We start from the raw sequence: 56,651 nt of genomic DNA, 5'->3' as shown, positions 1-56,651 counted from the left end.
ATCGCGCCGTAGGTGTAGGCGCCGCCGACGACGAGGCCGTACAGGTCGGGCTTGGCCGCGCGGATCTGCTTGGCGGTGGCGGTCAGCTCGTCGAGGGACTTCGGGGCTTCGAGGCCGAGCTCCTCGAAGACGTCGGTGCGGTAGTACAGCGCGCGTACGCCCACGAAGAAGGGCGCGCCGTAGATCTTTCCGTCGACGGTCACGGAGGTCTTGGCGGTCGGGTCGGAGTCCTTGGCCTCGGACCAGTCGTTGAACTCGGTGGTGACGTCGGCGAGTCCGCCGTCCTTCACGTAACCGGCCGTGTCGGTGTTGCCGTACTCGATGAGGTCCGGGGCGCTCTTCGGGTCGTTGAAGGCGGCCTTGATCCGCTGGGCGCGGGTCTCGACGGGGATGTACTCGATCTTCACCTTCGCGCCGTCGTGCGCCTTCTCGAAGGCCGAGACCACCTTGTCGACGACCTTCTGCTTCGGCTCGTTGCTCACCTCCTGGAAGAGCCAGATCCGGAGGGTGCCGGTCGTCTCGTCCTCCTTGGAGGAGGAGTTGTCGGAGGTCTGCGGGGCGCAGGCGGTCAGCCCGGCGAGGGCTAGGGCCGCTACGGGCGCGGCGAGTCTGGCGACGAGCTTCATGGAGCGAGTCCTCCGGAGGGGAGCGGAGTGTTGCATTCTCTGCAACGGGCGTTCTGCTCTACACAACACACCGGAGGCTAGGGAGTACATGAACATGACCACAAGAGGTCTCTACCACCTTGTGATCCTGGGAAGCGTTCTGTGCAACGGGGGCGCGACAAAGCTCGGGGGTACGGGTACGTCGGCGAGTGCGGATGGTCTGTGGTTGCTCGCGCAGTTCCCCGCGCCCCTGAAAGACCCGGGGGTCACCCGTGCTTTTCAGGGGCGCGGGGAACTGCGCGACCAGCCCCCACTCACCCGCACTCGCCGACGTACCCGTACCCCCGAGCCGGAGGCGCCCCGTTACTTCTTGCCGTCGCCCTGGTCGCCACCACCCGCGCCGAGGGACTCGAAGATCTCCTTGCACATGGGGCACACGGGGTACTTCTTCGGGTCACGGCCCGGGACCCACACCTTGCCGCACAACGCCACGACCGGCGTGCCGTCGAGGGCGCTCGCCATGATCTTGTCCTTCTGGACATAGTGGGCGAAGCGCTCGTGGTCACCATCGCCGTGCGACGTCTGCGGCGTCGGTTCGACGAGGGTCCCCGTACCAGTACCGCGCTCGGGCTCAAGAGTGCTCATGACGCCAAGGGTACTGAAGCTCACAGGCATCAGTTGAGCGAAGGGTCGTCCGGGTACGTGGCCACCATCGCGAGCTCGTTGCGCTGGCGGCGCAGGACCTCGCGCCAGAGTCTCTCCGGACAGGGCGAGGAGACGTCGCCGGGTTCGGACTCGACGACGTACCAGGCACCCTCCACCAGTTCGTCCTCCAACTGGCCGGGCCCCCAGCCCGCGTACCCGGCGAAGATGCGCAGCGAGCCGAGCGCGGAGGCCAGCAGCTCTGGCGGGGCCTCCAGGTCGACGAGGCCGATCGCGCCGTGGACGCGCTTCCAGCCGAGCGGCGCCCGGTCGACGGAGCCGCCGCCGGGTATCACCGCGACCCCGAGCGCCGAGTCCAGTTGCACCGGGCCACCCTGGAAGACGACACCGGGTTCGCCGGCGAGTTCCGCCCAGCCCTCCAGGATGTCACCGACATCCACGGGGGTCGGGCGGTTGAGGACCACCCCGAGCGAGCCCTCCTCGTCGTGGTCGAGGAGAAGCACCACCGCGCGGTCGAAGTTCGGGTCCGCCAGGGCGGGCGTGGCCACGAGCAGCCGCCCTGTGAGCGAGGACACCTCGGTCATGCCAGACATGATCCCGCATCCGGCCCGCGCGCGGGGAGCCAATCCCCCCAGCGATGTGAATGCAGCTCACGGCGCAGGGAAGCGACTGGGGCGCACGCGCGTGATGGTGACCCCGTGTGGCCGGTGGGGAACGGTTCGTGTTGTGGCAAACCCATGACGTGGCTGAGAAGCACTTGGGCTTACGGAAGGGGGGTGGGCGGCGATTACGCTAGCTCTCCGGCTCACGCCGCGCCGGCTCCCGCACAACGGGTCCACCGGCCGGCCGCACACGCCGGAAAGCCTCTGCCCAACTCCACGGAACGCGAGATTCATGACCGTCAACGGCTCTGACGACGTACTGCTTGTACACGGCGGCACCCCGCTCAGTGGCGAGATCCGTGTCCGCGGTGCGAAGAACCTCGTACCCAAGGCCATGGTCGCCGCGCTGCTCGGCAGCGGTCCGAGCCGGCTGCGCAACGTGCCCGACATCCGCGATGTGCGGGTCGTGCGCGGACTGCTGCAGTTGCACGGCGTAACGGTCCGCCCGGGTGACGAGCCGGGCGAGCTGGTGATGGACCCGACGAACGTGGAGAGCGCGAACGTCGCCGACATCGACGCCCACGCCGGTTCGTCGCGCATCCCGATCCTGTTCTGCGGCCCGCTGCTGCACCGGCTCGGCCATGCCTTCATCCCCGGTCTCGGCGGCTGCGACATCGGCGGCCGGCCGATCGACTTCCACTTCGAGGTGCTGCGGCAGTTCGGCGCGAAGATCGAGAAGCGGGAGGACGGGCAGTATCTGGAGGCGCCGCGGCGGCTGCGGGGTACGAAGATCCAGCTGCCGTACCCGTCGGTGGGCGCGACGGAGCAGGTGCTGCTGACCGCCGTCCTCGCGGAGGGGGTGACGGAACTCGCGAACGCGGCGATCGAGCCGGAGATCGAGGACCTCATCTGCGTCCTGCAGAAGATGGGCGCCATCATCGCGATGGACACCGACCGCACGATCCGCATCACCGGTGTGGACTCGCTCGGCGGCTACAACCACAAGGCCCTCCCGGACCGCCTGGAGGCCGCCTCCTGGGCTTCCGCCGCGCTGGCGACCGAAGGCGACATCTACGTCCGGGGCGCCCAGCAGCGCTCGATGATGACGTTCCTGAACACCTACCGGAAGGTGGGTGGCGCCTTCGAGATCGACGACGAGGGCATCCGCTTCTGGCACCCCGGCGGGCAGCTGAAGTCGATCGCCCTGGAGACGGACGTCCACCCCGGCTTCCAGACCGACTGGCAGCAGCCCCTGGTCGTCGCCCTGACGCAGGCCACCGGCCTCTCGATCGTCCACGAGACGGTCTACGAGTCCCGGCTGGGCTTCACCTCCGCGCTGAACCAGATGGGCGCGCACATCCAGCTCTACCGCGAGTGCCTGGGCGGCTCGCACTGCCGCTTCGGCCAGCGCAACTTCCTGCACTCCGCGGTCGTCTCCGGCCCCACCCGCCTCCAGGGCGCCGACCTGGTCATCCCCGACCTCCGCGGCGGCTTCTCCTACCTCATCGCGGCCCTCGCCGCCCAGGGCACCTCCCGTGTCCACGGCATCGAACTGATCAACCGCGGCTACGAGAACTTCATGGAAAAGCTCATGGAACTGGGCGCGAAGGTCGAGCTTCCCGGCAAAGCGCTCGGCTGAGGCTGAGAGCAAGCACACAACCGCCGCGGCTGGGCAGCGCGGCTCCCGGCTGGGGCCACGGGCTGCGCCCCTGAAAGCATGGGGCGCAGCCCCCTGCTTTCAGGGGCGCGGGGAACTGCGCGACCAGCCACGACGAACCCGCGCCGAACAACGATGGGGGCGGCACCCGGAAATCCAGGTGCCGCCCCCATCAGGCGTTCTACGCGCGCTACACCATCCCCAGAGGGACAGCCGGCAAGGCTACTTGCCCTTGGCCGCTTCCTTGAGCTTGCTGCCCGCGGAGACCTTGACGCTGTAGCCGGCCGGGATCTGGATCGGGTCGCCGGTCTGCGGGTTGCGCGCGGTGCGAGCGGCACGGTGGGTGCGCTCGAAGGTCAGGAAGCCGGGGATGGTGACCTTCTCGTCACCCTTGGCGACGACGTCGCCGACGACCTCGGCGAACGCGGCCAGCACAGCGTCGGCGTCCTTGCGGGTCACCTCGGCGCGGTCGGCCAGCGCGGCCACCAGCTCACTGCGGTTCATTTTGTTACTCCCGTGTTCTTCTTGCCGTTGAGGCGGACCCGGGTCCGTCGTCAGACCCTCGCGCCCAGAAACGCATCCTGCACTCACCTGCGGCGGGAAAGCCAATCCGGCACCCCTGGGAGTCACACGAACACCCCTGGGAGTCACACGGAAAGCGGGGCCTGGCAGGCCTGGACCTGGCCGCCACCCTAAAGGGCCGCGCAAGGCCCCCGCCCCCGCGACGCGCCGGTACGCGGGCGCCGTGGCGACCGTCACAGATGAGCGGCGAGCGGCCCTCAGACCGACGCCGCCGCCTTCGCGGCGTCCCGCACCGCCCCGGCGACCGCGCCCGCGACCTTCTCGTTGAAGACGCTCGGGATGATGTAGTTCGCGTTCAGCTCGTCCTCGGTGACGACGTCCGCGAGGGCCTTCGCGGCAGCGAGCATCATGTCCGTGTTGACGGTCCGGGACTGGGCGTCGAGGAGACCGCGGAAGACACCCGGGAAGACCAGCACGTTGTTGATCTGGTTCGGGAAGTCGGAGCGGCCGGTGGCCACGACGGCCGCGGTCTGACGGGCGATCGCGGGCTCGACCTCGGGGTCTGGGTTCGCGAGCGCGAACACGATCGCGTCGTCGGCCATGGCGGCCACGTCGTCGCCGTCGAGGACGTTCGGCGCCGAGACGCCGATGAACACGTCGGCGCCGCGCACGGCCTCCTTGAGCGTGCCCGTGAGGCCCTCGGGGTTGGTGTTGTCGGCGATCCAGCGCAGCGGCGAGTCGGCGGCGGCGTCGACCAGGTCGGTGCGGTCGCAGTGCACGACACCGTGGATGTCGGCCACCACGGCGTTCTTCACACCGGCGGCGATGAGCAGCTTCAGGATGGCCGTGCCGGCCGCGCCCGCGCCCGACATGACGACGCGGATGTCCCCAACCGCCTTGCCCGCGACGCGAAGAGCGTTCGTGAGCGCGGCGAGGACGACGATCGCCGTGCCGTGCTGGTCGTCGTGGAAGACCGGGATGTCGAGGGCCTCGCGCAGCCGGGCCTCGATCTCGAAGCAGCGGGGCGCGGAGATGTCCTCCAGGTTGATGCCCGCGAAGCCGGGGGCGATCGCCTTGACGATCTCGACGATCGCGTCGGTGTCCTGGGTGTCCAGGCAGATCGGCCAGGCGTCGATGCCGGCGAACCGCTTGAAGAGGGCGGCCTTGCCCTCCATGACCGGCAGGGCGGCCATCGGGCCGATGTTGCCGAGGCCCAGCACGGCCGAGCCGTCCGTCACGACCGCAACGGAGTTGCGCTTGATGGTCAGACGCCGGGCGTCCTCGGGGTTCTCGGCGATCGCCATGCAGACACGGGCCACACCCGGCGTGTAGATCATCGAGAGGTCGTCACGGTTGCGGATGGGGTGCTTCGACGCCATCTCGATCTTGCCGCCGAGGTGCATCAGGAACGTACGGTCGGAGACCTTGCCGAGCGTGACGCCCTCGATGCCGCGCAGCTGCTCGACGATCTCGTCGGCGTGCGCGGTGGAGGTGGCGGCGATGGTGACGTCGATGCGGAGCTTCTCGTGGCCGGAGGCGGTCACGTCGAGGCCGGTCACCGAGCCTCCGTGGGACTCGACGGCTCCGGTGAGCTGGGAGACCGCGGTTCCGCTCGCGGGCACCTCCAGCCGGACCGTCATCGAGTAGGAGACGCTGGGCGCCGTTGCCATGGCCGACTTCCTCTGCTTTCGCTGCTACTGCGTTCTGCCGCGTTCGAGCCGCTGCGTTTTGCGGTCCGATCGTCGCACCTACCGCCGAGTAGGCGTTAGCCACGTGGGATTGAGAACGTTTTGTTCACAACGCGAAGAGGTCCACGTCACAGTGGACGTGGACCTCTTCTCCGTTCAGTGGCACCGACCCGCCATGCTCGCCTCGCGGCAAGTGGTCGCTCTAAGCGACGAAGGTTGGGCCCGGGGGCTTGGATCGAGCCGGTGCCACACCCAGGCTAACAAACAGATCCCGTAAGGCCATTCCCGCACGGGAGTTGTTTTTGGGGCGCCTCGGAGCTCGGGAGGTCGGGGTGGTTCGGCGGGTGCGGGTGGTGTGTGGTTGATCGCGCAGTTCCCCGCGCCCCTTAAAGGTCGGGGGGCGCCGCCAGGTTTCTAGGGGCGCGGGGAACTGCGCGACCAGCCCCCACCCACCCGCAGACGACATCAGTCGCGCAGCAGGTCGGGTACGCCCCTCTCGTCCGGCTCGTCCCGCTCCCCCGACACCAAGGTCAGCTGCTGGGTCGCCCGGGTGAGGGCCACGTACAGCACCCTCAGCCCCGCCGGGGACTCGTCCGCGATCTCCGCCGGGGAGACGACCACCGTCGCGTCGTACTCCAGCCCCTTCGCCTCCAGGCTGCCGAGAGCCACGACACGATCACCGAGTCCTGCCAGCCACCGCTTGGCCTCGTCGCGGCGGTTCATGGCGACCACGACGCCGACCGTGCCGTCGACCAGGTCCAGCAGGCGCGCGGCCTCCGCGCGGACCGTGCGGGCCAGGGACTCCCGTACGGCCGTGACGAAGCGGGGCTCGACGCCCGTCGAGCGGACCGCCGAGGGGGACTCGGAGCCCGGCATGGCCAGCGCCAGCACCTTCGCCGCCAGTTCGGCGATCTCGGCGGGGTTGCGGTAGTTGACCGTCAGGGTGAAGCGGCGGCGGGGGCGGCTGCCCAGGGCCTCGTCGCGGGCTTCCGCCGCCTCGTCGGGGTCCGACCACGAGGACTGGGCGGGGTCTCCCACGACCGTCCAGGTGGCGTGGCGGCCGCGGCGGCCCACCATCCGCCACTGCATCGGGGTCAGGTCCTGCGCCTCGTCGACGATGACGTGCGCGTACTCGGTCCGCTCCTGGGCCAGCCGCTCGGCCCGCTCGCGCTGGGTCTCCTCGCGTACGGGCATGAGTTCCTCCAGGCCCGTGAGCTGGTCCAAGGGGTCGAGATCGCGTTTCTTCCGGGGGCGGGCCGGAAGGCCGAGGATGGCCTGGAGTTCGTCCAGCATGGCGACGTCGTGGACCGAGAAGCCGTCCCGTTTCAGGGAGCGGGCGACGCGGCGGACCTCACCCGGATTGAGGATGCGGCGGGCCCAGCGGCCGAGGCGGCGCTCGTCGGCCATGGCGGTGAGCACGCCACGCGGGGTCAGCTCGGGCCACCAGGCGTCGAGGAAGGCGATGAAGTCGTCCTCGCTCGTGATGTCCTCGTCGAAGGAGGAGCGCAGTTCGGCGGCCAGTTCCGGGTCGGTGTGGCGGCCGTCCGCCCCGGACTTCGACCAGAGGGCGTCGAGGAGCAGCTTGCGGGCGCGGGGACGCAGCAGGTTGACGGGGGCCGTGCCGCCGAGCGCGTTGTGGCGGACGCGTTCCAGTTCGGCGGCCTCCAGTTCGAGGCGGCGGCCGAAGGCGACGACACGAAGTCGGTTCGGCGCGTCGTTCGACTCCAGCGCGCCCCGGGCGGCCTTCCGCAGCACCTTGAGCATGCGGTACGAGCCCTTGGCGCGGGCCACGGCCGGGGAGTCGTACAGCGTGGCCTCGGCGCCGCCCGTGTCCTCGGCGAGTGAGCCGATCGCGCGGATGGCGACCTGGCCCTCCTCGCCGAGGGACGGCAGGACGCCCTCGGTGTACGCCACCAGCAGCGGGGTCGGGGAGACGATCAGGATGCCGCCCGCGTACCGGCGCCGGTCCTGGTAGAGGAGGTAGGCGGCCCGGTGCAGCGCCACGGCCGTCTTGCCCGTGCCCGGGCCGCCCTCGACGTACGTCACCGAGGCGGCGGGGGCGCGGATCACCAGGTCCTGTTCGGCCTGGATGGAGGCGACGATGTCGCGCATGGTGTGGCTGCGGGCCTGGCCGAGGGCGGCCATGAGGGCGCCGTCGCCGATGACGGGCAGCTCGCCGCCGTCGAGCAAGGCCTTCAGCTCGGGGCGCATCAGGTCGTCCTCGACGCCGAGCACCTTGCGGCCCTTGGAGCGGATGACCCGGCGCCGTACGACCCTGCCGGGGTCGACCGGGGTCGAGCGGTAGAAGGGGGCGGCCGCCGGGGCCCGCCAGTCGATGACCAGCGGCGCGTACTCGGAGTCCAGGACACCGATCCGGCCGATGTGCAGGGTCTCGGCGATGTCGGCGGTGTTGTCGGGGCGGACCGCGCCCTCGGCCGGTTCGACGGCGGTGTACGCGCCGTCGGGTCCCTTCTTCCCGTCCTTGCCGAGCAACAGGTCGATACGGCCGAAGAGGAAGTCCTCGAACTCGTTGTTGAGGCGATTCAGGTGGATGCCCGCCCGGAAGACCTGGGCGTCCCGCTCGGCGAGCGCGCCCGGGGTGCCGACCTGACCGCGCTTGGCCGCGTCGTTCATCAGGAACTCGGCCTCGTGGATCTTCTCCTCAAGACGCCGGTACACCCGGTCCAGATGTTCCTGTTCTACGCCGATCTCCTTCTCACGCACCGAGTCGTGAGCGGAGTCGAGCGTTTCCTGCTGAACCTGAGCGGCCACCCGGGCCCCCTTCTGACGTGCTGGGCAGCCGTCCACCGTACGCGAAAAGGACCCCGACAGGCTATGCGCCCGACCGGGGTCCGTTCACCACTCGCCTCGATGTGTCATGCCTTGACCGAGACGAGCTTCTTCCCGCTGAAGGTCAGGATCTCGAAGTGGTCGATCTGGTCCGGGGTGAAGGCGGCGCCGCCGTGGACGTAGAGCGGCTTCTTGGCCTGGTCGGTCTCGGCGTTCTTGATGCCGTAGCCCCATTTCGGGACGGACCAGGAGGTGACCGTCTCACGCTCGCCGTTCTTGCCGACGGCGATGAGCGAGCACTTCTCCGGGCCCTTGACGTTCTTCAGCTCCAGGACCGCGTGGGTGCCCCAGGCCTTGGACTCCATGCCGACCGTGGCGGTGACCTGGGTGGACGCGTCGGTGGACGAGACCTTGTCCGATGCGTTCATGTGATCGAAGGCGTCCTGGGCCGGGCTGGCGACGTTCGGCCGGTTCTCCGGGGCGTCGTTCCCGCCGCCCGTCGTCGCCATCACGGCCGTCGGGCCGCCGACGATCAGGGCGACGCCGGCCGCCAGCATGAAGAAGTTCCGTCGGCTCTTCTTCGCGCGGTGCTGGACGACCTCGCCGACCAGCCGGTCCGCGAGTCCTGTCGTGGGTTTCGCGGACAGGGACTCGCCGATCGCGGGTGTGCCCTGGGAAGCGGGCAGGTCCGCGAGCGCGGCCAGCATCGGTTCCATACCGGCCAGCTCGTCCAGCTGCTGGCCGCACCACTCGCACGTGGCGAGATGCATCTCGAACTGTGTGGCCTCGGCGTCGTCCAGTATCCCGAGGGCGTACGCGCCGACGGTTTCGTGGATGTTGTCACCGGAACCTTGGGCTCCTTGCACAGACCCGGGCATTCCCGGTCCATACCCCCCGTAGATGTTGCTCATGCCGTCACCCCGCGCTCCTCTAGAGCCAGCTTCATCGACCGCAGGGCGTAGAACACCCGGGAGCGGACGGTGCCACTGGGGATGCCAAGCGTCTCGGCCGCCTCATTGACCGTACGCCCTTTGAAATAGGTCTCGACCAGGACCTCCCTGTGAGCAGGGGTCAGGTCGTCCAGCGCGTCCGACAGTGTCATCAGCCACAACGCCTTGTCGATCTCGTCCTCCGCGGGGATGACCTCCAGCGGCGACGGGTCGACCTCCTGCGGCCGGGCCTGCCGGCTGCGGTGGCCGTCGATGACGATGCGGCGTGCGACCGTCACCAGCCAGGGGCGTACCGATCCGGTCGCTCGATTGAGCTGACCGGCGTTCTTCCAGGCCCGGATGAGAGTTTCCTGCACAACGTCCTCGGCGCGTTGGCGGTCGCCCGCGACCAGACGCAGCACGTACGCGAGCAAGGGTCCAGCGTGCTCGCGGTACAACGCGCGCATCAGCTCCTCGTCTGGCTCTGAGGGCTGCGATGCGCGATGTCGTGCCCTGTGCGGGCGTTCATCGGCCACAGCGGAATCCTTGCGCACGGCTACCTCCGGTGTCCGGGGGTTCCCCCAGTCGGTCGCTCACATCGGGATACGTAGGTAATCAGTTGTGTGTTCAGAGTTGAGACACAACTTTCTCGATTCAACGTGGGGAAGTTGGGGCAGCTGAGGGACAAGCGTGCCCATATCGGTTCCTAACCCGGCACACACGGGCGGGAATTGTGAAGATCCGCATCACGTGATGTGAAAAACAGCACTGCTGCTTCTTTACGAGAACTGGAACCATGCCCAACTCCCTGGCATCCCAAGGGAGATGGGCAATAGCGGAGAAGTGACCCGAACAGGATCGATTCGGGTTACGCGAGTCAGTCGCCTCGGCCGGGGACAGGCCCTGGGGCCCTTCTGATGGATCTCCGTGGAGGAAGGAGCGGCGTTCGGTGCGTGCTCTCGGCGTGCGGCGTGGAGGGTCATGTGGCGGAGCCACCTGTCCCTTCACGCCGTGCGTCGAGAGTGCGTGCCGGGCGTCGCGACGCCGCGGAGATCCATCAGAAGGGCCCTAGGCGCGGGCGAGGCCGGCTCGGCGGCGGTGGCGGGCCACGCGTTCGCGGTTGCCGCAGATCTCGCTGGAGCACCAGCGGCGGCGTCGGCCGCGGGAGGTGTCGACGTACACGATGGGGCAGTTGTCGCCGGCGCACTGGCGCAGGCTCGCGCAGGCGGCCGGGTCGGTGAGCAGCTCCACGGTGTCGCGGGCGATCACTGCGAGCAGGGCGGCGCAGTCGGGGGCGCGGTCCAGGGCTCGGGTGAGGGTGCCGTCGTCCGTGCGGACGGCCTGGAGGGCCGGAGTGGCTGCGCGGGCCAGGTCGTTGATCCTCGCCAGGGAGATGTCGAAGGAGACGTCGAAGCGGCGGGAGTCGGGCTTGCGGTCCGGTTCGGTGCGGACCAACTGGCCGATGTGTCCGCGTAGTTCTCGGAAGCCGACGAGCCAGTGCGGGGTGATGTGGTCGAGGGGGGTGTCCTCGGGGACCAGGGCGGCGGCGGTGATCCAGGTGCGTAGGTGGAGTGCTGAGTCGAGTTGTTCCTCGGGGTGGGTGGTCGCGAGGAAGTCCAGGCAGAGGTGGCCGCAGTCGAAGCGGGGGGGTTGTGCCATGTGCCTGTCACCGCCTGGGGGTTGCCGTGGGGCGTCTGAGAGGGTCGTACCCCCTACAGTGCCTGGCCGCACGCTGTGCTGGAACCCTCTGGGGTTCGGGGGGATTTGCTCGCCCCCGCCGCCCTTACCCGTCCCGTCCCCCAGGGGCTGTGCCCCTTCGACCCCCTTGGGCGCCTTATAGCTCGGGGGGTTCTGTGGGGTGGCGGGTGCGGGTTCGTCGTGGTTGATCGCGCAGTTCCCCGCGCCCCTGAAAAGCAGGGGCCGTGTCTTTCAGGGGCGCGGGGAACTGCGCGACCAGCCCCCACTCGCCCGCGGACAAACGTGAACCGGCGGGCCCTTTCGGGCTCAGGTGTCGCCGTACTTCGTGTCCGCTGCCGGGTCCAGGGCCAGGCGGTAGCCGCGTTTGACGACCGTTTGGATCAGCTTGGGGGCGCCGAGGGCCGTGCGGAGGCGGGCCATGGCTGTTTCCACGGCGTGTTCGTCCCGGCCGGCGCCGGGGAGGGCTCGGAGGAGTTCGGAGCGGGCCACCACCCAGCCGGGCCTGCGACAGAGCGCGCGCAACAACGACATGCCGGCCGGGGGGACGGGGCGGAGGGCGCCGTCGACCAGGACCGCGTGGCCTCGGATCTCCACGCGGTGGCCGGCGATGGGGAAGGCGCGGGCGCGGCCGGGGAGTTCCTGGCAGAGGAGCTGGACGAGGGGGCCGAGGCGGAAGCGTTCGGGCTGGACCGTGTCCACGCCGTGGGCCTGGAGGGGCAGGGCCGTCACGGGGCCCACGCAGGCGGGGAGCACGTCGTGGTTGAGGGCGTTGAGCAGCTCCGGGAGCAGGCCCCGGTCCTCCGCCCGGGACAGGAGGGACGCCGCGGCGGGGGCGCTGGTGAAGGTCAGCGCGTCCAGACCGCGGCTGACCGTGGAATCGAGGAGACGGTCCACGGGGGTGATGTCCTCGGGGGGCATCCAGCGGTAGACGGGGACGCCCACGACCTCCGCCCCCGCGGCACGCAGGGACTCCACGAAGCCGGGGAGCGGTTCACCGTGCAGCTGGATGGCGATGCGGAGGCCCTCGACGCCCTGCTCCAGCAGGCGGTCCAGTACCTCCGCCATGGATTCGGAGGACGGGGACCATTCCTCCGTCAGACCGGCGGCTCGTACCGCGCCCTTCACCTTCGGTCCGCGCGCCAGGACCTCGACGCCGCGCAGCCGGTCCAGGAGGGCTTCGCCCAGGCCCCAGCCGTCCGCGGCCTCGATCCAGCCGCGGAAACCGATGGCGGTGGTCGCCACCACGATGTCGGGCGCCACGTCGAGCAGGTCCTTGGTCGCGGCGAGCAGTTCACTGTCGTCGGAGAGCGGCACGATGCGCAGGGCGGGCGCGTGGAGGACCGCGGCTCCGCGGCGCTGGAGGAGTGCTCCGAGTTCGTCGGCCCGGCGGGCTGCCGTCACACCCACGGTGAACCCCGCGAGCGGCCCGTGTTCCGGTTGCGCTGTCCGATCCATCCGATCCGTCCTGTCTGGTCGATCGGCTCGATCTGATCGCTCGGGTCGCTGTTCGTCGTACATGGCTCTCGTCCCGCAGTCGAGTCGTTGCACCTACATGCCGAACGAGCCTGTCAACGGCACGTGACAGGCTCGGTTCGGCTTGATGTCGCTGGTGTTACGTCACACGTGTCACGGCATGGGCGATGTCACACCTCGGCGTAGCTGAGCTGCGGCTTCGAGTCCGCCGCGGCCGTGGTCGTAGCGGTGTTCGAGGCCGACTTGCGAAGGTATACGGCCCAGGTCACCGCGAAGCAGAGGCCGTAGAAGGCGAGGAAGCTGAGGAAGGCGCCGGTGCCGGAGCCGACCGAGAGGAAGGACTGGCGGAAGGCCAGGTTGATGCCGAGGCCGCCGAGCGCGCCCACCGCTCCGATGATGCCCATGGAGGCACCGGAGAGGCGACGTCCGTAGGCCGCGGCCTCCTCACCGTTCAGACCCTTGGCGACGGCCTTGGCCTGGAAGATGCCCGGGATCATCTTGAAGGTGGAGCCGTTGCCGATCCCGGTGAGGACGAAGAGCACGATGAACGCGGTGGTGAACAGCGGCAGCGACTTCTGCATGGAGGCGATGACGATGATCCCGGTGGCGCCGGCCATGGCGACGTAGTTCCACAGGGTGATCTTGGCGCCGCCGTACTTGTCGGCGAGCGCGCCGCCCACGGGCCGGATCAGCGAGCCGAGCAGGGGGCCGATGAAGGTGACGTACGCGGACTCCAGGGGCGTACGGCCGAACTGGGTCTGCAGGACGAGGCCGAAGGCGAAGCTGTAGCCGATGAAGGAGCCGAAGGTGCCGATGTAGAGGAAGGACATGATCCAGGTGTGGGCCTCCTTCACGGCGTCCTTGGCGGCACCGGTGTCGTTCTTCACGGACGAGATGTTGTCCATGTAGATCGCGGCGAGCACGGCGGCGATGACGATGAAGGGGATGTAGATCCCGAGGAGCACGCGCGGACCGCCGCTGGCCCCGATGACGGCGAGACCGATGAGCTGCACGACCGGGACACCGATGTTGCCGCCGCCCGCGTTGAGGCCGAGCGCCCAGCCCTTCTTCCGCAGCGGGAAGAAGGCGTTGATGTTGGTCATGGAGGAGGCGAAGTTGCCGCCGCCGATACCGGCGAGCATCGCGCAGATCAGGAACGTGTTGAACGAGGTCCCCGGCTCCATCACGACGAAGGCCGCGACGGTCGGGATGAGCAGCAGGCTCGCCGAGACGATCGTCCAGTTGCGGCCGCCGAAGATCGCCACCGCGAAGGTGTACGGGATGCGCACGATCGCGCCGACCAGCGTGGCCATCGAGACGAGGAAGAACTTGTCGGCCGGGGTGAGCCCGTACTCGGGGCCCATGAACAGCACCATCACCGACCAGACGGTCCAGATGGAGAAGCCGATGTGCTCGGAGAGCACCGAGAAGAGGAGGTTGCGGCGGGCCACCTTCTCGCCGGTCTCGTTCCAGAAGGCCTCGTTCTCCGGATCCCAGTGCTCGATCCAGCGGCCTCCCCTACTGGCAGCGGGGGCAGTGCTCGGGGCTGTCATGACGCCTCCACGGTTCTCCGGCTCGGGTGTTGCGATGCGGGTGATGAGGGGTGATGAGTCCCGAAGGTAGGGAGGGCGCGTTTCCTGCCTGTGGCACCGGGTGACCGGAAAGGAACTTTGCTCTCACGAGCGGGCGACCCGGACGGTGAGGAATCCGTGAGCAGAGCGTCATACCCTGCGGTCACGCCACCTTCGGCGCCGTCCTCGTGCCAATGTAGGCGCACCGCGTGCCGTCGCTCAGCGTGGCGAAGACCACAGGCAGTGTGCCGTTCCTCTCGCCGACCGTGATGACGACTCCCTCCCGAGCGGACGGGGGGAGCCGCCGTTGGTGAGCAGCGGGCCGGGATCGACGGGCGACGGCGACACCCTCGGTCGGCACCGATGCGGAGGAAGAAGGCGTGCTGGCCGGTCGCTGCCCCGGCGGGCCGTACGGTGCGGTCGGTGCGGTCGGTGCGGTCGGTGCGGTCGGCGCGGTCGAGCGCCAAGCCCGCGGTGTGCAACATGGCGACGCCTGACGTACGGCGTGACGCACACGCGACGCACACGCGACGAACGGCGTGGCGTCCGACGGCATGACGAGACGGCATGACGATGCGTACAGCGTACGTCCCCCCGTACGCTGTACGGCTGTCAGGCGCCGGCGGTCAGGTGCCGGCCTGGCCGTCCGCCCCCGCCTCAGGGATCGCCGGGCCCGTGGCGCCGAGTCTGAATTGTTCGGTGATCTGCACGAAGGCCGCCCGGAGGTGTTCCGGGATGCCGAGGGCAGTCGCCGCCTGCTCGGCGGAGAGCGCGTGGTCTCCGGGGGCCGTAGCGGTCTCCGGAGGCACCGGGGCCTGGGGCAGGTCCTGCTCGGTCAGCTTGCCCGATCGGATGAGGACATCCCGGACCGGGATGCCGAGTGCGCGGGACAGACCGCGCATCGTCTCCAGGTCGGGCATGCTCTGGCGCTGCAGCAGCCGGGTGATGGCCGCCCGGTGCACCCCCGCGTCCTCGGCGAGCTTGGTCTTGCCGCCGCCGCGCGGGCTGTCGATGTCGTAACCGCGCGCCCGCATCACGCCTTCTATCCAGGCTGCGAACTCGTCGATGTGCTCGGCATCGCTCTTCATGTGTGAACGCTCCCCTCAGCTCACCCCACCTTAACGGTCGTGCGCACGCGAACTATGCAGTTGCGCGCACGCACGAGTAAAGGTTCAGTGAGGGCATTCCGTCAATCCGGCCATTCCGATGTCGATCCGATCCATTCCGATGTCGATCCGATCGCCGATCTCCGTTGCGCGCGAGATCGCAACATGTGAAGCTGTGTGCGGGCTCGCAACAACAGGAGACTCTTCTTTCCCTTCAGTTGCCGCCGCCCCAGTTCTTGGTTGCCGTCGACCGGCCTTTCGTCGCCGTCGCCCCGGCTCCCGGTTGACCCAGATCGGAGTGTGTCCACCATGACCTCAGGCCTCGCCACCCAGCACACCGCCCGCGCCGCCCGCTGGATCGACATCCTGCGGCGCCAATCCCCCGAGCTGCTCACGGAGTTGACCCCGGGTCGGCCGGGCGCCGGGACCCGTTCCCGCCCACCGCTGGGACCGGCCGCGCTCCGCGCCCTCGGCGAGCGGGACGCCGCGGAGCGCGCCGAGGCGTTGCTCGGCGAGCAGCACGGTCTCGGCCCGCTGGGCGCGAGCGCCGCCCCGATCCGCCTCCATGTCTCCGACGCCATCCGCGACATCACCGACGGGGTGGTCGAACTGGAGGAGGCGGTGTGGGAGAAACTCGGGCTCGGTCGGCCTCCGCGGGCGGACGTTCCGCAGCGGCTCGGCAGGGTCGCCGCCCTGCTCGACGATGTCGCCGGGCATCCCGTGCTCGCCCGGCACGTCCTCGACGAGTGCCGCCGGATGGCCCGCCGCTGCGGCCGTACGCTCGGTGACCCCGAGACCATGGTCCGCGTCAACGGCCGTTGCCCGTGGTGCGATTCGGTGTCGCTGCGGGCCATGCCGGCCTGGCGCACGGTCCTGTGTGTGAACCCCGGGTGCCGGTGCACCGACGAGGAGTGCCCGTGCGCGGACAACGCCGCCCACCGGCACAGTTGGACGGAGACCGGCTGGGCGCAGCTCGCGGCGGAGGCCGGGGCCGACGCGGACGAGATCGCCGCGCTGGTCGATACCGACGCCGACACCGACGCCGGCACCGACCGGGTCGGGCGCTCGGTCGAGGCGGGGGCCGCGTGATGGGTAACTCTCTCGCGGGGCCAACGGGTTCCTCCCCGGCACTGGTGACCGGCGCGGCCGCCGCGGCCGAGGCGGGGGTGGCCCCCGCGACCGTACGGAAATGGGTTCAGCTGGGCCATCTGGAGGCCGCCGGGCGGCAGGGGCGGACCCATCTCTACCGGCTGGAGGACGTGTTCGCGGCGGAGCGGGCCACGCGGGGGCGTGGGCGTCGCGGCTGAGAGCACGACGGCAGAACCGATCTTCGTTGCCCCGCCACACCCCTGGGTGTGGCGGGGCAACGTGCGTTTCGGAGCGGCCTCGAAAACTCATAGTTGCGCGCGCGCTCGCAACGTGTCACAGTTGGTGCAGCGGCGGAGCTGTGCCCACAGGGGCACGGCCCCGCCGTTTCGCATACCTCCGACACAAGAAGGGAGGTCTCACCGTGGCCGATCCGACGGTCACCTTCCCGGATGTCGAACGACTCGTCGTCGACTTCCTGACCGACCGCCCCGAACTCTCCACCGCGACCGTGGACAACGTTCCGCCCAGCGGGTTCGACGGCACCCAGCAGGTCGTCCTGGTCTCCCGCGCCGGCGGGGCCTGGGTGGACGACCTGCGTCTGGACCAGCCGCTCGTGGACTTCGAGGTCTACGGGCCCACCAAGACGGCGGCGCATGCGCTGGCCCTGACGGTTCGTTCCGCGGTGCTCGCGCTGCGGGGGACGACGTATGGGGCGGCGGTTGTGTCCGACGTGGTGGAGGCCGATGGGCCCCGCTGGCTGCCGGACTGGAATCGGGCCGCGGCCAATCGCTACTACGCGACTGTCCGGCTGCACATTCGTCCCGCGTAGGGCTCCGCCCGAGAGTCCCGCCCCGCCCAAGAGCTCGGTCCGCCGGGGCAGTTCGCAGGCACAACCCCTCTGTATTCATCTCTCTGAAGGAGTTACGCATGGCAGGCAGCAACGCCAACGAGATCCGTGTCGCCGGTACCGGGCGGATTCTGGTCGCCCCGGTCGGGACGACCGCGCCGGCCGATGTCACCTCCGCGTGGGGGTCCGGCTGGAAGGACCTCGGCTTCACCTCGCAGGACGGCATCAAGCTGGCGAAGAAGGACAAGCTCGACCCGGTCGAGACCTGGCAGTCCGTGTCCCCGGCCCGGTTCATCTACTCGGACCGCGACCTGACGGTGAAGTTCCAGCTGCTCCAGCTGAACGAGGACACCCTGCCGTTCTTCATGGGCGGTGACGCCGTCGCGGAGACCACCACCGGTTCCGGTGTGTACAAGTACGAGCTGGCCGCCGACCCGAAGTTCAACGAGAAGGCGATGGGCATCGAGTTCAGCGACGGCACGGACATCACGTACCGCTTCGTCGTCTCGCGCGGCCAGGTCACCGAGACCGAGGAGCTGTCGCTGACCCGCACGGCCTCCATCAAGCTCGGTGTCACCTTCACCGCGCTGGCCGTCGACAACACCAAGCCGCTGGCCACCTTCCTGATGAAGGACCCGGCGTACGGCGCGACCGCCTGAGCCGGCGGCTCCCGCTTCACCGGCTGCCGAGCCACCGGCTCCTCAAGCCGTCGCCCCCGCCCGTCACTTCGGGCGGGGGCCGCCCAGGTGGGCGGGGCCGGGACCTCCCCCTTCCCCGGCCCCGCCCGCCGTCCCCATTGACCACCACTCACGAACGTCACGCAGTCACGAACGTCACACACTGTCACGAACGTCACCAACAAGGAGTAGCTCCATGGCATTCGACGTCAGCGCCGCCCGTGCCCAGCGGCAGGAGGCGCTCGGTCGCGCCTGGTCCTTCACCGTCGAGGGGGACACCTTCACGCTCCCCACCGAGCTGACCCGCAAGACCGCGCGCACGCTGCGCGACCTCGACGACAACGACGTGGACGGCCTGCTGCGCACACTCCTGGGCGACGCCCAGTACGAGCGCTTCGACCGCCTCGACGTCACCATGCAGGACATCGCCGCGATCATGGAGGCGTACGGCAAGGAGACCGGGCTCGGCCTGGGGGAAGGCTGAGCCTCGGCGAGTTCGTCGATGAACACGCCGAGGCCCTCGAAGCGGACCTGCTCCGCCACTACGGCGTGGACCTGCTCGACTGGCACCGTGGCCGGCTCTCCTCCCGCCGGCTCGCGGTGCTGGTCAAGCATCTGCCACGCGACAGCGCGACCCTCCAGGAACTCCACGGCGAGGCCGCCCTCTGGTCCGTCAACGACTACCTGCTGGCGTCCGTCGTCGACCAGCTCGCGGAGGCGAACTGGATGTTCGCCACGGTGAACCGGGACGAGGACGCGGAACCGCTGGACTACCCGGAGCCCGTGCCGCGCCCGGTGACGGCGGAGGACGGGCGGACCGGACCGGCGTCCACGGCGGCCGCGCCACGGTCCGACGCGTCGCCCTCAGCGACGTCACCCTCCGGGACGTCACCGTCCGGCGCGTCACCGTCGTCGGCCGCCGAGCCGGTGCGGAACCCGACACCCATCGAACTCGCCCAGTTCTTCTCTTGAGCCCAAGGAGTGATCCCGCCCATGACCCTCTACACCCCACTCGGCGGGCTGCCGTATCCGCAGCCCACCGACGTCGCGAACCTCCCGCTCCACCTCCAGTCCCTGGCCGAGGGCATCGACAGCCGTACGGTCCTGCGGTACGCGAACGCCGCCGACCGGGACGCCGCGATCACCACCCCGGCCGCCGGCATGGTCGCCTGGCTGACGACCCCCGGCACGCTCAGCTACTACACCGGCTCGGCGTGGGTGGCGATGGGCGTCTGGAACACGTACACCCCGGCCTGGACGGCTGAGACGACCAACCCGGCGATCGGCAACGGCACGCTGACCGGCAAGTACGCGATCGTGGGCAAGACCTGCCACTTCACGATGCTCATGCAGTTCGGATCGACGACGACGTACGGCAGCGGCAGCTACTACCTGAGCTACCCGGTCCAGGCGGGCGCGCTGGGCGGGCTGCCGCAGCACCAAGGGGTGGCGACCAGCGGTTCGGGCAGCAGCCAGGGCCGCGGGATGATCAGTTGCCAGCCGACCGCGAGCACCAACGCGACGACGTACACGCTGTGGGGTCCGGCCTCGGCCTCGACCTCCCACCTCGGCCAGCTCGGCAGCGCCGGGCTGCTCGGATACGCCTGGACGAGCGCCAACATCATCCGGATCGGGGGAACGTACGAGGTGGCGTGAGCCTCGGCCGTACGGCGTGAGGTGGCCGGGAACCGTCTCCGTTTTGTCCTGGCCACCACAGGCACTTCGGGTATCCTGCGAAGTGCAATCGAGCATATGTTCGAAGCACATGTTTGAAGTCTGCGGGGAGTGGGGGCCGAGTGACGAACAACGAGGGCGAGGCGTGGGGCGGCGTCGAGCTGGACAGAGCCGAGGCCGAACTGCGGCAGGTCCTTGCCGTACGCATGCAACGGGCCGTCCCTGCGGACCTGGTCGTCACCACCCGGACCGAGATCGAGAAGCGTGAGTTCAGGGCGTACGGGCAGGGCTGGCGGGACCGGGGCGAGCACGAGGACCAGCGACGCCGGTCGGCGGCCGCGCTCCGCAGCCAGAGCCCGGGTACGGGTCAAGGGCAGGCCGCCCCGCCCCGCCGCGACGCCGGCGGCAAGATCCTCCCCTTCCCGCAGCAAACACCGCCGCCGGGCACGCCCTCCACCCCGCATCCCCATCCGCACCCGCCGACCGCGCGCCCGCACCCGTCGGACGACGATCTGTAGGCCTCAGATCCGCGGACCAGGGCTCACACCAATTCCTTGCGCGTACGGCCGAAGGCTTCCCTTCGTCGTCCGGTACCTCGTGATGTCCGGTACCTCGTAATCCCCCGCGGATCGAGGTACTCGCAGCAAACGAAGGTCACCCCGGGATACTCGGCCTGTCAGCGTCGAGCCGCGGGATACCCCTTTCTCCAACGAGCGAACGGATTCAGCACTCCACGCCAGAAGGAATGATCGGGAGTCTCCTCGATCGCATCCCACCCTCGGTAAAGACTGACATTCCTGATGTGCGGAGCCTCGGCCCGCAGTGCATCGAGGTCGTCGAGCACGGACGAACCGCCATCAAGGTCTCCGAGGAACAGCCAGAACACGTTACGACCGGCCCCCGCGTCGAACTGGTCGGCGAGGGCCGTGCCTTCGGAGTGGAGTCCCCAGAAGTAGAACAGGACAAGGGTCGCGACCTCGCTTTCAGGGAGGCTCTGCGTAATCCCCTTGACCGCCTCGGCGGCATCCTCCGCATCGAAGAGACCGTATTCCTCCGCGCCCCGACCGAGCGAGTTTCCCGGTACGGCATCCCGCGACAGCAGAGGCTCCTTCGGCAGTACAGCCCAGTCCGCGATCCACCGTTCCGCATCCGCCAACCGGAGATTCGGCAGCCGATACGCCCGTGCCGTGTAGATCCAGGCCTCCACCTCCGCGACCGGCGACATGACCTCACCCAACACAGCGGCCCTGCGCGCCATATCGGCCACAACCCCGGACTCGAGCGGATAACGGTGTGCCCCGGGAATCGCCAGCACCACCCTGACGGAATCCCGCCGCACACCGCTGAAGCGTGCGATCAGGGATGCGGAAAGCACCCCTTTACGGGATTTCGTCCTGCTTTTTGGAAGATTCATACCAGCGGATGCCATATACGCATGTTATGCCGCCATCACCTCACCGAGCAATGACTTCAACAGGAGTTCACATGGGCTTCGATATCGACAAGGACCTCCACTTCGTCCGCAAGGAGGTGGAGGGGATCAAGAAGAGCATGACGGGCTTCAGCCACTCGATGACCGGAATCAAAGTGGACGTCGAGGGCCTGAAGTTCGTCGTGTCATGGGTGGCTGCGACCGCCCAGTTCATCAAGATCGACTACAGCTTTCTGAAGGTCGACGAAAAGGGCATCTCCCTCCGCGGCGTACAGAAGATCACCTGGCAGAACGTCAAGGACGCGGAGGATGCGAAGGCCAAGGAGAAGGAAAAGAAACTCGACGACCGCCTGAAGAAGCTCTTCCTCGAAAAGTCGGGCGCGGAGTTCAAGTCGGTGAAGGACACTGCAAACCGCGCGCGATACGACATCCAGGCCCTCAGGGAAAAGCTGAAAAAGGCCGGCAGCGCGGCCGACCCAGGAAATCGCGGGACCAAGCGGGAAGAACTCGACACGCTCAGGAAATCCGCGGAGAACCTGAGCCGAGCGCTCTCAGACGTCTGATCACACGCGACGAGTGAATCGAGGGTAGCAGTGAATCTGAAACAAGCCATCGCAGGAGTCGACGCCAAGCTCGGGACGCTCAGGGCCTCGCTCGGTCGGGCCGACACGGCGATGAACAAGGTCAAGACCGGCTCCAGCCAGCTCAACAGCGCACTTGGCAAGCTCAAGACCTCCGCCACCCAGAGCGGTAGCGGGCTCGGCAAATTGAAGTCCGAGGCCAGTGGGCTCAACACCGGGGTCGGGAAGGCCAAAGGCGGCGCGGACAAGCTCAAGTCCTCCCTCGACAAGCTCAAGTCCTCCGCCAACAGCACCAAGACGGCGCTCCAGGGCGTCAAGAAGCAGGCCGACGCCGTCGAGAAGTCGGTCGGGCAGGCCGGCAAGAACGCCGACAAGGGCGGGAAGTCGATGGGGAATCTGGGCAAGGGGCTCAAGGGGGCCTCGCTCGCTCAGAAGGGGCTCAACCTCGCCATGGCGGCGAGTCCGTTCGGGCTGATCATGACGCTGCTGGCGCCGCTGATCGCCCAGTTCGTCAACATGGACAAGGTCGCCGCCCTGGTCAAGCGTGGGCTCGTCGCCGCGTGGAGCGCCATCAAGAACGCCTCGTCGTCGGCCGCGAGGATGCTCGGGCCGCTGTTCAAGGGCGTCGTCAACGGGTTCCTGCTGCCGTCCCGGATGCTGATCCGCGGGCTCAACATGCTCATCAGCTCCCTGAACCGGGTCAAGATCAAGGTGCCGGACTGGGTGCCGGTCATCGGCGGCCGGGGCTTCCAGTTCAACCTGCCGTCCATCCCCGTGCCGCAGCTCGCCAAGGGCGGCGTCGTCCAGGCCCGTTCCGGCGGCACCCTCGCGCTGCTCGGTGAGGCCGGTGAGCACGAGGCCGTCATCCCGCTCTCCAAGCTGGAGCGGATGCTGGGCTCGGGCGGGGGCTTGCGCACCCTCGCCTCCGCCGTGGAGCGGCTCGCCGACCGGCCCGTCGTCGTACAGGTCGACTCGCAGGAGATCGCCCGGGCGGTGTTCCTGGGGCAGCGGCAGCTGGCCAGGCGGTAACGACACCAGGGTTCCGCAGCAGTCGACGGCACTTCACCGCCGTCGGCTTTTTTCATGCCCGCATGCCCGCATGCCCGCATGCCCGCATGCCCGCATGCCCTCAATTGCCCAGATCACCGCCCACCAGCCATCGAAACCCACCCACCACCAGGGGAGATCATGGGAAACCTTTGGATCGGCCCGCCCGGTTCCATGTACGAGATCGACCAGGCCGCCAAGTCCTTCGACCGCACCGCCGACCTGGGCGTCAGCGAGTTCAAGTCGCTCGGCGGCCGGGTCACCGTCACCCGCAACCTCGCTCCGGTGCGCCGGATCAAGCTGGCCTGGGACCTGCTGCCGCCGGCGCACGCCCGGGCGCTCGACCGGATCGCCCGGCGGGTCGACAGTTCGCTGGCGCCGACCGTGTTCCTCGTGGACCCGGCCGCCGGCAATGTGCTCACCGCCGGTCAGGCCCTCGGCCGGGGCACCACCAAGGCCACCGACATCACCGGGCTCGCCCAGTGGTTCACCACCTCGACCGGCACGGTGGCCGAGAGCGCCACGGCCGTCGGCGCGTTCACCTTCACCGCGGTGAGCGCGGACAGCGCCCTGGCCTGGCGCTGCGTCGGCACCGTCGGCAACTTCCCGGTCTCGCCGGGGCTCCAGGTCTCGTTCCGGGCGCCGACCGCGATCGCCGCGCTCAGCACGGAGAGCGTGGGCCTGGACTTCAAGAAGGCGGACGGTTCGTACATCAGTACGGTCTCTGCCTCGGGTCCGCTGGTCACCGGCACCGTCCCGGCCAATGCCGCGTACGTCACCCCGACCTGCAAGCCGGGCACGGCGGGCACGTACTCGCTGGCCGGCGCCTGTCTGACGTACGGCGGTACGGCGGCGGACGGCATCCCGGGTGACGGGCTGCCGCCGATGTCCGTGACCGGCTACAGCGACACGCCCGGCCGCCCGCTCCCCTTCCGCAACTTCAGCCTCGACCTCGTGGAGGTGTCCGGTGCAGCAGGCTGACGACGCCACCGAGTCCGCGCTCGCGGCCGGTGAGCGCACCACCACCCACACCACCCGCCTCGGCGGCAAGGATGTCTCGGCGCAGGTCCAGTCCTGGCAGGTGGAGCGGTCGTACGCGACCGATCTGCCGGCCGCGATGCGGGCCTTCTCCGGTTCCTCCGCGGCGCAGCTGCAGGTGCAGCTGTCCGGCACGGCGGGGACCTCGGCGCCGGAGATGTACTCCCCGTGGGCCGACCGTGCCACCGGCGACGTCGTACGCCCCGGTCAGTCCGTCGTCCACGAGAACGGGGTCGGGGGTGCGAAGCTCCCCGCGTTCCGGGGCACCGTCCGCTCCCGTTCCGCCACCTCAGGGACCGACAGTGTGCAGGTCACCGCGCTGGACGGGGCGGAGCGGCTGCGTGGTCCCGCCGTACTGCCGAAGCCGTACGCCGGGTTCCTGGGCCATGCCCACCCGGTGTCGTCGGCGACCTGGTGTGTGTCCGAACTGCTGCGCCAGGGCGGCGTGTACGCCTGCCCGCCGCCCCGGTACCCGGACTTCGTCGAGGGCAAGCCGCTGACCCTGGTGTACGCCTCGCTGCACGGCGGGTTCAGCACGCCGTACGGACAGCCGGAGTACGTGCCGGACCCGAGCGCCTACGTCTTCAGCCGCGAGGGCGCGCCCCACGAGATGGCGCTCGTGCCCAAGGGGCCGCAGCTGGCGGCGAGTTGGTTCCCGCGCAGCCGGGTCACGGTGCCCGGCAGCAAGATCTTCGCCGAGGCCTGGGTGAACAACGCGGTCGCGTACGGCGACCTCGACGACGGCGTGGTCAACAGCAACAGCGACCAGGTGACGATCCGGCTGGAGCTGAACCGCGTCGGATCGGCCACCGGTTCCCTGCGCGTGGTCGTGGACTTCGCCGAGGGCTGGGTGCGCATGTCCTCCACGGACGCGGCGGGCGGCTGGTACTTCCAGTGGTCGTGGCACGACACGGAGCTGCGCGGCGTCTGGCAGCAGCGGGGTGTCTGGCACATCGGCGCCTTCTTCGACACCGCCTCCACCGGTACCAGCGTCCATCCGACCGTGCAGCCCCGGCTGACCGCTCCGGACGGCACGCAGTTGCTCGGCTCGGCGGCGACGTTCACGGACTCCTCCGCGCTCCAGTCGGCCTCGGAACTGCGGCAGGTCATCCTCTACACCGACATGCCGACCGAGTGCCTCCAGGTCACCAGCGGGCTGACCGCCATGCCGAGTGCGGCGGAGTTCGCCCACACCGGGACGTACGCCTGGACGAAGAGCGCCGAACTCGACGACGTCATCCTGCCGTTGATCGCACTGCCCCGGGTCAGCGGCTCGCAGTGGGAGGTGATCTCGCAGATCGCCAAGGCGAGCATGTCGACCGCCGAGATTGACGAGCGCGGCGTCTTCCGGTGGCGGAACCACTCGCGGTTCGCCACCAGCCCGACGGTCCCCGACCTCACGCTCACCAGCGTGCGGGAGATCGCGTCGCTGACCGCGACGGAGGAGATCGACGCCTGCCGCAACTACTGCATCCAGCCGTACAAGGACTGGACGGGCATCAAGGCCGTCACCGGCACGACGTCCACCGACACCGTCGTCCGTACCATCCCGGCCAGTTCGACGACCACCGTGAAGTACCTGATGTCGGACGACGAGTACGACATCAGTCCGCCCGGTACGGACGACGACTCGGTCACCGAGCTGGGCACGAACGTCCGCTTCGGCACCGCCGCCACGGGTGGCACCGCGGTCAAGGGGGCCGTCGATCTGATGGTCCGCCGTGAGGACGGCTATCTGGTGGTGCGGTTCGCCAACCGCAGCACCCAGACGCTCTACACGGCCACCAGGACCGGCACGCCGTCGTTCGTCCTGCAGACACTGAAGCCGTCCGCCGACCCGGTGGAACGCCAGGCCATCGCGTATCTGGAGAACGCCGCGAACGACCCGGCCGGGGTCGCCAGCGAGAAGTTCTACGGCCGTCAGGAGTACACCGCCGAGAGCACCGACTGGGTGCAGGACGCGTCCGTCGCCGCCGACCTCGCCCACGCGATGCGGGACGCGGGCGTCCTGCCCGTGCCGGTCATCGGCGACGTCGAGGTGCTGTACGACCCCCGCATCCAACTCGGTGACGTCGTACGGGTGGTGGACAGCACCGGGGCCGCGCTCGACACGCTCGCCTGGGTCGTCGGCGTCCGCACCTCGGCCACGGCCGACGGCGGAGTCCAGCAGACCCTGACCCTGCGTGGCGTCGACCCCGGTCCCCTGCCGGCCGACGCGGGACTCACCCCGGACGCGCCGAGCGACCCGGCGACGGTGACGTACGCGACGTACGCCTCCGTCACAAGCACCTTCCCGGCCCTCTCGCACCTGACCGCGTCGGGGCTGACCTGGGGAGAGATCAAGGAGTCCGCGCATGTCTGAGAACAGTTCGGAGACAGTGCCGGTCGTGCTGGCCGAGGAGCAGCTGCTGCAGCTGGCCTCGGCCGTGGCGACCAGCCTCACCGCGTACTTCGAGGCGAAGGAGGAGCAGGTCACGGTGGTGGACGCCGCTCCCGTGGAGGTGACCGTCACCGAGAACGTGCCCGAGGAGCAGCCCGCACCCGACGAGCAGGAGGAGGGCGCAGCGGCCGCCTCGCCCGACGCGGCCGGTGGCCACAGCACGGCGGAGGTGGAGCCGCAGCCGGTGGAGGAGACCGATCCGGACGGCGCGACCGACACCGAGACGGAGCCGACGGGAACGGAGGCCGTGTGACCGCCTGCACCCCCCTCAACGGGCTGCCGTATTCAACAACGCCGCCGGTACGACGACCTCGACCACGGCCGCCGAGCCCCTGACGGGCGCGGTCGGCGACCCGCTGGTGGCCGCGTTCACCGCGCCCCCGACCGGGGAGACAACCGCTTCGTCAAGGTCGATCCCGTCCTCTGATCCCCACGTCCCCCGAAGCCCCGGTACGCCGCCCTCCCCGGCGGCGTACCGGGGCTTCCGCCCGCCCGAAAGGAAACCACCCCATGGCCACACCCCTCTCCGCCGCCGCGTTCGAGGCGGCACTCCGCGCCGAAGGCGTCACGCTCAAGGAGCACGCCAACTGGTCCACCCACAACCGCAACGCCATCGGCGCCTGGGGCCCGGCCCAGGGCGTGATGCTGCACCACACGGCGGGCCGCGACAGCGTCTCCCTGTGCCGCACGGGCATGGCCGACCTCCCCGGCCCCCTCTGCGTCGCGGTGATCGCGAAGGACGGCACGGTCCACCTGGTCGGCTACGGCCGCACCAACCACGCCGGCCGGGGCTCGACGGCCGCCTACAACGCCGTACGCAACGGCACGACGCTCCCGTCCCGGCCGGGCGCGGACGCGGTCGACGGCAACGCCCACTTCTACGGCTTCGAGATCGAGAACCTCGGCAACGGCCGCGACCCGTACCCGGACGCCCAGCTGGCGGCCGTGGAGAAGGTCGCGGCGGCGGTGTGCCGGGCGCACGGCTGGGCCGCGTCCCGGGTCATCGGCCACAAGGAGTGGACGACCCGCAAGATCGACCCGACGTTCTCGATGGCGGCGATGCGGACGCGGATCGCGAAGCGCCTGACCAGGACGGTGAGCGGAGGCGGCACGTCGACCACCGTGTACGAGCCCTTCCCGGGCGCCGCGTTCTTCGCCACCGGCCGCCGCAGCGCGGTCATCACGGCCATGGGCAGACGCCTGGTGGCGGAAGGCTGCGGCCGCTACGAGGTGGGCCCCGGCCCGTCCTGGACCGCCGCCGACCGCCGCTCGTACGCCGCCTGGCAGCACAAGCTCGGCTACTCGGGCACCGACGCGGACGGCATCCCGGGCCGCGTGAGCTGGGACAAGCTGCGCGTCCCCCGTACCTGAGTCCCCTACCTGAACGGAGGTTCGGAGAACCATGACCGACTCGAACCGCAGAGCACTGCGTACGGCGTTCCAGGCGCTGTTGGCGGTGGCAGCCGCCGTCCCGCTGCTCGCCGACACCCCTGGGATCGCCGACCTCCCCGGCTACGCCACGCTGGTGGTCGCGGCCACGGCGCTGAGCCGGCTGATGTCGATGCCGTCGGTGGAGCGTCTGCTCCCCCCGTGGCTGAGAGCCGGGGCCGGAGGGGGCGCCGATGGTGAGCAGTGACGAACGCGCCGTGGTGGCCCTGGAGTTGGAGCGCCTGCGCCGCGCCGTCGACGTCGGCTTCGCCACCACCCGGGGCGACCTCGCCCTCCTCCTCCAGCGCGCCGACCAGACCGACAAGACCCTCTCCGAACACGAGGACCGCCTGGACGCCCTGGAGCGCTCCCGCTGGCCCCTGCCGTCCTTGGCCGCACTGACGTCGTGCACGGCGCTGGCCGTGACGGTGTGGTCGGCGACGACATCGCGGTAGGCGGTGCGGGGGGCGGGTACTCCGCCCCCCGTTATCTTCTTCGCGGTCCTGCAAGAGGGCCGCTGGCCTCCGGGCCCGGCATGACTGGTCCCCCCTGTCGAACAGATGACCTGGGGGGGTGGTGTCACCGGGCCCGAGAGGCGCCGTTGGAGACGCTGATGAGTGGTCCGACTACCGCCTGGCCTGGCGCAATGCGCCAGCAGCGCCTGGGTGCCGAACTGCGCAAGCTCAGGGAGCAGGCAGGGCTGACGTCCAGCGCCGCTGCGGGGCTGCTCGGCGTCAAGCAGGCGCAGATGATACGGCGGCCCCGCCACAGCCCGCGCCCAGCTCCAGCACCTGCTGGACATGAGCGAGCTGGACCACGTCACCGTACGCATCATCCCGATGGGCAGCGGATCCTTCCCCGGCAATGGACAGTCCATCGACTACCTGGCGGGCGAGGTCCCGCAGCTCGACACTGTTCAGCTGGACACCCATCACGGCTGCGAATTCCTGGACGCCGCAGCACAGTTGGAGAAATACCGCTCTGTGCTGGACCGGATGGAAGCCAAGGCGCTCAAACCAGCCGAGTCCCGTGACCTGATCCTTCGCCTCATCCAAACGACCTGAGAGAGCCTGACCGTGCCCGACAACCAGTGGCAGAAGTCCAGCTACAGCCCCGACGGCTCCAACTGCGTCTACCTCGCCGCCCACCCCTCCGAAGGCGTCATCCACCTCCGCGAAAGCGACACCCCCACCACCATCCTCACCACCACCCCAGCCCCCCTCCGCTCCCTCATACAGACCCTCAAGGGAGCGAAGGCGAAGTAGGAGCAGCGTCAGCTCGACGCCTCGCCCACATAGCTCAGCCTGTCCGTGCCGCCGCCCTCCCACGTGATGATCACGTCGTCGCCGGAGCGGCGGACCGTGCCGAAGGTGATGTCCTCGTCGGCGACGTCCTTCGAGGCCATGGGCGTGAGGGCGATGCGGAAGTTGTTCTCGTCGCGGTAGGCGCCGACGCCCGTCATGATGCCCTTGCCGCCGACCATGTCGATGTAGGAGAGCGGGTGCTGGCCCTTGCCCTCCCCGGTGGTCTGCTCGTCACCGATCGTCAGGGTCCTGGCCTCGTCGTCCTGCCACTGGCCCTCGACACCCGTGGCGGGCGCGGCGGTCGAGCCGCCGTCGTCCAGACCGCCGTCGGGCGTCGTGGTGGCCGTGTCGGTGGGCTCGTCGGTGGGCTCCTCCGTGGGGCTCCCGGACTCGGTCGCCGTCGCCGAGACGCTCTGCCCGGGCGTGGCGACGCTCTCGTCGTCCCCGCCGCTGGTGAGGAGGAAGACGCCGCCGCCGATCACCGCGAGCGCCGCCACCGCGGCGACGATGATCAGCGCGATCTTGCCGCCGCTGCCGTTGGAAGGCGGGGGCGGCGGCGGATAACCCCCGTACTGCCCACCGTAGTTGGGCATCCCCGGCATGCCCGGGGCGCCGGGTGCTCCCGGCATGCCCGGGGCACCCGGCGCCTGCGGCGCACCGTACGGCTGCTGCCCGCCACCCCCGTACGGCTGCTGCGGAGCAGTCGCGTACGGCTGCTGCGGAGCAGTCGCGTACGGCTGCTGCGGAGCAGTCGCGTACGGGTTCGGCGGCTGGCCGGGGGCCTGGCCCGGGGCCGGCGGCTGTCCGGGGACCTGGCCGCCGGGAGCCGGCGGGGGCGTGTACGGCCCCGGGTACGGCTGCTGCGGTGGCTGGGCGCCGTAACCGTCGTGCGGCGGCTGGCCGGGGGGCTGCGTCATCGGCGGGTGTCACTCCTTGAGTCGCTTCGGCGAGGCACGACGTGCGCGGAACACCTGCCTCCAGCGTGCCCAACATCCACCACCCGCTCAGTCGTACGCAAGTGCGTATCCCGGTTGGTTACGGGGTCAATACATGACCGAACGCACTCAAGCGACCGTCCGCGTCAGGACCTTCCCCCGGCCCTCCCACGATTCGCACCGTTCGGCCACAACCTCGGCCTCCGCCGGGCCGCCAGATCCTCCGCCCAGCCGAACGCGACGACACAGCAGGCGATCAGCAGCCAGGTCACGACGAGTACCGGCCAGACGCTCTCCAGCAGCCACGGGACGTGTCGTTCGAGGAACACCACGCTCCACAGCCGGTCCCACTGGGTCGCGGCGATCAGGATGCAGGTGTTGTGCCAGAGATAGATCGTCACCGCACGGGAGTTGAGCAGGGTGATCGCCCCGTCCCAGCGGCGCAGCCGGGGCGGCCACTCGGACCACGACGGGCTGATGTGCAGCAGCAGCGCCACCGTGGCGAAGGACCACAGGGACTGGGCGAACGGCATGCTGTCCAGGTCGTTGCCGTCGCCGAAGTCGTGGTTCAGGGCGTACCAGAGGCCGGCCAGGGCGATCGCCGGGGCCACCGACGGGACGATGTAGCGCGGGAGGCGCTTGAGGATGCCCTCCTGGTGGGCCATGCCGAGGAGCCAGCAGGCGCCGAAGGTGCTGAAGTCCGTCAGCCCCGAGTCGAACCGCTCGCCCGGCAGGTCCAGGAGGCCCAGCTGGAACACCCCGGCCAGCGCGATCGGCGCCAGGACCGTCACCACCGGCACCGCCCGCAACGCGCGGAGCAGCAGCGGGGAGAGGACGACGTACCAGAGGTAGGCGCGGACGTACCAGAGCGGTCCGGCCAGTTCCACGGCCCAGTCGGCGCCGATGAGGCCGTGCACTGCGGGCAGGCCCTCGGCGTACGGCGGATCGCTGATCGGGAGGATCCAGAACGTGAGGTGGAACCACCACCAGAGGGGATGCCCGTCCGCGTCCGGCCCCCAGCCCTGGGCCACCATCCCCGTCACGCCCACGATCCCCAGCAGCCACACCGGCGGCAGCAGCCGGCGGAGCCGGCCCCGGACGACGTCCACCGCCGGGCGCTTCAGCGAGCGCGCCATGAGGTTGCCGGCGAGTGCGAACATCACGCCCATGGAGGGGAAGAGCAGCGGCAGCCAGGCCCAGCCGGTGAGGTGGTAGAGCACCACACGGAAGAGCGCGAGGGCCCGGAGGAGGTCGAAGTAGCGGTCCCGGACGGGCGCGGACGGCACCGACGGGGTCTGCGGGGTGGAGTCCTGGGTGAGCGTGCTCATCCGACGGGCCTCCGTTCCCCCGACTGCTGGGGCACGGCCGACTCCTGCGGCGCGCCCGGCAGCCCCACGGCCCCCGTCCGCCGCAGCTTCTGCCAGCGCAGCCGGCCGCCGGTCAGCGCCGTGATCCACGACTGCAACAGCACGACGTACATGAGCTGCCGGTAGAGCATCTGCTGGAGCGGCAGCGAGATCAGGTGCGTCATGCGCTCCTTGTCGAGGTGGAACGCGAGCGCCGCGCACACCGCCTGGACGGCCAGGACACCCAGCCAGGCGCCGATCGTCTTCTCCGTCGGCCCGAACACCAGCCCGTAGAGCAGGAACACGTCGATCAGCGGGGCCAGCAGGGGCGCCACCACCATGAACAGCGACACCAGCGGCAGGCCCACGCGCCCGAAGCGGCCCGACGGACCCCGGTCGAAGAACGCGCCCCGGTGCTTCCAGATCGCCTGCATGGTGCCGTACGACCAGCGGTAGCGCTGCGACCACAACTGCTGGACGGATTCCGGTGCTTCCGTCCAGGCCCGGGCCTTCTCGGCGTACACGACGTGCCAGCCGTCGCGGTGCATGGCCATGGTGATGTCGGTGTCCTCGGCGAGGGTGTCCTCGCTCATGCCGCCCACGCGTTCGAGCGCGGTGCGCCGGAACGCCCCCACCGCGCCGGGGATCGTCGGCATGCAGCGCAGGATGTCGTACATACGGCGGTCGAGGTTGAAGCCCATCACGTACTCGATGTGCTGCCAGGCGCCGATGAGGGTGTCCCGGTTGCCGACCTTGGCGTTGCCCGCGACCGCGCCGACGCGGGGGTCGGCGAACGGCTGGACCAGCTCACGGACGGTGGACGGTTCGAAGACCGTGTCGCCGTCCATCATGACGATCAGTTCGTGCCGGGCGTTGGCGATGCCCCGGTTGAGGGCGGCCGGCTTGCCCGCGTTGAGCTGCCGTACGACACGGACGCCCGGCAGGTCCTGGCTCAGCTCCTCGACGATGCCGGCCGTGCCGTCGCTGGAGCCGTCGTCGATGACCAGCACCTCGATGGGGTGGTCGCTCGCGACCAGCGAACGGACCGTCTTCTCGATGCACTTGGCCTCGTTGTACGCCGGGACGAGCACGGACACCGGTTCGGTGACGGGCCCGTTCGGTCCCCAGCGGAACGTGCGTCGCCTGACCTTGCGGGCGTGCGCGATCGACAGGATCAGCATCAGACCGAAGCGGGCGAGGACGAGGACGCCGACGACCGCGAGGGCGACGACGAGGAAACCCGTCGTCCTCTCCGAGATCTGGACGAGCGTCACCCAGACCTTGCCCTTCCACAGGCCGAGCCCCGTGACCGGCGTGTGCGCGCTGGGCGCCTTCAGGGCTTCGGTCAGGGTGTCGAACTTGTAGCCCTTGACCTGGAGTTGGCTGATGTAGCGGTCCAGCGCGGCGACGGTCTGCGAGCGGTCGCCGCCGGAGTCGTGCATCAGCACGATGGCGCCGTCACCGTGCTCGGGCGTGGACCGGCGGATGATCTCGTCGACCCCCGGCCGCTTCCAGTCCTGGCTGTCGGTGTCGCTGACGACGGTGATGTAGCCGCGGCTGCCGATGTACTGCGTCACCGGCCAGGTCCGGTTGTCCATGCGCTCCGAGAACGAGGAGTACGGCGGCCGGAACAGCGAGGTGCGGATGCCCGCCGCGCCCGCGAGCGCGAGCTGGTTCTGGGACAGCTCCCAGTCGATGCGGTCCTTGGACTGCAGGGTCAGATCCGGGTGGTTGAAGGTGTGCAGGCCGATCTCGTGGCCCTCGTCGACCATGCGCTGGACGAGGTCCGGGTAGCGCGAGGCCATCGTGCCGGTGATGAAGAAGACGGCCTTGGCCTCGTGCTTCCTCAGCACGTCGAGGACCTTGGGGGTCCACTCGGGGTCCGGCCCGTCGTCGAACGTCAGGACCAACTCGTAGTCGGGGACGTCGAGGCTGAGCTGGCGTCCCGGGCGGGTGTCGATCACGGGCCCGCCCTTGAGTATCTTCTTCGGCACCCGGTCGTTCGCCGCGGGCGCCCCGACCCGGTGGTCCGCGAGGATCTCGCTGTGCACGTATCCGCGCAGCATCAGCATCGCCATCAGCGCGAGGAGCAGCACACAGGGCAGCAGATGGCGCAGTGGCAGACGCCGCCCGGAACGCTTCCGCGCGCTCTTGCGTGAACCTTTCCGCGAGCGCTCGGCGGAGCCTTTCACCGTGCCGTCAGCCGTACTGCCGGCCGTACTGCCGGCTGTGCCTTCCTCGGCGCTCTTCGATGAACGTGGTGAGTGGGTAGAGCGCTGGGCGGCACGCGAAGGCGTGCCGCCGCGCTTGGAGCGGGTCATCAGGCGGGAGTCTCCGGGTTCTGCGGTTCCTGCGGGTTCTGCGACGTCGCCGGGCCGGGCTCGACGGGCTGCGGGGACGCCGGGCCCTGGGCGACGGGGTCCGTGCCGGAGCCCGGACCGGGGCCGGGGGCGGCGGAGTCCGAAGGCACGGGCGAGGGCGTGACCGAGGGACTGGGGTCGACCTTCGGCGGCTCGGACACGGAGGCGGACGGCACGGGGTCCTTCACGCTGGTGCTCGGCTTCGGCTGCGGCGGGACGCCGGCGCTCGGCCCGGCCGAGGGCTTGGCACTCGCGGACGCCCCCGGCTTCTTGGCACGGCCCGACGAGCCGCTCGGGGCCTTGGCGCCCGGCGAGGACGTCACTCCCGTACGGCCCCCGCCCGGCCCCACGTCCGGGACGGGGCCGTCCGCCGTGTCGGACCGGCCGGCCGACTCGGCCGGCAGCGGCGGTGTGTCGACCTTGCCCGCCGGCTTGTCGTTCTTCTGCATCGGCACCGGCAGCCAGGGCGCGTCCGAGTTGCCCGACACCAGCGTGCCGACGATGACCACGGCGTACGCCGCGCAGGCCGTGCCGACGGCGATACCGAGCCGCCGGTAGAGGTTTCTGCGCCGCCCCGACTCGTCGACGAAGACCGGCCCGTCGGAGTCGCCGGCACCCGCCGCCGATTCCTTGCCGGCGTGCTTGCCGGGCCCCTCGTCCACTTCGCGCCCCACACCGTCGAGTTGCACGGTCACCTCGTGCGGGTCGTGAGTGCGCCCGGGCTGACCGGGCTGCTCCCAGGGCGCCGGCACGACACCCGACGACTCCGACTCACGCCCCGAAGCACCAGAGGCACCAGACGCAGTCGAAGCACCCGAAACCCCGGAAGCGGTCGGCTGCTGAGGCACTCCCCCACCGGTACTCGCCTGCCCGGAGATGCCCATCCCGTACTCCCGCTCCACCCGGGACACGGCTCCCGTTCTGCCGGCGGCCTCGGGCCAGACCACCTCGTCCTCGGAGCCACTACCACCACGGCCTCGGCCAAGGCCTTCACCATCGGTCCGCTTCGGCTGAATGCCCTTGGGCCAGTTCTCGACGTGCACGCACTTCCCCCCACGGGATCGTTCCGGGTGCGTGTTCGATGCCGGGCAATCGCACTTTCCTGTACCGGACCGGGCCCCCACCCGATCCGGGGCGCCCCGCCCATCACACGCACCCGGACCAACGAATGTAGGGGTGGGAGAGATGTGCCTCTGTGTGATATCAGGTGAAGGTCATCATGATGAGTGCATCCGTGGGCGGAATCCACCCGTCCTCCGGATCTGATAGCCATACTTCCGCCCGCGCCAACTCGGCGGCGGCCCGCCGCAACGCGTCGAGTCCCGGATGCGCGAGCCCCTTCCGCCACACCAGCGAGACGGGCGACAGCGGTACGGGATCGACGAGCGGCCGCGACACCGTGCCCGGCATGGGCGGGAAGTCCACCACCGCCAGCACCGGGTTCCCCGTCTTGGCCATGAGCCGCTGGAACTCCTCCTCCCCCACGGCCAGCGGGGCGGGCGCGGCGACCTCGATCCCCCGCCCCTCGAACAGCCGCGCCGCCAGCTCCGTCCACTCCGGCGTACGGGGATTGCCGGCCCCCGCGTACACCTGCTCGCCCGCGAGTTCCGCCAGCGGTACGGCGTCCAGCGCGGCCAGCCGGTGGTCCTCGGGCAGGATCACCGTCATCGGCTCGTACCGCACGGGCTGCTGTTCGAGCCGCGCCCGCACCGCCGGATCGAGCCCCGCGAACCTCCCGAACGACACATCCAGCCGCCCCGCGAGGATCTCGGCCGCCGCATGGGTCAGCCCGCTCTCGTACCGCGCCATCAACTCCAGCTCCGGCGCGAGCTCACGGGCCCGACGCAGCACCCGCATTCCGGTGGCCAGTCCCGGCGAGTTGAGATCCACCAGCAGGGGCCGCGCCTGCCGGAACGCGGCCACCAACTCGTCCTGCGCCTCCAACACCCGCCGCGCATAGGGCACCAGCCGCTCCCCGTCCCCGGTCAACACCACCTGCCGGGTACTCCGTACGAACAGCTCCACCCCCAACTCCCGCTCCAGCCGCCGCACATCCCGACTGAGCGCCTGCTGAGCGACGTAGAGCCGGGCCGCGGCCCGGGTGAAGTGCAACTCTTCGGCCACAGCGAGAAACCCACGAAGAAGCCGAGGCTCGACGGCATAGGGGACGACGGACATCCGGCGAACCTACAACCGAGGTGCGTGAATCACCACGGAGTAAGTGTTGGACGACGGATCACGAGCGGGACGACGGTTGCCCCATGCCGCACTCATCCCAAAAGAGGCCAACCGCAGCGCCCCATAAGGGGCGCGGGGAACTGCGCGACCAGCCACAACAATCCCGCACCCGCCAACGAACACGCACCCCCGAGCTCCCAGGCGCCACAACCCCCTACCGCACCCTCTTCAAAAAGCCCGGCACCCTCCGCTTCACCGCCGCAGGCATCCTCGCCCGCCTCCCCATGGGCATGTTCAGCGTGAGCGCCATCCTCATGATCGCCGGCTCCCGCGACTCCTACGCCCTGGCCGGCGCCGTCGTCGCGACAGGCCTTGCCGCGACCGCCCTGGTCGCCCCCTGGACCGCCCGCCTGGTGGACCGCCACGGCCAGGCCAAGGTCGCCGTCCCCGCCACCGCACTCGCATTCCTGGGCGGCCTCGCCCTGATCGCCTGCGTCCACTGGAACGCCCCCGACTGGACCCTCTTCGCCTCGTACGCGGCCACCGCCACCGCCCCCAACACCGGCGGCATGGCCCGAGCCCGCTGGGCCCACCTCCTGAAGGACGACCCGGCAGCCCTGCACACCGCCAACTCCTTCGAACAGGCGGCGGACGAACTCTGCTTCATGCTCGGCCCGGTCCTCGCGGCCTTCCTCTGCACCACCCTCTTCCCGGAGGCCGGCACCCTCATGGGCGGCCTCCTCTGCATGACCGGCGTACTGATCTTCGCCGCCCAACGCTCCACGGAACCGCCCCCCACCGGCCGTACGACCGCGAAGTCCCCCCTCCGCACCCCCGGTATCCCGGCTCTCCTCGCCGTCTTCCTCGCCACCGGCGCGGTCTTCGGCTCCCTGGAGGTCGTCACCATCGCCTACGCGGACGCCCGGGGCCACGCCTCGGCGGCGGGCGTGATCCTCGGCCTCCAGGCGGCGGGCTCCTGCGCGGCGGGCCTGGCCTTCGGCGCCCTACGGGTGACGGGCCCCGCGGACCGCCGCTTCCCCTGGTGCCTGGCGGCGATGACGACCCTGATGACGCTGCCCTGGCTCACCGCCACCACCACCGGCTCCCTCGTCCTCCTCGCCCCCGCCCTCCTCCTGGCCGGCATGGCCACCGCCCCCACCATGGTCACCGCCATGTCCCTCGTCCAACACCGCACTCCCAAGGGGCAGTTGAACGAGGGCATGACCCTCGCCGTCACCGGCCTCCTCGGCGGCATCGCGGGCGGATCGGCGCTGGGCGGCTGGGTGGTGGAACACGGGCCGGGATCCGGCTCCGGGACGACCGGCTTCGGCGTACCGGTGGCCGCGGCGGCCCTGGCCCTGCTGATCGCCTCGGCACAGCGCACCGCCGGACACGCGGGCGGACCCACCGCCGTACACACAGCCGAACCCACCGCCGTTCGACCCCCCGAACCCCCGACGAATTCCCGCCCGCCCCATTGACGCGCCCTTAGCCCGCCCTTACCTTCCGTCGAAGCGCTTCGACGTCACGCATCGAAACGATTCGACTACGCCGTTCGACGACCGTCGTACGGCTGCCGCGTGACGCCCCGAGAACCATCCGGCTCCCTTGGAGGCACAGGATGTCAACGGCACGAAGGCGTGTGACGGCGATGGCCGCGGCGGCTCTCAGCGGGGCTCTGCTCCTGGCCTCCTGCGGCGGTTCGGAGAGCGGCGGCGCGGACGGCAAGACCCTCCGCCTGTGGCACTACGAGAGCCCCGACAGCGCGATGGGCGTGGCCTGGAACGCGGCGATCGAGGAGTTCGAGAAGACCCACCCGGGCGTCAAGGTCGAGTTCGAGGAGAAAGGTTTCGAACAGATCCGGAAGACCGCCCCGATGGTCCTCAACTCCTCCGACGCACCCGACCTCATGGAGTACAACAAGGGCAACGCCACCGCCGGGCTCCTCTCCAAGCAGGGCCTCCTCACCGACCTCACCCCCGAGGTCACCGAGCGCGGCTGGGACAAGAAGCTCAGCGCGGGCGTCCGTACCACCAGCCAGTACGACGCCGACGGGGTCATGGGCTCCGGCAACTGGTACGGCGTGCCGAACTACGCCGAGTACACGATGGTCTTCTACAACAAGGACCTCTTCAAGAAGCACGGCATCACCGAACCCACCACCCTCGCCGAACTCACCGCTGCCATGGACGAGTTCGTCGACGCGGGCATCACCCCGCTCGCCAACGCCGGCGCCGAGTACATGGCGCAGCAGTACCTGTACCAGCTGGCGTTGAGCAAGGCGGACCGCGCCTGGGTGGACTCCTACGAGCTGTACGAGGGGAAGGCGGACTTCCATGACGCCGCGTGGACGTACGGGGCGGACACGTTCGCCGACTGGGTGAAGAAGGGGTACATCAGCGAGAAGTCGACGGGGACCAAGTCCGAGGACGCGGGTGTCTCGTTCATCCGGGGCAAGGCGCCGATCCTGTTCTCGGGGAGCTGGTGGTACGGCCGGTTCAGGGCGGAGAACACGTTCGACTGGGGCACCTTCCTGTGGCCCGACACGAACCTCACGCTCGGCTCCGGCGGCAACCTCTGGGTCGTCCCGAAGGGCGCGAAGAACAAGGAGCTCGCCTACGACTTCATCGACATCACCATGTCGGAGAAGATCCAGAACCTGCTCGGCAACAAGGGCGGCGTCCCGGTCGCCGCCGACCCCGCCGCCATCACCGACCCGCGGGCCAAGGACCTGATCGCGGACTTCAACACCCTCTCCGACAGGGACGGACTGGCCTTCTATCCCGACTGGCCCGCCCCCGGCTTCTACGACGTCCTCGTCTCCGAGACCCAGAAGCTGATCACCGGCAGCGCGGACCCGGACGCGTATCTGGACGCGATCGGGGAGGCGTACGAGAAGGACGTACCGGAGCAATGACGGTGACCGTCGAACGGGGGTCGACGGTGGGCAAGGAGCGCCGCACCCGCACCGACTCCTACGCGCTGTTCCTCCTCCCCGGCGCCCTCGCCTTCTTCGCCGTCGTCATCGTCCCGTTCCTGATGAACACGGGGGTGAGCTTCACCGACTGGCAGGGCGTCGGCAGCCCGGAGTGGTCGGGGCTCGCCAACTACCGGGAGCTGATGGGCGATGCGGACTTCTGGGCGTCGTTCCGGCACAGCCTGTTCATGGTGGTCGCCATGGCCGCCGTGCCGACCGCGCTCGGGCTGGTCCTGGCCGCCGCCCTGTTCGACTACGTCGGCAAGCACTTCGGCAGCCGGGTCACCGCCGTGCTGCGCGCCTGCTTCTACCTTCCCCAGGTGCTGCCGATCGCGGTCGCCGGCATCGTCTGGAGCTGGATCCTGGCCCCCGAGAACGGCTCCCTGAACGAGCTGCTCAAGGCGATCGGGCTGAGCGGCTGGCAGCAGGACTGGCTCGGCGACCCCGACCTCGCCCTCTACACCGTCATGGCCGTGATGGTGTGGGTGCAGCTCGGCTTCCCGCTGGTCGTCTTCATGGCGGGCCTGCAACGCGTCGACCCGGCGCTGTACGAGGCGGCCGAGCTGGACGGCGCCGGCTGGTGGCGCCGCTTCCGGCACATCACGCTGCCGCAGATCCGGCCCGAGACCTATGTCGTCCTGCTGTGGTGCACGATCGCCGCGCTCAAGGTGTTCGGCGCGGTGTACGTCCTGACGAAGGGCGGCCCCGGCGGCGCCACCGACGTGCCGTCCTACTTCTCCTTCACCACGTTCTTCGAGAAGACCCAGGTCGGCTACGGCGCCGCGATCTCCACCGTCCTGACCGTGATCATCCTCGCCCTGGCCCTGATCGGCCTGAAGCTCCAGACGCGCGCGGAGGAGGGGGCCGAGTCATGACCACCGCCCTGCGCCGCTACCCGGTGCTGATCGCCCTGTGCGTCGCCGCCCTCTTCATGGTCGTCCCGTTTCTGATCGTGGCCGTGAACGCGGTCAAGTCCCCGGCGGAGTACTCCCAGAACGGCCCCCTGAGCCTCCCCGACGGCCTCTACCTGGACGGGCTGAAGGACTTCTGGGAGCGCGTGGACTACAGCCAGAAGCTGCTCAACTCCGTGCTGATCAGCGGCTCGGTGGCGGTGCTGGCCGTCGTCCTGTCCGTCCTCAACGCGTACGCGATCGGCATCGGCCGGCTGCGGGGCCGTACCTGGATCCTCGCCTTCTTCGTGCTCGCGAACATGCTGCCGCAGGAGGCGCTGGTCTACCCCGTCTACTTCCTCTCCAAGGAAGCCGGCATCTACGACACCCGCCTCAGCGTGGTCATCGTCTTCACCGTCATCCAGGCGGCCTTCGGCACCTATCTCCTCGCCTCCGTGCTCGGCCGGTTCCCCCGGGAGATCATCGAGGCGGCCCGGATCGACGGCGCCAACAAGTGGCAGGTCCTGTGGCGGATCGTCGTCCCCGTCAGCCGACCCACCCTCGGCGTGCTCCTCGTCTTCTTCTTCATCTGGACCTGGAACGAGTTCCTGCTCCCCCTGGTCATGCTGATCTCCAACGACAACCAGACCGTCTCGGTGGCCCTCGGCGTCCTCCAGGGCCAGCGTCTGATGGACGCCACGATGACCAACGCGGCGGCCCTGCTCGGCCTGCTCCCCGCCCTCGTGTTCTTCCTCCTCTTCCAGCGCACGCTCACCCGCGGCATCGCCGTGGGCGCCGTGAAGTAGGCCGTGACGTAAGGAGATTCCCCCACATGAAGTTCACCGACGGCTACTGGCTGCTCCGCGAGGGCGTCACGGCGGCCCACCCGGTCGAGGTCCTCGACGTCACCGCCACGGACGGCGGCGCCCTGGAGGTCCACGCCCCGACCCAGCCCATCCGCCACCGCGGCGACCTGCTGAAGGGACCGGTCGTGACGATCAGCGCCCACGCCCCGATGCCCGACGTCATCGGCGTGACCTTCACGCACTTCGAGGGCGAACAGCCACGCGGCCCCCAATTCGAGCTCACCGCAGAGGAGTTCACGCCCCACACCTCCTACGACGACGAGCACGCCACCCTCACCGCCGGAGATCTGTCGGTCCGCGTCTCCCGCACCGGCCCCTGGCACGTCGACTTCCTCGCCCACGGCCGCACCCTCACCACCAGCGGCCCCAAGTCGATGGGCATCATGCGCGACGCCTCCGGCGCCCACTACCTCCGCGAACAGCTGGGCCTCGGCGTCGGCACCTCCGTCTACGGCCTCGGCGAACGCTTCGGCCCGCTCGTCAAGAACGGCCAGGTCGTCGACATCTGGAACGCCGACGGCGGCACGGCCACCGAACAGGCCTACAAGAACGTGCCGTTCTACCTCACCGACGCGGGCTACGGCGTCTTCGTCGACCACCCCGGCAAGGTCTCCTTCGAGGTCGCCTCGGAGGTCGTGTCGAGGGTCCAGTTCAGCGCGGAGACCCAGCAGTTGACGTACTACGTCATCTACGGCCCGACGCCGAAGGACATCCTCCGCAAGTACACGGCCCTCACCGGCCGCCCCGCCCTCCCGCCCGCCTGGTCGTTCGGCCTGTGGCTGTCCACGTCCTTCACCACGTCCTACGACGAGGAGACGGTGACCTCGTTCATCGAGGGCATGCGGGAGCGGCGGCTGCCCCTCTCCGTGTTCCACTTCGACTGCTTCTGGATGCGCGAGTTCCAGTGGTGCGACTTCGAGTGGGATCCCCGCGTCTTCCCGGACCCGGAGGGCATGCTCGCCCGCCTCAAGCGGCGCGACCTGCGGATCTGCGTCTGGATCAACCCGTACGTCGCCCAGCGCTCACCTCTCTTCGCGGAGGGCAAGGAGCTGGGTCATCTCCTCCGCAGACCCGACGGCAGCGTCTGGCAGTGGGACCTCTGGCAGCCCGGCATGGCCCTCGTCGACTTCACCAGCCCGGCGGCCCGCGCGTGGTACGCGTCGAAGCTGGAGGCGCTGCTCGCGCAGGGCGTCGACTGCTTCAAGACCGACTTCGGCGAGCGGGTGCCCGTGGACGTGGCCTGGTCCGACGGCACGGATCCGGAGCGGATGCACAACTACTACACGTACCTCTACAACCGCACGGTCTTCGACGTCCTCCGCAAACACCGGGGCGAGGGCGAGGCGGTGCTCTTCGCCCGCTCGGCGACGGTGGGAAGCCAGCGCTTCCCCGTCCACTGGGGCGGTGACTGCGAGTCCACGTACGAGTCGATGGCCGAGTCCCTGCGGGGAGGGCTGTCGCTGGGTCTGTCGGGCTTCGGCTACTGGAGCCACGACATCGGCGGCTTCGAGGGCACGCCCTCCCCCGCGCTCTTCAAACGCTGGATCGCCTTCGGCCTGCTGTCCTCCCACAGCCGCCTGCACGGCTCGTCGTCGTACCGCGTCCCGTGGCTCTTCGACGACGAATCCGTCGACGTCCTACGGAAGTTCACCCATCTCAAGCTCAGCCTGATGCCCTACCTGTACGAGGCCGCGCGCACCGCCCACGCCGAAGGTGTGCCGATGATGCGGGCGATGGTGCTGGAGTTCCCGGACGACCCCGGCTGCGCGCATCTGGAACGGCAGTACATGCTCGGCCCGGACCTCCTCGTCGCGCCGGTGTTCAGCGACGAGGGCGACGTCACGTACTACGTCCCCGAGGGCACCTGGACCCGCTTCCCGACCGGCGGGACGGTCACCGGCCCCCGCTGGGTCCACGAACGCCACGACTTCCTGAGCGCCCCCCTCCTCGTCCGCCCCGGCGCGGTCGTCCCGGTCGGCGCGGCGGTCGACCGCCCGGACTACGACCACGCCGACGGGGTCACCCTGCACGCGTACGGCCTCGCCCACGGCGCCCAGGTCACGGTCCCCGTGGGCGACTCGGTCTTCACGGTCGTCCGGGAGGGCCACGTACTGCGCGCCTCGTGCAGTGACCCGAGGGCGCCGTGGGGGCTCGCGGTGGGCGACCGTGAGGTCCGGGCGGAGGCGGGCACGGGCTTTCTGACCATGGACCTGGAGCCTGAGGAAACGGGGTCGGTGTGACGGTGAAGATCACTGATGTGGCCCGGCACGCGGGCGTCTCCCCCAGCACCGTCTCCTACGCCCTCAGCGGCAAGCGCCCGATCTCGGCGGAGACCCGGGCGCGGGTCGAGGCGTCCATCCGCGAGCTGGGCTACCGCCCCCACGCGGGCGCCCGGGCCCTGGCCAGCAGCAAGTCCAATGTGCTGGCGATGGTGGTGCCGTTACGGGCCGGCATCAACGTGCCGGTGGTCATGCAGTTCGCGGTCTCGGCGGTCACGACGGCCCGCGAACACGACCACGACGTCCTGCTGTTGACGCAGGAGGAGGGCGAGGAGGGTCTGCGCCGGGTCGCGGACACGGCCCTGGTGGACGCGCTGATCGTGATGGACGTCCAACTCCACGATCCCCGGCTGCCGTTGCTGCGCACCCTGGACCGCCCGTCGGTCCTGATCGGCTTCCCCGCCGATCCCTCCGGCCTGACCTGCATAGACCTGGACTTCAGGGCGGCGGGCGAACTGTGCGTGGAACACCTGGCGGGACTCGGCCACCGCGTGGTGGGCCTGATCGGTTCCCCGCCCGAGGTCTACGTCCGCCAGACCTCCTTCGCCCAACGCGTCGTCCAGGGCTTCACCTCCGCCGCCACCCGCAACGGCATGTCCTCCACGGTCCACCCCTGCGAGCCCACCCCCGCCGCCGCCCGCGCGGTGGCCGAACGCCTCCTCCGCGAACAACCGGCCCTCACCGGCGTGGTGGTCCACAACGAGGCAATCCTGGACCCCCTCCTGGACGCCTTCGAACACCTGGGCCTACGCATCCCCGCCGACCTCTCCCTCACCGCCCTCTGCCCCGACGACCTCGCCGAGTCCCTCCGCGTCCCCATCACCTCGATCGCCATCCCGTCGGCCGAGGTGGGCGAGCAGGCGGTCGACCTCCTGATGAAGAAGCTGGCCGGCACCCCCGTCCCCCAGGCCACATTGCTCCCGCCCCGCCTGACCGTCCGGACCAGCACGGCCCGCCGGGTGACGGGGTGACGAGTCCCCGTTCCACGCTGCCGAGCGGGCGCCTCGTGTGCTGTACTTGGACGAAAGGTGGGCCCCCGCCCGGACCTTGTAACCGGACGGCGGCCCAGGCTCATCAGGAGCTTGTCGGATGCCCCCACCTAGCGAGGGGACATCCGGCTACTTGCTGAGCCACCAGAAAAGGTGGGCCCCCGCATCGGACGGGAATCCGTGCGAGGGCCCAGGCTCACCAGGAGCTTGTCGGATGTCCCCACCTTGGACGGGGACATCCGGCTACCTGCTGAGCCACCAGAGCAGCCACCTCCTCGCGTGCCTCGCGACCCGCTCCGGCAGCAGCCGGATCAGCCGGATCAGCCGGACGACGAGAGTCGGCTTCCGCTCCTCGTGACAACCCATCTGAGGGCGTCCTCCCTTCGACGTGAGGCGGCCGTCCCAAGGTCCCGGGGCCGCTCTCGTCGGGCCGGGCCCCGAGAAGGTGGGGCCCGGAATGAAGGGAGGACGCACCCATCGGGCGCGTCACGAGGGAAATCCTACAAGGCTTTTGACGCTCCGCTGTCCACCGGTGACTCTCCGCAATGCTCTCCGCACAACGAAAGGGGCCCGGCGGTCGCATCGACTGCCGGGCCCCTACTCGTGTGCATCACATGGGAATTGTGGAGATGGCGGGAATCGAACCCGCGTCCAACGGTGTGGAATCAGGGCTTCTCCGTGTGCAGTTCGCTGTGCTTTTCTCGGCCCCGGCGATCACGCGAACAAGTCGCCGACGGGCCCAGTCACTGTTAGATTTCCCTCTTCACCCCGTGACCGGGATCAAGGTTTAGTCCCCTAGCTGATGCCAGGATCCGGGTCGGGAACACTCCCGGGCTGACACTCCCTTTAGTAAGGAGCAGTCGCTTCGCTACCTGAGATCAGGCGGCGAGAGAGAACTGCTGCTTGGGAGAATCGCTGTTGGAATTGGCGATTATTTTTTTCGGCCTGTGGTTTACGAGATCGTGGCCGCTTCCTCGACACGCTTCCCCTGCTTCGACATCCGCTGTCGAAACCGATCATCCCCATGTTGTTTTTTCAATGTCCTCCGAGGAGGACTCGCGCACCCGCTGTGGGGTGCGGATGCCATCGTACGTGACCAACGCGAGCGCATGCCACCGTATTCCCGGCGGCCCGGCTCTACCCCTGGGCGCGCTGCTTCCGCTTCGCCGCCGCGATCGCACGGTCCGACTCCCGCCGGTCCTGCTTCTCCCGCAGGGTCTGCCGCTTGTCGTACTCCTTCTTGCCGCGCGCGAGCGCGATCTCGGCCTTGGCCCGGCCGTCCTTGAAGTACAGCGCGAGGGGCACGATCGTGTGCCCCGTCTCCTGGGCCTTGGCCTCCAGCTTGTCGATCTCCTCGCGGTGCAGCAGCAGCTTCCGCTTGCGGCGCGCGGAGTGGTTGGTCCAGCTGCCCTGGTGGTACTCGGGGATGTGGGCGTTGTGCAGCCACGCCTCACCCCCGTCGATCTGGACGAAGCCGTCGGCCAGCGAGGTCCGTCCCTCGCGCAGCGACTTGACCTCCGTACCCATGAGCACGAGGCCCGCCTCATAGGTGTCGATGATCGCGTAGTCGTGCCGGGCCTTCTTGTTCTGGGCGACGATCTTGCGCTTGCCGCCCTTCTCGCCGTCCCGGCCCTGGACGGACGCCCCACCCTGCTTGGGCTGGGACTCTTTCGGTACGTACATTCCCTTGCTCATAGTGCCGTCCATTTTCGCACTACGGAGGGGGTCCACGGGAAGCCGATTAACGGGAGCGGCGACCAGGGGGGTGCGAAGGGGGGCGGGGGGGCTACTGCCCGAGGCCGCTCAGCACCGTCTCGGCCCGCTGGAGGGCGTCCTCGTCCGCTTCCAGGTCGGGGGTGATGCCGCTGCCGTCGACGCCGCGGCCGGAGGGGGTGCGGTAGTGGCCGACGGTCAGTTCGGCGACGGAGCCGTCGGGGAGGCGGCTCGGCATCTGGACCGAGCCCTTGCCGAAGGTGCGGGAGCCCACGACCACCGCGCGGCCGCGGTCCTGGAGGGCCCCGGTGAGGAGCTCGGCCGCGCTCATCGTGCCGCCGTCGACCAGCGCGACCAGGGGTCTGGCGGTGTCGCCGCCGGGGTCGGCGTGCAGGGCCTGCTGCTCGCCGTTGACGTCGTACGTGGCGACGAGGCCGCCGTCGAGGAAGGCGGAGGCGGCGGTGACGGCCTCGGTGACCAGACCGCCGGAGTTGCCGCGAAGATCGAGGACGAAGCCGGAGGCGTCGGTGGCCTGCTCCACGGCGGCCCGTACGAGATCGCCGGAGCCCTTGGTGAACGCGTCGACCTTGATGACGGCGACCCCGCCGGCGGTGTGGCTGACGGTCACGTCCTCGGTGGACAGGCGTGCCCGGCGCAGGGTCTCGTGCCAGGTCCGGGTGGAGCGCTGCAACTCCAGCGTCACCTTCGTACCGGCGGCCGCGCTCTCGGGGGTGCCGGTGGTCTCGGTCCCCTCGTCGATCGCGTCGCCGCGGAGTAAGGAGACGACCTCGGTGACCGGGCGGCCGTCGACCTTCTCGCCGTCGACGCTGACGAGCCGGTCGCCCGCGCGGATCCCGGCACCGGCCGCGGGCGAGCCGTCCTGCACCCGGGCCACCTCGATACGGCCGTCGCGCTCCAGCCGGGCCCAGAGGCCGACGCCGGTGTACTCGCCGTCGAGGGCTTCCTCGAACTCCTCGTACTCGCCCTCGGAGTAGACCGCGCCCCACCGGTCGCCGCTGCGGCTGACGGCGCGCTCGGCGGCCTCCACGGGGGACTTGCCCTCGGCCATGGCCTCGGCGGCGGCGTCGGCGACGTCCTGCTCCTTGCCGGCCGGGGTGGAGCGGGGCCTCTCGACGGCGGAGGCCGTGCCGCGCGGCGGTTTCTCGAAGGAGCCGGTCGCGGCGCCCGTGGCGAGCACGCTCGCGAAGACCAATGTCAGGGCGGCCCCGCGGCCGATGCGGCGGGGCTGGGAGAACAGGTCGCGGCCTGACATGTCGGCGAGTCTAGGACAACGCGAAGGGCCGCACCGGCCCTTGCCGGTACGGCCCCAGGGGCGTGCGTCACACCTTCAGGTACTTGCGCAGCGCGAAGAAGGCGGCCAACGCGGGCATCAGGAAGCTCGCCGCGAGGATGAGCGGCAGCTTGGTCAGGACCGCGTCCCAGCCGACGAAATTGATCAGCGGCAGGTTCGTCGACAGGGACGCCCCGTTGTCGATCACGAAGTACTGCCCCAGGATCAGGATGGCGCAGGCGATCGAGCCGCCGATGATCCCGGCGACCGCGGCCTCCATGATGAACGGCGCCTGGATGTAGAAGCCGGACGCGCCGACCAGCCGCATGATCCCGGTCTCACGCCGGCGGCTGAACGCCGAGACCCGCACCGTGTTGACGATCAGCAGCAGCGCCACGACCAGCATGACCGCCATCACACCGCGCGCCGCCCAGTTCAGATAGCCGAGGAGCCGGAACAGGTTGTCCAGGATGCCCTTCTGGTCCTGCACCGACTGCACACCGTCACGCCCGTTGAAGGCGCTCGCGATGACCTGGTACTTCTCCGGGTCCTTCAGCTTGATCCGGTACGACTCCTGCATCTGGTCCGGGGTGAGGCTGCTGGCCAGCGGGGAGTCGCCGAACTGCTCCTTGTAGTGCTTGTACGCCTGGTCCTGCGACTCGTAGGCGACGTTGTCGACGACCGACATCTTGTTCAGATCGGACTTGATCTGGTTCTTCTGCTCGGTCGTGACCGCGCCCTTGGCGCAGTTGGGGTCGGACTCCGCGTCGCTCTTGTTGCAGAGGAAGATCGACACGTTGACCTTGTCGTACCAGTAGCCCTTCATCTGGCTGACCTGGTCGCTCATCAGCAGCGATCCGCCGAACAGGGCGAGGGAGAGGGCGACGGAGACGATGACCGCGAAGGTCATCGTGAGGTTGCGGCGGAGACCGACACCGATCTCCGACAGGACGAACTGGGCGCGCATGGCGTCTCGTCAAGCCTTTCGTGGACTGTGGCGGTCAGTGCTGGTAGCCGTAGACGCCGCGCGCCTGGTCGCGGACGAGGCGGCCCTTCTCCAGCTCGATGACGCGCTTGCGCATCTGGTCCACGATGTTCTGGTCGTGGGTCGCCATGACGACGGTGGTGCCCGTCCGGTTGATGCGGTCGAGCAGCTTCATGATGCCGACGGAGGTCTGCGGGTCGAGGTTGCCGGTGGGCTCGTCCGCGATCAGCAGCTTGGGCCGGTTCACGAAGGCCCGCGCGATGGCCACGCGCTGCTGCTCACCACCCGACAGTTCGCCCGGCATGCGCTCCTCCTTGCCGCCGAGGCCGACCAGCTCCAGCACCTGCGGCACGGACTTGCGGATCTCGCCGCGCGACTTGCCGATGACCTCCTGGGCGAAGGCGACGTTCTCGCCGACCGTCTTGTTCGGCAGCAACCGGAAGTCCTGGAACACCGTCCCGAGCTGGCGGCGCATCTGCGGCACCTTCCAGTTGGACAGGCGCGCGAGATCCTTGCCCAGGACGTGCACCTGCCCCTGGCTGCACCGCTCCTCCCGGAGGATCAGCCGCAGAAAGGTGGACTTTCCGGAGCCGGAGGACCCCACGAGGAACACGAATTCGCCCTTCTCGACCTCCAGGGACACATCCCTGAGTGCGGGGCGGGTCTGCTTGGGGTAGACCTTGGACACGTTGTCGAATCGGATCACGGATGCACCACAAGCCGTCGGGAATGGATGGACGAGACTGTACCGCGCCGTATGAGGGCACAGCCCGAAGAGGGGCGCGGGGAACGGCGCGATCAGCCCCCACCGGGCCGCAGCCGCGCGACAACCGCACCCACCCCTTTCGTAGGCCCCCGCGCAACCTCCGGAGGAACCTGGCACAGTGGAGTAGAGGAACGGTCCGGTCCCGCGAAGCGTTGAGGTGTGTGTGAGGCCGTTGCAAGGAGGGCGAGGCGCATGACGTACGACCGGTTGGTGTGCGCGAACTGCGCGTCCCCCGTCGCCGAGGGCCGCTGCCATGTGTGCCGGGCCAGCCGCGAGCGACTCCAGCAGGAGAATCCCTTCGCGAACCTGAGCCCCATGACCCTGATCGCCCTTCTGGCGATCCTCATAGCGGCAGTGGCGCTGCTGGCGCACCAGACGGCATAGGACGGCACAGGACGTACGACGCCACAGGGCGTCGCGACGCAGGACGTACGACGAAGGCCCGGAGCTGGCTGCCCCGGGCCTTCGTCGTATCTGTGCTCGGACGCTCACACGCCCGTTTGTCGCTCGGCGTGCCGTCAGGCGGCGGCGCCGCGGCCGACCATCAGGCGCGGCAGCAGACGGAAGCCGATACCGCCGGCGATCATCGTGGCGGCGCCGACCAGCAGGAACGTGGTCTCAGCGGCACCCGTCTCGGCCAGCTCGCCGCTGCCGGCGCCCTGGGCCTCGGTCTCCGAGCCGGTGTCCGTGATGGCCTCGGAGCCCTCCTCCTGGACGACCTCGTCGTTGCCGCCGTCGGGGTCGGTGCCACCGGTGGTGTCACCGCTGGTGGAGCTGTCGCCACCCGTGGTGCCGGTCGTACCGGTGGAGTTGGTCTCGCCGCCGGTGCTGGAGCTGCTGGAGCTGGAGCTGGAGCTGGAGCTGGCGTCACCGGTGGTGCTGGTGCTGCTCGCGTCACCCGTCGTGCTGGTGCTGCTCGCGTCACCGGTCGTGCTGGTGCTGCTGGCGTCACCGGTCGTGCTGGTGCTGCTGGCGTCACCGGTCGTGCTGGTGCTGGTGCTGCTGGCGTCGCCCGTGGTGCTGGTGCTGCTGGCGTCACCCGTGGTGCTGGTGCTCACGCTGGCGCTGGCGTCACCCGTCGTGCTGGTGCTGCTCGCGTCACCGGTCGTGCTGGTGCTGCTCGCGTCACCCGTGGTGCTGGTGCTGCTGGCGTCACCGGTCGTGCTGGTGCTGCTGGCGTCACCGGTCGTGCTGGTGCTGCTGGCGTCACCGGTGCTCGCACCGATGATGGTGTTGCCGTCGGTGCTGCCGGTGTTGACCTCGACACCGACATTGGCGGAGACACCGTCGTCGGTGCTGACACCGACGCCGACGCCGAGGTCCAGTGCGGAAGCGGCACCCGCGGCGGTCAGCGACGCGCCGGCGGCGATCACGGCACCCGCGGCTATTCGCGCCACGCGGATCCGCGTCTTCTTCGTCATATGGCTGCTACCCCCAGTAGCTCATCAGTAAATGGAGCAGAGCGCCCGGGGCCGCGATCAACGGGAGCAACTCGGTTGATTCGAAGTCCCCCGGTTCACATGCGCCCCAGTAATGCGCATGCCACGCGCCAGCCTTCCCAGTTTTCGCAGCAACGTCAAGGTCGTTGCGTACGCGATGTCCCGTTCACCGCATTTGACCGCGACAACGACATGTGAGTGTGACGTAAAACCCAGACATCCCCGCACAGACAAGGCAACTGCCTTCCAGGGGAAGACAGTTGCCTTGTCGACAAAGCGCTGAAATTGTCCGGGATTCTCGCCCGCGGCTCTTCCCGCTTACGCGGTGCTACTTCTCCTGCTGCTTGCGCCAGCGAATTCCGGCCTCCAGGAAGCCATCGATCTCGCCATTGAACACGGCCTCGGGGTTGCCGACTTCGTGGTCGGTGCGGAGGTCCTTGACCATCTGGTACGGGTGCAGGACGTACGAACGCATCTGGTTGCCCCAGGAGTTGCCGCCGTCGCCCTTGAGCGCGTCCATCTTGGCCTGCTCCTCCTGCCGACGCCGATCGAGGAGCTTCGCCTGCAGCACGTTCATCGCGGACGCCTTGTTCTGGATCTGCGACCGCTCGTTCTGACAGGAGACGACGATGCCGGTGGGGAGGTGGGTCAGCCGCACCGCGGAGTCGGTGGTGTTGACGCCCTGGCCGCCCGGGCCGGACGACCGGTAGACGTCCACGCGCAGCTCGGACTCGTCGATCTCGATGTGGTCCGTCGTCTCGACCACGGGCAGGATCTCGACTCCGGCGAAGGAGGTCTGGCGCCGCCCCTGGTTGTCGAAGGGCGAGATCCGGACGAGCCGGTGCGTGCCCTGCTCCACGGAGAGCGTGCCGTAGGCGTACGGGACCTGGACGGCGAAGGTGGTCGACTTGATGCCGGCCTCTTCCGCGTACGACGTCTCGTAGACCTCGGTCTTGAAGCCCTTCTGCTCCGCCCAGCGCAGGTACATCCGCTGCAGCTTCTCGGCGAAGTCGGCGGCGTCGACGCCACCGGCCTCGGCGCGGATGTTGACGAGGGCCTCACGGGAGTCGTACTCGCCGGAGAGGAGGGTGCGGACCTCCATCTCGTCCAGGGCCTTCCTGACGGAGGTCAGCTCCGACTCGGCCTCGGCGCGGGTGTCCGGGTCGTCCTCCTCCTCGGCCATCTCGAAGAGGACACCGAGGTCGTCGATGCGACCGCGCAGGGCCTCCGCCTTCCTGACCTCGGCCTGGAGGTGGGAGAGCTTGCTGGTGATCTTCTGCGCCTCGTCCGGGTTGTCCCACAGGGACGGCGCGGCCGCCTGCTCCTCGAGCAGGGCGATGTCTGCCCTCAGTTTGTCGAGGTCCAAAACGGCCTCGATCGACTCCATGGTCGAGGAGAGGGACTTCAGCTCTTCGGATACATCGACGACTGCCACGCCCCCCAGCGTAACGGCTCCGCCGGGTGAGCCATGGCGGGGTGACCGCGGCGGGGGTCGGCACCCGGTGCTTGGGGGTTCAAGGTGGGGAGGGTGGGGGTGTCTGTGGCGGGTTCGTCGGCTGCGGGGTGGGTGGGGGCTGGTCGCGCAGTTCCCCGCGCCCCTGAAAGCGAAAAGCACGGGGCGCAGCCCCTGCTTTTCAGGGGCGCGGGGAACTGCGCGAGCAACCACGTCGGACCCGCAGTCGCCCGATCACAGTCCGCGCCGAGCTACTGGACGCCCTGCTCAAGGATTCCCCGGCGCCGAATTCTTCGTGTCGGACGGCGCCCCACCGTCCTCATCCCCGGAGGTGGCCGCCCACGTCCCCACCCCCACCGCCGCGATCAGAGCCACCGCCGCCGCACTCAACGTGATCCGCCGCCGCCGCACCGCACTCCCCCGATTCCGCGCGGACCCCGGCCGAGGCGCCCCCGCCGCCCGCGGCACCCGCGCGGTCCCCCGCGCACCCCCGGCCAGCTCATCCGGCCCCGGCACCCGCATCGACGTATGCGTATCCCGGTTGGAATCCGGCTTGGCACCCGGCACCAACGGCACCGCACCCCGCCGCACCCGCTCACGCGGAGCGGCGGCCTCGGCGGGAGCCTCCTCATAGCCGTCCCCGGACTCCGTCCCCGGCTCGTCGACGTCCAGCGGCGGCATCCCCGCCAGCAACGGCAACTGCTCCCGCAGCCGCGCCGCCAGCTCGGACGCCCTCAGCCGCGAGGCCGGCGCCTTGGCGAGGCACTGCACGAGCAGCTGCCACAGCTCCTCGGGAATGCCGGGCAGCGGGACGACGGTCTCGGTGACATGGCGGCGCAGTACGGCGCCGGGGTGCCCGCCGCCGAACGGGGTGAACCCCGCGAGCAGCTCGTACAGCACGGTCGCGAGGGCGTAGATGTCCACGGCCGCGCGGGGCGGCAGGCCCTCGACGATCTCGGGGGCGAGATAGTCCGGCGTACCGATGATCTTCGTCGCGCGGGTGCGGCGGGGGGAGTCGATCAGCTTGGCGACGCCGAAGTCGGTCAGGAGGGCCGGGTGCGAGCCGCCGGGGCCGAGGGGGCCCTGCATGTCGAGGAGGACGTTCTCCGGCTTCACGTCCCGGTGGACGACCCCGGCCGCGTGGGCCGCCGCCAGGGCGTCCGCGATGTCGGCCACTATGGCGACCGCCGCCTCGGGGGCCATGCGCCGCTCCCGGTCCAGGCGGGTGCGCAGGTCGGTCCCCCGGACGAGGTCCATGACGAGGGCGAGGTCGTTGCCGTCGACGACGAGGTCGCGTACGGAGACCACGTTCGGGTGGTCGAGGCCCAGCAGCGCGGTGCGCTCCTGGACGAAACGGCTGACGAGCTCCTGGTCGGACGAGAGGTCCTCGCGCAGCAGCTTGATGGCGACGGGGCCCTCGGGGCCCTCACCCAGCCACACCGTGCCGGCGCTGCCCCGCCCCAGAATCTGGTTCGCGGTGTACCGGCTTCCGATCTTCCGTCCCAAGACTGCTCCTACAGGCCGCGTGTTGGCGACAAAGCTACGCGCCCCAAGACCCAACCTTCACCGCCGAGGCGGAAATCACCCCCCAGATGTCGACAAATCCCCAACCCTGACGACGAGGTGCACCAACCGTCGGCCGGCAGGCCCGAGCGGGATACCGGGTGGGACGGTGTGACGCGAGGTGGGAGTGGGAGGCCGGGTGACAGAGGGCGTGAAGGCGTAAGGGGGAGACGCAGGGCCGAAACCACGAAACCGCGAGGCCGGGCTGCCGGGCGGCGGTCGGCGGGGCGGCGGTCGGCGGGGCGGCGGTCGGCGGGGCGGCGGTCGCCGGGTCAGCGGTCGCCGGGTCGGCGGGTCGGCAGTCGCCGGATCGCCGGTCGCCGGATCGCCGGTCGGCGGGTCAGGGATCGCCGGGTCGGCGGGTCGGCAGTCGCCGGATCGCCGGTCGGCGGGTCAGGGATCGCCGGTCGGCGGGTCGCCGGTCGCCGGGCAGGGATCGCCAGTCGGCGGGTCGCCGGTCGCCGGGTCAGCGGGTCAGGGATCGCCGGCCGCCTGGCCGCCGGGGACCGTAGCCCAGAGGGGGGAAGGCCCGAGGCGGGACGGTGCCTCAGGGGGTCGATGCCCTGGCCGTGCAGCCGAGCGGGGGGCAGGGCGGGAGCGGGCGCCAAGAGGCGGAAGTCGGGAGGCCGGGCGATTCAGGCCTGTGGGCGACTGCGCCCCGTCAAGGGGCGCGGGGAACTGCGCGACCAGCCCCCACCGGCCCGCAGCCGCTCACGACCGTTGCCGGTGCCAGGCCCCCCGCCCCGCGCCCCCGCCCCCGTCACTGCCCCGTGCCGCCGGAGCCCGAATCCAAGGCGTTGCCCAGCTCGCCGATCCACTTGCCGGCCTCGCTGAACCAGTCGGCGACCTGCTCCCACCAGCTCTTACCGGTACCGATCCATTCCTGGAGGGGGGTGAACTCCCAGATCAGCCAGCCACCGACGAAGAGGAGGACGATCATGAACAGGCAGCCCTTGAGGCAGCCGAGGCCCGGGATCCTCATCGGGTTGGCGCTGCGCTGGCGCGGCTCGCGGGGCGGCCGGGGCTCGCGCTGGGGCCGCGGCGCGGGCTGCTGGGGCTGCGGCGCGGGGGCGTACCGCTGGGGCTGCTGGCGCTGAGGCTGCGGCGCCGGGGCGGCGTACGGCTGTTGCTGCTGCGGATGGCCGTACCCGGGGCCGGGGCCGCCCTGGGGCGGGCGCTGCTGCCGGCGCGGCGGCTGCTGCGGGGGCTGCTGCGGGCGGTTGACCTGCCGCTGGGGCCGGCGGCGCAGCGGGTCCTCGTTGGGGTCGAGGTACTGGACCTGCGTCTGCTCGTTGCGGTCGCGGGCCGCGCGGAGCTGGTTCTGCCAGGGGTGCGGCTGCTCGGGCTGCTGCCCGCCCGGGTCGTGCGGCGGCACCGGCGGCATGACGGAAGTCGGGTCGGCGCCGGAGGTGTGCGGGAGCACGGCGGTGGGATCGGCGGCGCCCGCCGGGCCCGAGGTGTGCGGGAGCACGCTGGTCGCGCCGTTCGGGTCGTACGAGCCGGCGCCCTGCGGCAGTACCTGCGTCGGGTCGGCCGAGCCGAACGCGTCCGGTGCGCCCGGCACCTGCGCGGGCGCCGGGTCGGGGGCGAGGAGGTGGCCCACGCCCTCGGCGGCGGCGATCTGCATCGAGTTCGCGTGCACGCCGACGCCCTCGGCGACGACGCGGAGCGCGCGGGCGAGGTTGACGGCGCTGGGCCGCTCCCTCGGGTTCTTGCGCAGGCAGCGCTCGATGACCGTCCACAGCGGGTCGGGGACCGTGGAGGGGCGGCGCGGCTCGGCGCTGAGGTGCTGGTGCAGCACTTCGAGCGCGGACTGGCCGTTGAACGGCGGGCGCCCGGTGACCAGTTCGTACATCAGGATGCCGGCGCCGTAGATGTCGACCGCTGAGGTCTGCGGCTGGCCCTCGGCGGACTCGGGGGCGACGTACGCGGGCGTGCCCACGAACTCGCTGGTCCGGGTCAGGCCCGGGGAGTCGGCGAGGCGGGCGATGCCGAAGTCGGTCAGCATCGGGTGCATCTGGCCGCCGTCCTGCTTGAGCAGCACGTTGGCGGGCTTCAGGTCGCGGTGGACGACGCCGTCGGCGTGGCTCGCGGCGAGCGCGTCGGCGATCTGCGCGGTGAGCAGTGACGCGCCGACGGGCGTGAACGGGCCGCTCTCCCGGAGGTAGCGGTGCAGGTCGGGGCCCTCGACCAGGTCCATGACCAGCGCCAGCAGATCGCCCTCGACGACGAGGTCCCGCACCCGCACGATGTTCGGGTGGGTGAGCCGCAGCAGCACGGAGCGCTCCCGCAGGAACCGCATCACGATGTCCGCGTCGCTCGCGAGCTCTTCCTTGAGGACCTTGATCGCCACGGTCTCGCCGGGGTGGCCGGGCACGGCCGCCTCGGCCCCCGCGGTCTCCCGCTGGCGGGCGCGCCAGACAGTGCCTGTGGCGCCGCGTCCAATCGGCTCCTCAAGGAGGTACTTGCTCCCTACCGGCCGCACGTCATGCGCTCCCTGTTACTTGCTGGCTTACTTGCTGGCTGCTTGCTTGCCTGGCATCTGCTCGTCTGGCCTCGTCCTTCGGACGTTCCGCCCCACTGTAGTGCGGCCGTCCCCGGGACCGGGCTGTCGACTTCCTGCGGCTTCCTGTGCCTTCCGGCCCCCTTGCCGTGGCTTGCTCCGGCTTGCTGTGTGCTGCCTGTCGGTGTCCGTGTCCGCGAGTACGTACGGGTACCCGTGTGCGTTCGATGGAAAGACGCTCACCCGTGGGCGGTTGGTTGCCGGATACGGACGTACGCGATTCCGGATACGGACGCGCACCGGCCCGGATGCGGACGCGACCGATCCTGAATCCGGACGCGATACGGACGTGACCGATCTCAAGTGATCAACTAGCGGGCACTGGTCAGGCACTTTTGGGGGCAGAGCCGACCAATCAAGATCACTTGACGGTGGGCGGCGGGCGTGTTGTCAGTGGCAGGTGCGAGGATGCCTCCAGTACTGGCCGACGTGCCCGTGAGCGGTGGGGGAAGTCTGCGGTGGGGACCGCGCAGTCTCGTCCTCGTCGTCGCGGGTGCCCGCGCGGAAGGGACCGCTGACGGCGATGCAGATCCGGCTGACCGTCGTAGACCCGCTGGGACCGCCCTCGGAGCCGCGAGGACGTGCCACGGCCTGCGACGTGCTGGTCACGGCGCCGGCCGGGACGGCTCTCGCCGCCGTGGCCTCGGGCCTCGCCTCCGCCGTCGGCGAGGGCGGTGCCGAGCGGCTGGAGCGCAGCCGGGAGGTCGGCGGCGGCCAGGTCGTGCTGTACGCCGGTGCCGAGCGCCTGGACGCCCAGCGCTGCACCCTGGGCGAGCCGCCCCTCATCGACGGCGCCGTGCTCTCCCTGGGCGCCCCCGCCGAGCCGGGCCCCGAGGTCGACGAGGCCGCCGCCCAGCTCCACGTGGTGGCCGGCCCCGACGCCGGCGGCGTCCATCTGCTGCACGGCGGCAAGATCCACATCGGCCGCTCCGCCGACGCCGACGTCCCCCTCGACGACCCCGACGTCTCCCGCCTCCACTGCGCCGTCACCCTCTCCGCCGACGGCCGCGTCTCCGTCGTCGACCTCGGCTCCACCAACGGCACCACCCTCGACGGCACCCGCGTGGGCGACCGCCCGGTGCGTCTGGCCCCGGGCGCCCTGCTCCGCATCGGCGAGTCCGCCCTTCGGCTGGCCTCGTCGTCGGGGGCGCGGGGGGTCGGTACGACGCCTGACGGGGAGGGACATGTTCGGGTGAC

General features: G+C 70.0%; 53 protein-coding genes, 1 other RNA gene and 1 pseudogene (2 of these 55 running past the window's edge). 28 read left to right on the top strand and 27 right to left on the bottom strand.

From position 1 onward, the window contains the following. The 3 genes from JIX56_RS28900 to JIX56_RS28890 all read right to left on the bottom strand — a co-directional run. A protein-coding gene (locus JIX56_RS28900) for an extracellular solute-binding protein (RefSeq protein WP_257544900.1) crosses the window boundary here: on the bottom strand, positions 1-626 show its 5' end (the start). 676 nt of this gene lie to the left of the window's left edge; the window shows 626 of its 1,302 coding nt (coding positions 1-626); the start codon lies at positions 624-626; the stop codon falls past the left edge of the window. Between the two features lie 342 nt (positions 627-968). Beyond that, positions 969-1,250, bottom strand: coding sequence for a DUF3039 domain-containing protein (locus tag JIX56_RS28895; protein ID WP_119589960.1), 282 nt, complete (start codon positions 1,248-1,250; stop codon positions 969-971). Between the two features lie 29 nt (positions 1,251-1,279). Next, a complete protein-coding gene (locus tag JIX56_RS28890; RefSeq protein WP_257544898.1) occupies positions 1,280-1,852 on the bottom strand; it encodes a YqgE/AlgH family protein in 573 nt (190 codons plus the stop codon). Positions 1,853-2,162: 310 nt separating this feature from the next. Here JIX56_RS28890 and murA point away from each other — a divergent pair, with 310 nt between their 5' ends. Then, the gene (gene murA / locus JIX56_RS28885; RefSeq protein ID WP_033524988.1) at positions 2,163-3,509 is read left to right on the top strand and encodes a UDP-N-acetylglucosamine 1-carboxyvinyltransferase; all 1,347 of its coding nucleotides are present in this window, start codon (positions 2,163-2,165) and stop codon (positions 3,507-3,509) included. Between the two features lie 240 nt (positions 3,510-3,749). On the opposite strand, the gene JIX56_RS28880 is transcribed toward murA, so the two are convergent. The 9 genes from JIX56_RS28880 to JIX56_RS28840 all read right to left on the bottom strand — a co-directional run bounded on the left by JIX56_RS28880 (position 3,750) and on the right by JIX56_RS28840 (position 15,286). Next, entirely contained in the window at positions 3,750-4,031 is a 282-nt protein-coding gene (locus JIX56_RS28880; protein WP_257544896.1) for an HU family DNA-binding protein, read from the bottom strand. Between the two features lie 275 nt (positions 4,032-4,306). After that, positions 4,307-5,719, bottom strand: coding sequence for an NAD-dependent malic enzyme (locus JIX56_RS28875; protein ID WP_257544894.1), 1,413 nt, complete (start codon positions 5,717-5,719; stop codon positions 4,307-4,309). A gap of 483 nt (positions 5,720-6,202) precedes the next feature. Then, a complete protein-coding gene (locus JIX56_RS28870; RefSeq protein WP_257544892.1) occupies positions 6,203-8,509 on the bottom strand; it encodes a HelD family protein in 2,307 nt (768 codons plus the stop codon). A gap of 104 nt (positions 8,510-8,613) precedes the next feature. Further along, positions 8,614-9,405, bottom strand: coding sequence for an anti-sigma factor family protein (locus JIX56_RS28865; RefSeq protein WP_257544890.1), 792 nt, complete (start codon positions 9,403-9,405; stop codon positions 8,614-8,616). A gap of 29 nt (positions 9,406-9,434) precedes the next feature. Then, entirely contained in the window at positions 9,435-10,010 is a 576-nt protein-coding gene (locus tag JIX56_RS28860; protein WP_013003188.1) for a sigma-70 family RNA polymerase sigma factor, read from the bottom strand. Between the two features lie 514 nt (positions 10,011-10,524). Next, positions 10,525-11,115, bottom strand: coding sequence for a CGNR zinc finger domain-containing protein (locus JIX56_RS28855; protein ID WP_257544888.1), 591 nt, complete (start codon positions 11,113-11,115; stop codon positions 10,525-10,527). A gap of 345 nt (positions 11,116-11,460) precedes the next feature. Then, positions 11,461-12,609: a uroporphyrinogen-III synthase gene (locus tag JIX56_RS28850; RefSeq protein WP_257544886.1), complete on the bottom strand. Its 1,149-nt coding sequence runs from the start codon at positions 12,607-12,609 to the stop codon at positions 11,461-11,463. A 188-nt stretch (positions 12,610-12,797) separates the two neighbouring features. Continuing rightward, complete coding sequence (locus JIX56_RS28845) at positions 12,798-14,180, bottom strand: nitrate/nitrite transporter (protein WP_257544884.1); 1,383 nt, start codon at positions 14,178-14,180, stop codon at positions 12,798-12,800. Between the two features lie 644 nt (positions 14,181-14,824). Further along, on the bottom strand, positions 14,825-15,286 hold the full coding sequence (locus tag JIX56_RS28840) for a helix-turn-helix domain-containing protein (protein ID WP_257544882.1): 462 nt from the start codon (positions 15,284-15,286) through the stop codon (positions 14,825-14,827). A gap of 327 nt (positions 15,287-15,613) precedes the next feature. On the opposite strand from JIX56_RS28840, the gene JIX56_RS28835 reads away from it, so the two are divergent. The 8 genes from JIX56_RS28835 to JIX56_RS28800 all read left to right on the top strand — a co-directional run bounded on the left by JIX56_RS28835 (position 15,614) and on the right by JIX56_RS28800 (position 20,109). Further along, a complete protein-coding gene (locus tag JIX56_RS28835; RefSeq protein ID WP_257544880.1) occupies positions 15,614-16,393 on the top strand; it encodes a hypothetical protein in 780 nt (259 codons plus the stop codon). Then, positions 16,393-16,611, top strand: coding sequence for a hypothetical protein (locus tag JIX56_RS28830; protein WP_257544878.1), 219 nt, complete (start codon positions 16,393-16,395; stop codon positions 16,609-16,611). The genes JIX56_RS28835 and JIX56_RS28830 overlap by 1 nt, the downstream gene beginning before the upstream one ends. A gap of 203 nt (positions 16,612-16,814) precedes the next feature. Next, entirely contained in the window at positions 16,815-17,222 is a 408-nt protein-coding gene (locus JIX56_RS28825; RefSeq protein WP_257544876.1) for a hypothetical protein, read from the top strand. Between the two features lie 98 nt (positions 17,223-17,320). Then, positions 17,321-17,899 (top strand): phage tail tube protein, encoded by a 579-nt coding sequence (locus JIX56_RS28820; RefSeq protein WP_257544875.1) that lies wholly within the window; start codon positions 17,321-17,323, stop codon positions 17,897-17,899. 214 nt (positions 17,900-18,113) lie between these two features. Further along, positions 18,114-18,401, top strand: coding sequence for a hypothetical protein (locus JIX56_RS28815; RefSeq protein WP_257544873.1), 288 nt, complete (start codon positions 18,114-18,116; stop codon positions 18,399-18,401). 65 nt (positions 18,402-18,466) lie between these two features. Next, positions 18,467-18,889, top strand: coding sequence for a hypothetical protein (locus tag JIX56_RS48100; protein ID WP_443031899.1), 423 nt, complete (start codon positions 18,467-18,469; stop codon positions 18,887-18,889). 21 nt (positions 18,890-18,910) lie between these two features. Further along, on the top strand, positions 18,911-19,573 hold the full coding sequence (locus JIX56_RS28805) for a hypothetical protein (RefSeq protein WP_257544871.1): 663 nt from the start codon (positions 18,911-18,913) through the stop codon (positions 19,571-19,573). A 140-nt stretch (positions 19,574-19,713) separates the two neighbouring features. After that, complete coding sequence (locus JIX56_RS28800; RefSeq protein WP_257544869.1) at positions 19,714-20,109, top strand: hypothetical protein; 396 nt, start codon at positions 19,714-19,716, stop codon at positions 20,107-20,109. A gap of 158 nt (positions 20,110-20,267) precedes the next feature. Here the strand turns inward: JIX56_RS28800 and JIX56_RS28795 are convergent, their stop codons facing one another. Beyond that, entirely contained in the window at positions 20,268-21,020 is a 753-nt protein-coding gene (locus JIX56_RS28795; protein WP_257544867.1) for a VWA domain-containing protein, read from the bottom strand. Between the two features lie 56 nt (positions 21,021-21,076). Here JIX56_RS28795 and JIX56_RS28790 point away from each other — a divergent pair, with 56 nt between their 5' ends. The 10 genes and pseudogenes from JIX56_RS28790 (at position 21,077) to JIX56_RS28745 (ending at position 28,822) form a co-directional block, all read left to right on the top strand. Next, on the top strand, positions 21,077-21,586 hold the full coding sequence (locus JIX56_RS28790; RefSeq protein ID WP_257544865.1) for a hypothetical protein: 510 nt from the start codon (positions 21,077-21,079) through the stop codon (positions 21,584-21,586). Between the two features lie 30 nt (positions 21,587-21,616). Then, a complete protein-coding gene (locus tag JIX56_RS28785; protein WP_257544863.1) occupies positions 21,617-22,633 on the top strand; it encodes a hypothetical protein in 1,017 nt (338 codons plus the stop codon). A 159-nt stretch (positions 22,634-22,792) separates the two neighbouring features. Further along, a complete protein-coding gene (locus JIX56_RS28780) occupies positions 22,793-23,632 on the top strand; it encodes a hypothetical protein (RefSeq protein ID WP_257544861.1) in 840 nt (279 codons plus the stop codon). Continuing rightward, complete coding sequence (locus tag JIX56_RS28775; protein WP_257544859.1) at positions 23,619-26,051, top strand: hypothetical protein; 2,433 nt, start codon at positions 23,619-23,621, stop codon at positions 26,049-26,051. The genes JIX56_RS28780 and JIX56_RS28775 overlap by 14 nt, the downstream gene beginning before the upstream one ends. Next, a complete protein-coding gene (locus JIX56_RS28770) occupies positions 26,044-26,382 on the top strand; it encodes a hypothetical protein (RefSeq protein ID WP_257544858.1) in 339 nt (112 codons plus the stop codon). The genes JIX56_RS28775 and JIX56_RS28770 overlap by 8 nt, the downstream gene beginning before the upstream one ends. Before the next feature lie 257 nt (positions 26,383-26,639). Further along, positions 26,640-27,500, top strand: a complete 861-nt coding sequence (locus tag JIX56_RS28765; protein WP_257544856.1) for a peptidoglycan-binding protein — start codon at positions 26,640-26,642, stop codon at positions 27,498-27,500. A 31-nt stretch (positions 27,501-27,531) separates the two neighbouring features. Then, the gene (locus JIX56_RS28760) at positions 27,532-27,765 is read left to right on the top strand and encodes a hypothetical protein (protein ID WP_257544854.1); all 234 of its coding nucleotides are present in this window, start codon (positions 27,532-27,534) and stop codon (positions 27,763-27,765) included. Then, on the top strand, positions 27,752-28,012 hold the full coding sequence (locus JIX56_RS28755) for a hypothetical protein (protein ID WP_257544852.1): 261 nt from the start codon (positions 27,752-27,754) through the stop codon (positions 28,010-28,012). The genes JIX56_RS28760 and JIX56_RS28755 overlap by 14 nt, the downstream gene beginning before the upstream one ends. Before the next feature lie 297 nt (positions 28,013-28,309). Continuing rightward, positions 28,310-28,621 (top strand): annotated as a pseudogene (locus JIX56_RS28750) (Scr1 family TA system antitoxin-like transcriptional regulator); the annotation flags it as partial. A 12-nt stretch (positions 28,622-28,633) separates the two neighbouring features. After that, entirely contained in the window at positions 28,634-28,822 is a 189-nt protein-coding gene (locus JIX56_RS28745) for a DUF397 domain-containing protein (protein WP_257544850.1), read from the top strand. A gap of 8 nt (positions 28,823-28,830) precedes the next feature. Here the strand turns inward: JIX56_RS28745 and JIX56_RS28740 are convergent, their stop codons facing one another. The 5 genes from JIX56_RS28740 to JIX56_RS28720 form a co-directional block, all read right to left on the bottom strand. Continuing rightward, positions 28,831-29,778, bottom strand: coding sequence for a hypothetical protein (locus JIX56_RS28740; protein ID WP_257544848.1), 948 nt, complete (start codon positions 29,776-29,778; stop codon positions 28,831-28,833). A gap of 164 nt (positions 29,779-29,942) precedes the next feature. Then, the gene (locus JIX56_RS28735) at positions 29,943-31,124 is read right to left on the bottom strand and encodes an acyltransferase family protein (protein WP_257544846.1); all 1,182 of its coding nucleotides are present in this window, start codon (positions 31,122-31,124) and stop codon (positions 29,943-29,945) included. Next, positions 31,121-33,463 carry a glycosyltransferase gene (locus JIX56_RS28730; RefSeq protein WP_443031898.1) on the bottom strand — a complete coding sequence of 781 codons (2,343 nt, stop codon included), beginning with the start codon at positions 33,461-33,463 and terminating at the stop codon, positions 31,121-31,123. Before JIX56_RS28730 ends, JIX56_RS28735 begins: the two co-directional genes overlap by 4 nt. After that, the gene (locus tag JIX56_RS28725; RefSeq protein ID WP_257544844.1) at positions 33,463-34,197 is read right to left on the bottom strand and encodes a hypothetical protein; all 735 of its coding nucleotides are present in this window, start codon (positions 34,195-34,197) and stop codon (positions 33,463-33,465) included. The genes JIX56_RS28730 and JIX56_RS28725 overlap by 1 nt, the downstream gene beginning before the upstream one ends. 508 nt (positions 34,198-34,705) lie before the next feature. Beyond that, positions 34,706-35,680 (bottom strand): LysR family transcriptional regulator, encoded by a 975-nt coding sequence (locus JIX56_RS28720; protein ID WP_257544842.1) that lies wholly within the window; start codon positions 35,678-35,680, stop codon positions 34,706-34,708. An 83-nt stretch (positions 35,681-35,763) separates the two neighbouring features. Here JIX56_RS28720 and JIX56_RS28715 point away from each other — a divergent pair, with 83 nt between their 5' ends. The 7 genes from JIX56_RS28715 (at position 35,764) to JIX56_RS28685 (ending at position 44,039) form a co-directional block, all read left to right on the top strand. Next, positions 35,764-37,161: an MFS transporter gene (locus JIX56_RS28715; RefSeq protein ID WP_257544840.1), complete on the top strand. Its 1,398-nt coding sequence runs from the start codon at positions 35,764-35,766 to the stop codon at positions 37,159-37,161. Positions 37,162-37,301: 140 nt separating this feature from the next. Further along, positions 37,302-38,597 carry an ABC transporter substrate-binding protein gene (locus JIX56_RS28710; RefSeq protein WP_257544838.1) on the top strand — a complete coding sequence of 432 codons (1,296 nt, stop codon included), beginning with the start codon at positions 37,302-37,304 and terminating at the stop codon, positions 38,595-38,597. Next, complete coding sequence (locus JIX56_RS28705) at positions 38,594-39,532, top strand: carbohydrate ABC transporter permease (RefSeq protein ID WP_257544837.1); 939 nt, start codon at positions 38,594-38,596, stop codon at positions 39,530-39,532. Before JIX56_RS28710 ends, JIX56_RS28705 begins: the two co-directional genes overlap by 4 nt. Further along, entirely contained in the window at positions 39,529-40,353 is an 825-nt protein-coding gene (locus JIX56_RS28700; RefSeq protein ID WP_257544835.1) for a carbohydrate ABC transporter permease, read from the top strand. Before JIX56_RS28705 ends, JIX56_RS28700 begins: the two co-directional genes overlap by 4 nt. Positions 40,354-40,379: 26 nt before the next feature. Next, positions 40,380-42,653 carry an alpha-xylosidase gene (gene yicI, locus JIX56_RS28695; protein ID WP_257544833.1) on the top strand — a complete coding sequence of 758 codons (2,274 nt, stop codon included), beginning with the start codon at positions 40,380-40,382 and terminating at the stop codon, positions 42,651-42,653. After that, positions 42,650-43,663 carry a LacI family DNA-binding transcriptional regulator gene (locus JIX56_RS28690; protein ID WP_257544831.1) on the top strand — a complete coding sequence of 338 codons (1,014 nt, stop codon included), beginning with the start codon at positions 42,650-42,652 and terminating at the stop codon, positions 43,661-43,663. The genes yicI and JIX56_RS28690 overlap by 4 nt, the downstream gene beginning before the upstream one ends. A gap of 232 nt (positions 43,664-43,895) precedes the next feature. Next, the gene (locus tag JIX56_RS28685) at positions 43,896-44,039 is read left to right on the top strand and encodes a hypothetical protein (RefSeq protein ID WP_257544829.1); all 144 of its coding nucleotides are present in this window, start codon (positions 43,896-43,898) and stop codon (positions 44,037-44,039) included. A 263-nt stretch (positions 44,040-44,302) separates the two neighbouring features. Here the strand turns inward: JIX56_RS28685 and ssrA are convergent. The 5 genes from ssrA to ftsE all read right to left on the bottom strand — a co-directional run bounded on the left by ssrA (position 44,303) and on the right by ftsE (position 48,376). Further along, positions 44,303-44,705, bottom strand: a transfer-messenger RNA (tmRNA) gene (gene ssrA / locus JIX56_RS28680). A gap of 113 nt (positions 44,706-44,818) precedes the next feature. Next, complete coding sequence (gene smpB, locus JIX56_RS28675; RefSeq protein WP_257544827.1) at positions 44,819-45,364, bottom strand: SsrA-binding protein SmpB; 546 nt, start codon at positions 45,362-45,364, stop codon at positions 44,819-44,821. 103 nt (positions 45,365-45,467) lie between these two features. Then, the gene (locus JIX56_RS28670) at positions 45,468-46,667 is read right to left on the bottom strand and encodes a S41 family peptidase (protein ID WP_257544825.1); all 1,200 of its coding nucleotides are present in this window, start codon (positions 46,665-46,667) and stop codon (positions 45,468-45,470) included. A gap of 67 nt (positions 46,668-46,734) precedes the next feature. Continuing rightward, a complete protein-coding gene (ftsX, locus tag JIX56_RS28665; protein ID WP_257544823.1) occupies positions 46,735-47,652 on the bottom strand; it encodes a permease-like cell division protein FtsX in 918 nt (305 codons plus the stop codon). Between the two features lie 34 nt (positions 47,653-47,686). Next, positions 47,687-48,376, bottom strand: coding sequence for a cell division ATP-binding protein FtsE (gene ftsE / locus JIX56_RS28660; RefSeq protein ID WP_009320785.1), 690 nt, complete (start codon positions 48,374-48,376; stop codon positions 47,687-47,689). Positions 48,377-48,628: 252 nt separating this feature from the next. On the opposite strand from ftsE, the gene JIX56_RS28655 reads away from it, so the two are divergent. Further along, positions 48,629-48,820 (top strand): hypothetical protein, encoded by a 192-nt coding sequence (locus JIX56_RS28655; RefSeq protein WP_257544821.1) that lies wholly within the window; start codon positions 48,629-48,631, stop codon positions 48,818-48,820. 134 nt (positions 48,821-48,954) lie between these two features. Here JIX56_RS28655 and JIX56_RS28650 read toward each other — a convergent pair whose 3' ends face one another. From JIX56_RS28650 to JIX56_RS28635, 4 genes are all read right to left on the bottom strand, one after another. Next, positions 48,955-49,857, bottom strand: coding sequence for a hypothetical protein (locus tag JIX56_RS28650; protein WP_257544819.1), 903 nt, complete (start codon positions 49,855-49,857; stop codon positions 48,955-48,957). 346 nt (positions 49,858-50,203) lie between these two features. Beyond that, positions 50,204-51,310 carry a peptide chain release factor 2 gene (prfB, locus tag JIX56_RS28645; protein ID WP_257544817.1) on the bottom strand — a complete coding sequence of 369 codons (1,107 nt, stop codon included), beginning with the start codon at positions 51,308-51,310 and terminating at the stop codon, positions 50,204-50,206. Positions 51,311-51,595: 285 nt separating this feature from the next. Further along, a complete protein-coding gene (locus tag JIX56_RS28640) occupies positions 51,596-52,834 on the bottom strand; it encodes a serine/threonine-protein kinase (protein WP_257544815.1) in 1,239 nt (412 codons plus the stop codon). A gap of 817 nt (positions 52,835-53,651) precedes the next feature. Continuing rightward, positions 53,652-55,376: a serine/threonine-protein kinase gene (locus JIX56_RS28635; RefSeq protein WP_257544813.1), complete on the bottom strand. Its 1,725-nt coding sequence runs from the start codon at positions 55,374-55,376 to the stop codon at positions 53,652-53,654. Between the two features lie 601 nt (positions 55,377-55,977). On the opposite strand from JIX56_RS28635, the gene JIX56_RS28630 reads away from it, so the two are divergent. Continuing rightward, positions 55,978-56,651: the beginning of an FHA domain-containing protein gene (locus tag JIX56_RS28630; protein WP_257551176.1), read on the top strand. It continues 3,721 nt past the right edge of the window; only the first 674 of its 4,395 coding nucleotides appear in the window; its start codon is at positions 55,978-55,980; its stop codon lies beyond the right edge, outside the window.

Source organism: Streptomyces sp. CA-210063, from assembly GCF_024612015.1.
In the GTDB taxonomy this organism is placed as follows: Bacteria; Actinomycetota; Actinomycetes; order Streptomycetales; family Streptomycetaceae; genus Streptomyces.
The sequence above is the reverse complement of the archived record's forward strand: the minus strand, read 5'-3'. Positions and strand labels throughout refer to the sequence as shown.

What these genes read in the sequence shown, in the direction of transcription:
- ftsX (WP_257544823.1), bottom strand. Translation starts at nt 47,652, where the DNA reads ATGCGCGCCCAGTTCGTCCTGTCGGAGATCGGTGTCGGTCTCCGCCGC.
- JIX56_RS28820 (WP_257544875.1), top strand. Translation starts at nt 17,321, where the DNA reads ATGGCAGGCAGCAACGCCAACGAGATCCGTGTCGCCGGTACCGGGCGG.
- JIX56_RS28700 (WP_257544835.1), top strand. Translation starts at nt 39,529, where the DNA reads ATGACCACCGCCCTGCGCCGCTACCCGGTGCTGATCGCCCTGTGCGTC.
- JIX56_RS28790 (WP_257544865.1), top strand. Translation starts at nt 21,077, where the DNA reads ATGGGCTTCGATATCGACAAGGACCTCCACTTCGTCCGCAAGGAGGTG.
- JIX56_RS28895 (WP_119589960.1), bottom strand. Translation starts at nt 1,250, where the DNA reads ATGAGCACTCTTGAGCCCGAGCGCGGTACTGGTACGGGGACCCTCGTC.
- JIX56_RS28835 (WP_257544880.1), top strand. Translation starts at nt 15,614, where the DNA reads ATGACCTCAGGCCTCGCCACCCAGCACACCGCCCGCGCCGCCCGCTGG.
- JIX56_RS28710 (WP_257544838.1), top strand. Translation starts at nt 37,302, where the DNA reads ATGTCAACGGCACGAAGGCGTGTGACGGCGATGGCCGCGGCGGCTCTC.
- JIX56_RS28890 (WP_257544898.1), bottom strand. Translation starts at nt 1,852, where the DNA reads ATGACCGAGGTGTCCTCGCTCACAGGGCGGCTGCTCGTGGCCACGCCC.
- JIX56_RS28670 (WP_257544825.1), bottom strand. Translation starts at nt 46,667, where the DNA reads ATGTCAGGCCGCGACCTGTTCTCCCAGCCCCGCCGCATCGGCCGCGGG.
- yicI (WP_257544833.1), top strand. Translation starts at nt 40,380, where the DNA reads ATGAAGTTCACCGACGGCTACTGGCTGCTCCGCGAGGGCGTCACGGCG.
- JIX56_RS28650 (WP_257544819.1), bottom strand. Translation starts at nt 49,857, where the DNA reads ATGACGAAGAAGACGCGGATCCGCGTGGCGCGAATAGCCGCGGGTGCC.
- JIX56_RS28830 (WP_257544878.1), top strand. Translation starts at nt 16,393, where the DNA reads ATGGGTAACTCTCTCGCGGGGCCAACGGGTTCCTCCCCGGCACTGGTG.
- JIX56_RS28795 (WP_257544867.1), bottom strand. Translation starts at nt 21,020, where the DNA reads ATGGCATCCGCTGGTATGAATCTTCCAAAAAGCAGGACGAAATCCCGT.
- JIX56_RS28760 (WP_257544854.1), top strand. Translation starts at nt 27,532, where the DNA reads ATGACCGACTCGAACCGCAGAGCACTGCGTACGGCGTTCCAGGCGCTG.
- JIX56_RS28720 (WP_257544842.1), bottom strand. Translation starts at nt 35,680, where the DNA reads ATGTCCGTCGTCCCCTATGCCGTCGAGCCTCGGCTTCTTCGTGGGTTT.
- JIX56_RS28805 (WP_257544871.1), top strand. Translation starts at nt 18,911, where the DNA reads ATGACCCTCTACACCCCACTCGGCGGGCTGCCGTATCCGCAGCCCACC.
- JIX56_RS28840 (WP_257544882.1), bottom strand. Translation starts at nt 15,286, where the DNA reads ATGAAGAGCGATGCCGAGCACATCGACGAGTTCGCAGCCTGGATAGAA.
- JIX56_RS28780 (WP_257544861.1), top strand. Translation starts at nt 22,793, where the DNA reads ATGGGAAACCTTTGGATCGGCCCGCCCGGTTCCATGTACGAGATCGAC.
- JIX56_RS28735 (WP_257544846.1), bottom strand. Translation starts at nt 31,124, where the DNA reads ATGAGCACGCTCACCCAGGACTCCACCCCGCAGACCCCGTCGGTGCCG.
- JIX56_RS28850 (WP_257544886.1), bottom strand. Translation starts at nt 12,609, where the DNA reads ATGGATCGGACAGCGCAACCGGAACACGGGCCGCTCGCGGGGTTCACC.
- JIX56_RS28655 (WP_257544821.1), top strand. Translation starts at nt 48,629, where the DNA reads ATGACGTACGACCGGTTGGTGTGCGCGAACTGCGCGTCCCCCGTCGCC.
- JIX56_RS28865 (WP_257544890.1), bottom strand. Translation starts at nt 9,405, where the DNA reads ATGCCCGGGTCTGTGCAAGGAGCCCAAGGTTCCGGTGACAACATCCAC.
- JIX56_RS28715 (WP_257544840.1), top strand. Translation starts at nt 35,764, where the DNA reads ATGCCGCACTCATCCCAAAAGAGGCCAACCGCAGCGCCCCATAAGGGG.
- JIX56_RS28730 (WP_443031898.1), bottom strand. Translation starts at nt 33,463, where the DNA reads ATGACCCGCTCCAAGCGCGGCGGCACGCCTTCGCGTGCCGCCCAGCGC.
- JIX56_RS28880 (WP_257544896.1), bottom strand. Translation starts at nt 4,031, where the DNA reads ATGAACCGCAGTGAGCTGGTGGCCGCGCTGGCCGACCGCGCCGAGGTG.
- murA (WP_033524988.1), top strand. Translation starts at nt 2,163, where the DNA reads ATGACCGTCAACGGCTCTGACGACGTACTGCTTGTACACGGCGGCACC.
- JIX56_RS28815 (WP_257544873.1), top strand. Translation starts at nt 18,114, where the DNA reads ATGGCATTCGACGTCAGCGCCGCCCGTGCCCAGCGGCAGGAGGCGCTC.
- JIX56_RS28685 (WP_257544829.1), top strand. Translation starts at nt 43,896, where the DNA reads ATGTCCCCACCTTGGACGGGGACATCCGGCTACCTGCTGAGCCACCAG.
- JIX56_RS28855 (WP_257544888.1), bottom strand. Translation starts at nt 11,115, where the DNA reads ATGGCACAACCCCCCCGCTTCGACTGCGGCCACCTCTGCCTGGACTTC.
- smpB (WP_257544827.1), bottom strand. Translation starts at nt 45,364, where the DNA reads ATGTACGTACCGAAAGAGTCCCAGCCCAAGCAGGGTGGGGCGTCCGTC.
- JIX56_RS28845 (WP_257544884.1), bottom strand. Translation starts at nt 14,180, where the DNA reads ATGACAGCCCCGAGCACTGCCCCCGCTGCCAGTAGGGGAGGCCGCTGG.
- JIX56_RS28740 (WP_257544848.1), bottom strand. Translation starts at nt 29,778, where the DNA reads ATGACGCAGCCCCCCGGCCAGCCGCCGCACGACGGTTACGGCGCCCAG.
- JIX56_RS28875 (WP_257544894.1), bottom strand. Translation starts at nt 5,719, where the DNA reads ATGGCAACGGCGCCCAGCGTCTCCTACTCGATGACGGTCCGGCTGGAG.
- JIX56_RS28770 (WP_257544858.1), top strand. Translation starts at nt 26,044, where the DNA reads ATGTCTGAGAACAGTTCGGAGACAGTGCCGGTCGTGCTGGCCGAGGAG.
- JIX56_RS28765 (WP_257544856.1), top strand. Translation starts at nt 26,640, where the DNA reads ATGGCCACACCCCTCTCCGCCGCCGCGTTCGAGGCGGCACTCCGCGCC.
- JIX56_RS28755 (WP_257544852.1), top strand. Translation starts at nt 27,752, where the DNA reads ATGGTGAGCAGTGACGAACGCGCCGTGGTGGCCCTGGAGTTGGAGCGC.
- JIX56_RS28705 (WP_257544837.1), top strand. Translation starts at nt 38,594, where the DNA reads ATGACGGTGACCGTCGAACGGGGGTCGACGGTGGGCAAGGAGCGCCGC.